We start from the raw sequence: 48,311 nt of genomic DNA, 5'->3' as shown, positions 1-48,311 counted from the left end.
CCCGCCCCTTGGTGCCGGTGGCGGCGAGCGGGGTCGCCTCGGTCATGGGCGCGTCGACCGGGCCGTACCCATAGAGGTTGCCGACGGTGGCGAGCACCGCGCCGNGCGGTGGTACGCCGGGTTCGCGCAGTTGTAGAGCGCCACCGCGCCCTCGGCGGACGCGGCGAGCCGGTCGGCGTCGGCGGCGTCGGCGGCGATCCGCTCGACGGCCGGGTGGTCCGGGCCGGTGCCGCGCCGGGTCACCACCCGCACCCGCTCTCCGCGCTCGACGAGGAGGCGGGCGGTGGCGGTGCCGACGGGTCCGGCGCCGACGATCACATGCAGGGCCATGGTGGGTCCACCTTCACTGAAGCAGTAATCCGAATCGAGAGCACCGCTCTCGAAGAAGAGCATGACTCGGGGTGCGGCGAAAAGTCAAGAGCAGTGCTCTCGCTTTTGATTGGCGCTCTCCCGCGTGGCAGAGTGAGGACATGGTCGCTCCCTCGTTCCGCGCCCGGGTCCGCGCGGGGATGCTCGAAGAGATCAAGACGGTCGCCCGCCGCCACCTGGCCACCGACGGCGCGAACCTCTCGCTCCGCGCGGTCGCCCGGGACCTCGGCATGGTCTCCTCGGCGGTCTACCGCTACTACCCCAGCCGGGACGACCTGCTCACCGCGCTGATCGTGGAGGCGTACGACGCGCTCGGCGACGCGGTGGAAGCGGCCGACGCCGCCGTCGNGCGGCACGCACCTGGGCGCTGGCGCACCCCGCCGAGTACGCGCTGCTCTACGGCAGCCCGGTCCCCGGCTACGCGGCACCGGACGACACGGTCGCGCCGGCCCAGCGCCCCCCGGTGGCCCTGATGGGCATCCTGCGTGACGGGGTGGCCGCCGGCCAGCTCGACCCGCCGGACGAGGAGCTGCCCGAACCGCTGCGCGGTGAGGTGGCCGAGATCACCGAGCTGATCGGCATGGCGGTGCCGCCCGCGCTCGCCGCTCGCGGCATGGCCGGCTGGACACAGCTCTTCGGGCTGATCAGCTTCGAGCTGTTCGGCCGGATCAACCGGGCGCTGCCGCACCGCGACGAGTACTTCGACCACCAGATCGGCCTGATGGCCGACCTCATCGGGCTACCCTGACGCCGGTCAGCGCCCGCCGCCCAGGTAAGCCCGCCGCATCTTGTTAAAAGGGGGCCCCGCCTCTACCGGAGGCGTTAAGAAGGGGCCCCTCCTTACATCCCGTCGGAGGAGTGACCGGGGAAGAGGTGGGCGGTCGGGTCGATGGCGACCGCCGCGTTGTTGACCGCGGTGGCCGCCTCACCGAAGCCGGTGGCGATCAGCCGGACCTTGCCCGGGTATTCGGTGATGTCGCCGGCCGCGAACACCCGGGGCAGGTTGGTGGCCATCGCGCTGTCGACCAGGATGTGCCGCCGGTCGAGGGCGAGGCCCCACTCCGCGAGCGGGCCCAGGTCGGCGGTGAAGCCGAGCGCCGCCACCACCGTGTCCACCGGCAGCGTCTCGACCGGGCCGCCGCGTACGGTCAGCTCGGCGCCGGTGACGTGTTCCTCCCCGTACAGCCGGGTCACCTCGGCGTTGACCACGATCCGCACCGGCAGGTCGCGGACCCGTTCGACCGTGGCGGCGTGCGCGCGGAAACGGTCCCGCCGGTGGGTCAGGGTCACCGACCGGGCCAGCGGGGCGAGCGTGGCCGCCCAGTCGAAGGCCGAGTCGCCGCCGCCCACGATGAGCACGTTGCGGTCGGTCAGTTCGGTCGGCTGGGGCACGAAGTAGACGATCCCGCTGCCGGTGAAGCTCTCCGCGACCGGCAACGGCCGGGGGGTGAAGCTGCCCAACCCGCCGGTCACCACCACCGCGCCGCAGGCCAGCTGCTCGCCGCCGGCCAGCCCGACCACGGGCCGCCCGTCGACGTAGGAGAGCTTCTCCGCGCGTACGCCGAGCAGGTAGTCGGGGTGGAACGGCGCGGCCTGGGCGACCAGGTTCGCGACCAGCTCACGGCCCTTGACGGCGGGGAAGCCGGCGACGTCGAGGATCAGCTTCTCCGGGTACATCGCGGTGACCTGCCCGCCCGGCTCCGGCAGCGCGTCGATCACGGCCACGGTGAGCCCGCGGAACCCGGCGTAGTACGCGGCGAAGAGGCCGGTGGGACCGGCTCCGATCACGGCGACATCGACCTCGCGCATGGCGTACCGTCACTTTCCGCCCGGGATCAACCCGGGCTGATGCCGACGGTAGGCGGGCGGGCGGCCGCGGGCAAGGACGTCCCGCCGATCGATCGACGCGTCGTCAGGGCAGGGTGACCGGCGGCGACCCGAGCCGGTCCGACATGCCGGTGTCGACGCGGCGGCGGAACAGGATCGCCGCGACCACGCCGCCGAGCAGCCCGAACAGGTGGCCCTGCCAGGAGATCCGCTCGTCGGTGGGGAGGATGCCCAGCAGTTGCCAGCCGTAGAGCAGCCCGACCAGCAGCACCACGGCGAAGTTCCACCAGCTCCGCTCGACCACGCCCCGGGTGAGCAGGATGCCGAGATAGCCGAAGATCACTCCGCTGGCGCCGACCACCACCGAGTTGGGCGAGCCGGTGAACCACACGCCCAGGCCGCTGACCAGGATGATCACCGCGGTGGACCAGAGGAACCGGCGGGTGCCGGCGGCCAGCACGAACGTGCCGAGCAGGATCAGCGGAATGCTGTTGCTGTAGAGGTGGTTCCAGCCGGCGTGCAGGAACGGCGAGAAGAAGACGCCGTCCAGGCCCTGGATGCGGTGCGGGATGATGCCGGCGGTGACGTCGAGGTCGAGGCGCAGCCCGACGTCGAGCGCCTCGATGAGGAAGAGCACCGGCACCACGGCGCACATGGCGACGAAGGCCCGGCCGAGGGACGCGTAGAACGCGTCGGTGCCGAACCGGTGGGGGTCGCCGCCGCGAGGGCCGTCCTGCCAGGTCACCTACCAAGAGCTATCAGTAAATGCGGCCGATTGCCACTCGGGGGTGACGACGACGGCGGGACACGCGGATCTCCGCGCGCCCCGCCGTCGGTCGACTCGCTCAGTACCAGCCCTCGTTCTGCGACTGCTGCCAGGCGCCGCAGGGGGTGTCGTACCGGCCCTTGATGTACCCGAGGCCCCACTTGATCTGGGTGGCCGGGTTGGTCCGCCAGTCGTCGGCCACCGAGCTCATCTTGTTGCCCGGTACGGCCTGCGGAATCCCGTACGCGCCGGAGCTGCTGTTGGCGGCCTTCGGGTTCCAGCCGCTCTCCTTCGTCCAGAGCTTGTCCAGACAGGGGAACTGGTCGATGCCGAAGCCCTGGTCGAGCATGACGGCGCAGCCGACCTTCCGGTTGCCGCTGTACTCGGCGCAGGAAGCCGGGATCTTGCCCGCGTACGGCTTGATCTTGGCCTCGGCCTCCGCCTTGGCCTCGGCCTCCGCCTTCTCCCGCTCCTTCTTGCGGTTCGCGGCGGCCCGCTCGGCCGCCTTGGCCCGCTCGGCGGCCTCCTTCGCCGCCGCGGCGGCGCGCAGTTTGGCCTGGTACTCGGCGGCCCGCTGGTGGGACGACCGCAGCCGGTGTTCGGTCTGCAGCTCCCGCTGGTAGGTGTATTCGGCCCGGTCGACCTCGAGGCCGACCTGCGCGGTCAGGCCCTGCTGCTGGGTCTGACGATCTTCGCCCAGGTAGAAACCGCCGGCGACGCCCACGGAGAGCAGCGCGACAGCGGCCGTACGGGCGCCGAACCGGCTCCACAGCCGACTCACGAAGTTTCCCTTCGTCGGAGGCAGGGACACGACACCACGCGTGGCCGGTGACGGCCGCGCCCGGGTGCCGTGAGCGCCCCGACCCGGCGGTCTCCGCCGCCGCACCGGCCTCGTGGCTCCCGCCGTCGTGGCGAGGAATGCTCGACGAGCTTCCGTGCGGATGGGACTCCAGGTGCTGGAGTTCTCGGTGGCGCTCGATGGACACCATCGCGCACGGTGAGGCCGCTGGGAAACCGCAGGGAGCAAAAGTGATTTGCGCCACATCAAAATATGGGCGAATACGGGCCAGATCCCCCGCTCAGCCCGGGATGTCCTCCAGCAGGTCGGTGACCATCGCGGCGATCGGAGAACGCTCCGATCGGCTGAGGGTGACGTGCGCGAAGAGGGGATGCCCCTTCAGCGTCTCGATCACGGCGGTGACGCCGTCGTGCCGGCCGACCCGCAGGTTGTCGCGCTGCGCCACGTCGTGGGTCAGCACCACCCGGGAGCCCTGGCCGATCCGGGACAGCACGGTCAGCAGGACGCCGCGCTCCAGCGACTGGGCCTCGTCCACGATGACGAAGGCGTCGTGCAGGCTCCGGCCCCGGATGTGGGTCAGCGGCAGCACCTCCAGCAGCCCACGCGAGGTGACCTCCTCCATGACGTTCTCGTGCACCACCGCGCCCAGCGTGTCGAAGACGGCCTGGGCCCAGGGCGACATCTTCTCCGACTCGGAGCCGGGCAGGTAGCCGAGTTCCTGACCGCCGACCGCGTACAGCGGGCGGAAGACGATCACCTTCTTGTGCCGGCGGCGCTCCATCACCGCCTCCAGGCCGGCGCAGAGGGCCAGCGCCGACTTGCCGGTGCCGGCCCGGCCGCCCATCGAGACGATGCCGATCGACTCGTCCAGCAGCAGGTCGAGCGCGATCCGCTGCTCCGCCGACCGCCCGTGCAGCCCGAACGCCTCCCGGTCGCCACGGACCAGCCGTACCGTCTTGTCGGGCAGCACCCGGCCCAGCGCCGAACCCCGCGCCGAGTGCAGCACCAGCCCGGTGTGGCAGGGCAGCCCGGCGGCGGCGTCGACGTCCAGCGCCTCGCCCGCGTACAGCCGCCCGATCGCCTCCTCGGTCAGCTCCAGCTCGGCCATCCCGGTCCAGGTCGGGTCGCTGGCCTGACCGTGGCGGTACTCGTCGGCGCGCAGGCCGACCGAGGCCGCCTTCACCCGCAGCGGCATGTCCTTGCTGACCAGGGTCACCTCGCGCCCCTCGGCGGCCAGGTTGAGCGCCACCGACAGGATCCGGGCGTCGTTCGACTCGTTGCGGAAGCCGGGCGGCAGCACCCCGTCGTCGGTGTGGTTCAACTCCACCCGCAGCGTGCCGCCGGCGTCGTTGGCGGGCACCGGCCGGTCCAACCGGCCGTGCCGCACCCGCAGCTCGTCCAGCATGCGCAACGACTGACGGGCGAACCAGCCCAGTTCCGGGTGGTGCCGCTTGCCCTCCAGCTCGGAGATGACCACCAGGGGCAGCACCACCTCGTGCTCGGCGAAGCGGTGGAACGCCGCCGGGTCGGAGAGAAGGACCGACGTGTCCAGGACGAAGGCCGGGCCGGCTGGTCGAGGCTCCTCGGTGGCGGCAGCGGCGGCGCTGCGCCGGCCTCGGGTGGTCCGGCGGGTCGTGGCGGTCGCGGCCGGGGTCGGCTCGGCAGCGGCGGGGGTACGGCGAGTGGTCACAGGCCTGCTCCGCGGATGGGCACCCGGCCACCCGAGTTCCGCCTCTTCCGGTGCCCGGCGGACACGGGGTCGGATGCGGGCCCCGTGCGCGAGGTCGCAGGCCGGGCTGACCGGCTGGCCCGGGAAAACCCCGTGCCATGCCTAGACGCTAATCGCCGTGAGCCCGCTCGGCTAGGGGTCCGGGTGGATCACCGGTGAACAGCCCGCCACCGGCCGGGATGCCGCCCCCTGCGAGCATCCCGGCCGGCCGGGGCGACGGCGCGCGCCGCGCCCCCGAGGCGGGCCTCAGCCCGGCCGCCGGACCAGGGTGCCGGCGCCTGCCGTCCCGAACGAGGAGCCGGTGTACGTGGTGCCCGTGCGGGCGGTCGACGGGCCGCGCTGTGCGGTCGCGGTGACCCGCACGGCCGGGACGCCGGTGCGCCCGGTGACCGCGGCGGGCACGGCGGTCCCGGCGAACGGCGTGGACACCTGACCGGCCGACGTCACCGCGGACGGCGCGGGACCGGCCAGCGCCGTGGCGATGGCGGCCCGCGCGTCACGCCGCCGTCGGTGCCAGGCGCCCCGGTCGCCGTCGAAGTAGCCCTGCCGGTAGCCGAACCGGTAGCCGATCCGGTAGCTGAGCTGGCCGTGCAGCCGACCGGCGGCGTAGCAGGTGGAACCGAGCACCAGGACGAGGACGACGGCGAGGAACGGGCTCACCGGGTCACCTCCGCCACCCGGATCGCGAGTACGGTCACCGGACCTCCCACCCGTGACACAACGGAAGTTGTCCCATAGGCGTGACACTAGCAGCTTTTGGTCCGCCTGCCACCGCAGTCGCTCCCATCTATTTTCCCCAGGCCAAGGCGTCAACAAGCGCAACCGAACCGGATTGATATTCGTATCGCAGGCGTGACAGGGGCGTGCCGAGGTGACCCGACGCGGCCGTCTGGCCGTACCGTCACGGGGTGACCGAGACGGCCAATGCGCGGAAGATCGCCTTCGCCACCTTCGTCCGCCGGGCGCTCGACGACGCCCGCGCCATGCGGGCCTGGAGCGGCACCGAGGTCTCCCGACGCACCGGCGTCTCCCGCCAGACCATCAACCGTTGGGTACGCGGCGACTGGGCCAGCGACCCCGAGGCCGAACGCGTGGTCGCCTTCTGCGAGGGCCTCGGGCTCGACCCGGCCGCCGCGTTCACGGCGCTCGGCTGGGACCGGGCGGCCGGCCCGCGCACCGCCCCCACCCCGCCGCCGATGGATCCGGACGTGGAGGCGTTGCTGCGTCGGCTGGTCGACCCGGACGTGTCCGACGCGGAGAAGTTCCACATCCGAGAAACCATCCGCTATCTCGCATACCGCCCAACCCTGCCGACAAACCTCCGAAACAGCGGTAAACAGGCGGGGTAGTTCCTCAGATGGCGAACGAACGGACGAGCAGACCTGATCGTTTCGCCGCGGGGACGGATCGGACCGGCTAGCGTCCACGTTTGTACTGCTAGGGGCTCGTCGTCGGCGGGGGGACGGGACACGGCCGCACCCAGCCCTGCGGGACAGAAGGAGGGGTCTGTCCATGACCCTGAAATGGATGGCAGTCGTGGTCGCGGTGGTGTCGGCCACATCGTGCGTGACCGGCAACGTGGTGATCGGCGTGCTGAACGGCGGGCAGCTTCCCCTGGCCGTCAACGTCCTCGCGCTCACCACTACCGGCACCGCGGTGGTCGTCGCCGTCGTCGCCGAACTACAGGACCGGCTCAACGACCGGGTCAGCGCGCTCACCGAGTTCCTGGTGGCGCGGCTCAACGAGATCGAGGCGCACACCGGCGACCGGAACGCCGGCTTCGTGGAGGGCTACCTGCTCAGCCACGGGCAGGACGCGGCCGTCGTACCGTTCGGGCGCCGGGGACGAGGAGCCGCCGAACGCTGACTCCCGCGTCGCCCCGACGTCACATCTCGGCCACGAATACGCCGCCCGGCGCGGGGTACGCTGACGCGCGTGCCGCCGTTGAATCTGGGCAACCAGCAGCCGAAGACCCCCCTGGACGCCGACCATGCCTGGCGTGCCACCGCCGCACGCGCGGGTGACGTGGTGCTCTTCTTCGACTTCGACGGCACCCTGGCGCCGGTCGACGACGATCCCACCGCGGTCCGACCCGCGCCGAAGGTGCTCGGCGCGCTGGAGGCGCTCGCCCCACGCGTGCGCCGGATCGCCATCGTCTCCGCGCGCCCGGTGGACTTCCTCCGCGACCACCTGGGCGGCCTCGCGGGCATCGACCTGTACGGGCTCTACGGCCTGGAGCACAGCCACTCCGGCGGCGAGACGGTCACCGAACCGGCCGCCCTGCCGTGGGTGCCGACCATGGCCGAGCTGGCCGACCAGGCCCAGGCCGAACTGCCGCCCGGCGCCCTGGTCGAGTTCAAGCGGCTCTCCGTCGCGCTGCACTGGCGCACCGCGCCGCAGCTCGGTGACCTGGTGCAGGAGTGGGGCCGGGCCCGGGCCGAGCGGCTCGGTCTACGCTGCCAGGCCGGCCGGATGGTGCTGGAGCTGAAGCCGCCCGTCGACCGGGACAAGGGCCTGGTGATCGGCGAGACGGTCCGGGACGCCGGCGGCGCGTGGTATTTCGGCGACGACGTCTCCGACATCAAGGCGTTCGCCGCGTTGCGCGCCCGCGCCGCCACCGACCCCGACTTCCTCGGCGTCTGTGTGGCCGTGGCCAACCCGGAGACCGGTCACGAGGTCGCCGACGCCGCCGACCTCACGCTCGACAGCCCGGCCGCCCTGGGCGACTTCCTCACCGACGCGCTGACCCACCTCCGCTGAGGCCGGTCAGACGCCGAAGCGGCGCTGGCGGGTCGCGTACGAGCGCAGCGCGCGGAGGAAGTCGACCCGGCGGAAGTCGGGCCAGTTCAGCTCGCAGAAGTAGAACTCCGAGTGCGCGCTCTGCCAGAGCATGAAGCCGGACAGCCGCTGCTCGCCACTGGTCCGGATGATCAGGTCGGGGTCGGGCAGGCCCTTGGTGTAGAGGTGCTCCGAGATGTGGTCGACGTCGATCGTGGTGGCCAGCTCCTCGATCGTGCCGCCGGCCGCCGCGTGCTCCAGCAGCAGGGAGCGGACCGCGTCGGCGATCTCCCGCCGCCCGCCGTACCCGACGGCGATGTTGACCTGAGCCCCGCCGTCGCGGTCGCGGGTGCGCTCCGCGGCGGCCTTCAGCGCCGCCGCGTGCTGCGCGGGCAGCACGTCGAGCGCGCCCACCATGCGCAGCCGCCAGGGATTGCCCTCCTCGGCCAGCTCGGTGGTGAGATCCGCGATGATCTGGAGCAGCGGGTCCAGCTCGGCGGCCGGGCGGGAGAGGTTGTCGGTGGAGAGCAGCCAGAGCGTGACGTGCCCGACGCCGGCCGCGTCGCACCAGCGGAGCAGCTCCTTGATCCGTTCGGCGCCCATCCGGTGGCCGTCGTTCGGATCGACGAAGCCCATCTCCCGGGCCCACCTGCGGTTGCCGTCGCACATCACACCGACGTGCGCGGGCACCGGCTTGCCCGCGAGCTTCGCCGTCAGCCGGCGCTCGTACACGGAGTAGAGGAGTTTCCGCAGAGTCATCACCTTGCAGGGTAGCGACCCACCGGAAAGATCAGTGCCGCGGTGGCGCATCGCGGGACGGGCAGTCGTTTCCGGCCCGCCGGGGCCGCGGCACGCCGGCGGCGATCGCGGCCAGCGTCCGGGCGTCCAGGCGGCCGTCGCCGAGCCCCAGCTCCACCACGGTCCGGTAGACCCGCTCGTCCCGGCCGGCCGCCCCCACCGCGGCGTCGACCACCCACCGCCGCCGGGCCAGCCAGGCCGCCGCCGAGNCGCGTCGGCGGGCGCGCCGGCCGCCGCCGCCCCGGCGAGCGCACCGGAGCGCAACGCGTAGAAGATGCCCTCGCCGGTGAACGGGTTGATCAACGAGAGCGCGTCGCCGGCCAGCACCACCCGGCCCCGCCCGGGCGCCGGCCGGTGGGTGGAGAGCGGCAGGTGGTGCGCCCGCAGGTCGGTCACCGCGGCCGGATCGGTGCCGGGCAGCAGCGCGGCCATCCGGTCCAGCAGGTGGGCGCGGGTCAGCGGCTCGCCGCGCAACACCTCCCCGTACCCGACGTTCGCGCGACCGTCCCCGATCGGAAAGACCCAGGCGTACGCGGGCCAGCGCGCCGCCGAGGTGACGATGAGCTGCTCGGGCGGGCCGGGCGGCGCCGGCGCGTAGCCCCGGATGGCGAGCGCGAGGTGCCGGTCCGGGTTGACCGGGTGCCCCAACGCCCGCCGCAGCACCGAGCCGGCCCCGTCCGCCCCGACCACCGCCCGGGCGGCCAGTTCCCCGTCCAGCACCACCCGGTCGGCGCCCACCTCCACCCGGCGTACGGTGTGCCGCCGCAGCTCCGCCCCGGCCTCGACCGCGGCCCGGACCAGACGCGCGTCGAACACCTTGCGGGGCACCGTGTACGCGGGTCGGGGCAGCGGCCGGGCCACCGCGCCCCCACCGGGGCCGACCAGGCGCAACGCCGGCAGCGGAGGATATCCGTCGACCGCGCCGCTCACCCCCAGCTCGGCGAGGACGTCCAGCGCGTGCGCGGCGATGCCGTCCCCGCACGCCTTGTCGCGCGGGAAGTCGTACCGGTCGAGCAGCAGCACCCGCGCGGCCCCGGCCCGCCGCGCCCCGAGCGCCGCCGCCGCCCCGGCCGGCCCCGCCCCCACCACCACGACGTCCCACACGCCCCCATCCTCCCCCGCTCCCACCCCCACCCCCGGCCGGCGCGCCCGCCACCGGTGTTGATCATGAAGTTAGCGGCATCCACAGAGATCAACACCACCGCCAACTTCATGATCAACCGTCCGTGCCGGGGCGGGGGCGGGGCGGGAGCGGGAGCGGGAGCGGGGCGGGGGCGGGGCGGTCAGGGGGTGGCGCGGTGCAGGGAGTAGAGGGTCAGGGCGGCGGCGGTCAGCAAGGGGGCGCCGTCACGGATCAGGCCGTCGGTGCCGAGCAGCCACCAGCAGAGCGGGAGGTCGAGCGCGAGGGTGCCGAGCGTGACGACCACCAGTGCCCGGCGTGCCCAGGCCCGGCCGCGCAGCACGAACGCGGTGCAGAACAGCACCGCGTAGCTGACCGCGATGCCGGCGCCGAACCAGACGAACAGCGCGGGCACGGCCGCGATCCGGCCGTCCAGCACGGAGCCGGTCGCCACCAGCGCCGGGACCAGCATCAGCGGGCTGTAGGTGAACGCCGCCACCCGGGCGGTGAGCAGCCAGCCGTTGGCCTGCGGGCGCTTCGGCGTCACCTCACGCCAGGAGATCGTCCCGCCCTCGACCACCAGGCCCTTGCGGTGCCGGACCAGGTGGGCGCGGACCGCGTCGGACCGGTAGAGCAGCACCACCACGGCGACGCAGAGCGCGGTGAGCGCCGCGAAGCCGAGCAGGCCCGGCAGTGCGGGCACGCCCTGCCGGGGCACCACCAGCCGGCCCACCGCGAAGACCGTGGTCACGGCGAGGATCAGCCCGAACGGCCGAGCGCTCACCCGGCCCTTCCTGACGTGCCTGATCAGGATCAGGAAGCCCAGCGAGCGGAGCATCGCCCAGCCGGTGCGCACGGCGAGACCGAACTCCTGCGCCGGGGCGTACCAGTAGTTGAGCAGTTCGACCACGACGGTGGCCGCCGCCGTCACGGCCAGCAGCGTGGTCAGCGCCCGGACGGCGGACGGCCGCCGGACCTCGACAGGTTCGGCGGCCGTCCTCATGGGATGCGATGGTGCCCGGCGCGGGCGTCCCGCACACCTGTTACTTCTGCGGCTCCACGTCCAGCCGGGCGCGCAGCGCGTCCAGTTCGGCCCAGAGCACACCCGGGAGCTTGTCGCCGAACTTCTCGAACCACTCGGTGACCAGCGGCAACTCCTTGCGCCACTCCTCCGGGTCGACCTTCAGGGCGATCCGGACGTCCTCCGGGGTCATGTCGAGGCCCTCGATGTCCAGCGCGTCCTGCGCCGGGACCATGCCGATCGGGGTCTCCACGGCCTCCGCCCGGCCCTCCAGGCGCTCGATGATCCATTTGAGGACGCGGGAGTTCTCGCCGAAGCCCGGCCAGAGGAAGCTGCCCTCGGCGTCCTTGCGGAACCAGTTGACGTAGTAGACCTTGGGCAGCTTGGCCTCGTCACCGTCGGCGCCCTTGCCCATCTCGATCCAGTGCCGGAAGTAGTCACCGGCGTGGTAGCCGATGAACGGCAGCATCGCCATCGGGTCACGGCGCACCACGCCGACCGCGCCGGACGCGGCGGCGGTGGTCTCCGAGGAAAGCGTCGCACCCAGGTAGACGCCGTGCACCCAGTCGCGCGCCTCGGTGATCAGCGGCACGGTGTCCCGGCGCCGGCCGCCGAACAGGATCGCGTCGATCGGCACGCCGTTCGGGTCGTAGTAGTCGTCGGCCAGGATCGGGCACTGGGTGATCGGGGTGCAGAACCGGCTGTTCGCGTGTGAGGAGAGGCTGTCGCTCTCCGGCGTCCAGTCGTTGCCCTTCCAGTCGATCAGGTGCGCCGGCGGCTCGCCCATGCCCTCCCACCAGATGTCGCCGTCGTCGGTGAGGGCCACGTTGGTGAAGATGGAGTTGCCCCGGTCGAGCGTCCGCATCGCGTTGGCGTTGGTCTTCCAGTCGGTGCCGGGCGCGACGCCGAACAGGCCGTACTCCGGGTTGACGGCGTAGAGACGGCCGTCCGGGCCGAACCGCATCCAGGCGATGTCGTCGCCGATGGTCTCGACCTTCCAACCCGGGATGGTCGGCTCCAGCATGGCCAGGTTGGTCTTGCCGCAGGCCGACGGGAACGCCCCGGCGACGTGGTAGACCCGACCCTCGGGCGAGGTGATCTTGAGGATCAGCATGTGCTCGGCGAGCCAGCCCTCGTCGCGCCCCATCACGCTGGCGATCCGCAGCGAGTAGCACTTCTTGCCGAGCAGCGAGTTGCCGCCGTAGCCGGAGCCGTAGGACCAGATCTCCCGGGTCTCCGGGAAGTGCGAGATGTACTTCGTGTCGTTGCACGGCCAGGACACGTCCTGCTGCCCGGGGGCGAGCGGGGCGCCGATGGAGTGCAGCGCGTGCACGAAGTCGGCGTCGTCGCCCATCGCCGACAGGACCGACGACCCCATCCGGGTCATGATCCGCATCGAGGCCACCACGTACGGGCTGTCCGTGATCTCGACGCCGAACATGGGGTTCTCCGCCTCGACCGGGCCCATGCAGAACGGAATGACGTACATGGTGCGGCCGCGCATGCTGCCGCGGTACAGGTCCGTCATCGTCCGCTTCATCTCGGCCGGCGCCATCCAGTTGTTGGTGGGGCCGGCGTCCGCCTCGTCGACGGAGCAGATGAAGGTGCGCTCCTCGACCCGGGCGACGTCCGTCGGATCCGTCCGCGCGTAGAACGAGTTGGGCTTCTTCTCGGGGTTCAGCCGGATCAGGGTGCCGGTGGAGACGAGTTCGTCGGTGAGGCGACGCCACTCCTCGTCGGACCCGTCCACCCAGACCACCCGGTCGGGCGTAGTCAGTTCCGCGACCTCGCGTACCCAGGCGAGCAGTTTGGGGTGGGACGTCGGGGCCTGATCGATACCCCGAACAACAGCCGGAGCAACCATGTCACATCTCCTTGTGGTCGACGCTGACCGATCTGTGGGATGCACGAGTTCTGGCGAGCGAGACGCCGCCGTCGTGGAAACCTGGGATTGGGCTCAGCGTAAACCGGGCTGCCCCGCCAGTCAGTGGGACTGGTTGTGAAGAACTGCACAAGGTGCGGCCACGCTGCGGCATCACGATCTGATACCCGCTTTCACGCGCAGTTTCACGCAAATCCTTCGGTGAACCTTCACCCATCCGGCCCGCCGCGACCGGGCCGGTCACCGAACCACGGAAGTGCGATTCCGCGTTGCCCTTCGCACATTCGCACCGCGGGTTACGCTCTGCTCACCGGCACCCGGAGCGGGCGACGGCTCCGGCGACGCGACGGCCGGCGGCGCGGACACGCCGCCGAAGTTGCCGTGCGCGACTCGCCGTTGCGGGCCGCCCCCCTTTCGTCCAACCGGTACTCTCGGCGGGTGGCCGCGACGATGACCGGAGACCAACCGGGGGCTCCGCAGACCCGTCGGGGTTTGATCGGGGCACTGATCGACCGGTTCGGTCACCTCGTCCACGAACTGAGCAAGTTCGCCACCGTCGGCGGCTTCGCCTTCCTCGTCGACTTCGCCCTCTTCAACTACCTGTCGAGCGGTCGCGGCATGCCGCCCGTCGCGGCGAAGACCATCTCCACCGTGATCGCCGCGACCCTGGCCTTCCTGGGCAACCGGTTCTGGACCTGGCGGCACCGACAGCGTTCCAACCCCGCCCGCGAGTACGCGCTGTTCTTCTTCTTCAACGGCGTGGGCCTGGGCATCGCGGTGGGTTGCCTGGCGATCAGCCACTACGGGCTGGGCGCGCTCTGGCCCGACGTGTTCCAGACCCCCCTCGCCGACAACCTCGCCAGCTTCGTCGTCGGCACCGGCCTGGGGACGCTGTTCCGGTTCTGGTCCTATCGACGGTTCGTTTTCGTCGACGCGGGAAATCCCCCCGTTCCGGCGTCGAGCCACGACCGAGAGTCCGGGGCGTGATCCACCGCCCATCCCGACCCGCTGGGCCCAGCCGGCCCCGCCCACTGCCCTAAGGTGTTCCGCATGCCTGGAGTCCGTCTGCTGCCCGAGCGCTGGCAGAAGTTCATCCACGAGGCGCTCAAATTCGGCATCGTCGGCGGCATCAACACCGTCATCAATTACGCGGTGTTCAATGCGTTGGCACTCACGGTATTCCGCGACGGCCAGCTCAAGGCGACGGTGATCGCGACCCTCGTCGCGACGATCACGTCGTACCTGATGAATCGTCACTGGACGTACCGGGATCGACCGAAAGCAGCCCTGCGGCGCGAATACGCCCTTTTCTTCCTGTTCAACGGCGCCGGCCTGGTCATCGAACTCGGCGTCCTGGCCCTGGCCAAGTACGGCCTGGGCGTGCACGGCCTGCTGGCGTTGAACGTGGCCAAGACCGTCGGTGTCCTGCTGGCCACGCTGTTCCGCTTCTGGTCCTACCGGACGTTCGTCTTCCAGCCGGTGCCCAGACACGCGGAGGAGACCTGGCACGCCGTGCCGCGTGACGAGTGGGACAACGTCGCCGAGATGGACCCGGTGGCCGAGCTGGCCGAGTCCGTCAGCGAGCTGGAGGAGGAAGAACCTCCGCTCGGCGGCCCGGCCGCCGGCTACACCCCGCCGCAGGGCCGTACCGCACCGGCCGACGCAGCCCTGGGCGGCGCCCTCGGCGCCGGCCTGGAGCCCGAACTCGCCGCCGAGCTGCAACCCCGCCGCGCCCGCCGCTGAGGCCGCGGCGGCAGGCGGGGCGGCGGTCCGTCAGGACGGGTCGCGGAGCGACTTGCCCTCGGCCATGTCGGCCAGGATCTCGCGCATCTCGCCGTCGCCCAGGCTGTGCTTGTCGTGGTGGGCCTCGACCAGCTCGTAGAGCTTCGTCTGCACCCGGTCCACATGCGGCACGTCGGCGAGCACCGACTGGCCCCGCTCGCCGGCCGACTCGATGGTCAGCGTGCCGCAGCCGAGCAACCGCTCCACGAAACGCTGGTGCATGGCATGGTCGTTGATCCGGGTCAGCGGCAGGTCCCGCCGGTTGCGGGAGAACACCCCCTCCTGGAGCAGCACCCGCTCGTTGGTGAAGAGGTAGTGCGTGGTGCGCCAGACCAGGAACGGCCACAGGCCCAGCCACAGCACCAGCACCAGACCGAGCCCGGCGATGGCGTACAGCGCGATCGTGCCGCCGTCGCCGTCGGGCAACAGGATCCAGCCCGCGACCAGCGCCGCGACGGTGAGCGCCAGCACCAGGATCGGCCGGATCAGGGCCTTCCAGTGCGGGTGCAGGTGCAGCACGACGTGCTCGTCCTCGGTGAGCACGTCTTCGGGGAACGCCACGGAAGAACCTCCTCGCAGAACCGGACGCGCTGACCGTAACCGGTCGGCGCATCCGTGGTGCATCGGCCGCGCGGACGGCGTGCGTGAAGTGAGGTGTTAAGCGGGGCCCCCTCCTCTACCGCAGGCGTTAACCGGGGCCCCTTCCTTTCACCTCAGGTGGAGGACGTCGCCGGCGGCCAGGTGGAGGGTTTCGGTGGGGGTGGCCACCAGGAGCTGGCCGTCGGGGTCGACGCCGGTGGCGGTGCCGTGCGCCTCGCGTCCGTCCGGCAGCAGCACCCGCACCTGGCGGCCCACCGTCGCGCACCCGGCCAGGTACGCCGCGCGCAACCCGCTGGCCTCCGCGTCCCCGCCGGCGGCACGCCACCGCTCGTACCAGTCGGCGAGCGAGCGCAGCAACGCCCGCAGCAGCGGATCCCGGTCGGTGGCGGTGGCGCCGGCGAGCTGGAGCGAGGTGGCCGGCAGGCCGGTCGGGTTCGCCGGCAGCTCGTCGGCGCGCAGGGTCACGTTCAGGCCGACGCCGACCACGATCGCGGGCGGCTGGGCGGGGCCGTCGCCGGGCACCGCCTCGGCCAGCACGCCCGCGCACTTCGCGCCGTCGACCAGCAGGTCGTTCGGCCACTTCAGGCGCGCGTCCAGCTCGGCCAGCCGGCGTACCGCCTCGGCCACCGCGACGCCGGCCAGCAAANCTCGCCGGGCCGGAGCAGGATGCTGGTCGCGATGCCGGCGCGCGGCGGCGACTGCCAGACCCGGCCCCGCCGGCCCCGGCCGGCGGTCTGCCGCTCCGCGACCACCACCAGCCCCTCCGGCTCACCGGCCCGCGCGGCGTCGACCACGTCCGCGTTGGTCGAGGCGGTCTCCGCCACCAGCTCCAGGCGGCGCCAGGGCCCGTGCGGCGCGACCAGCGCGCGGCGCAACCGGGCCGCCGACAGCGGCGGGCGGTCCAGATCGGTGTACGGCGAGCCGGGCATCGGACCAGCCTACGGCCCGGGTGAGGCGCACTGCACAACGTCGCCCACCTGAACCATCGTTATATTCCCTGGGTGACTACCGAGACCGGGATCAACATCCACACGACCGGCGGCAAGCTGGCGGACCTGGAGCGACGGCTCGACGAGGCGGTGCACGCCGGGTCGGCGCGCGCGGTGGAGAAGCAGCACGCGCGGGGCAAGAAGACCGCCCGGGAGCGGATCGAACTGCTCCTCGACGAGGGTTCCTTCGTCGAGTTGGACGCGTTCGCCCGGCACCGCTCGACGAACTTCGGGCTGGAGCGCACCCGCCCGTACGGGGATGGCGTGGTGACCGGCTACGGCACGGTGGACGGTCGCCAGGTCTGCGTGTTCGCGCAGGACTTCACCGTCTTCGGCGGCTCCCTCGGCGAGGTCTTCGGCGAGAAGATCGTCAAGCTGATGGACCTGGCCATGAAGATCGGCTGCCCGGTGGTCGGCATCAACGACTCCGGCGGCGCACGGATCCAGGAGGGCGTCGCCTCGCTCGGCCTCTACGGTGAGATCTTCTTCCGCAACGTCCGGGCCAGCGGCGTCATCCCGCAGATCTCGCTCATCATGGGCCCGTGCGCGGGTGGCGCGGTCTACTCCCCGGCGGTCACCGACTTCACCGTGATGGTCGACCAGACGTCGCACATGTTCATCACCGGCCCCGACGTGATCAAGACGGTCACCGGCGAGGACGTCGGCATGGAGGAGCTGGGCGGCGCGCGCACCCACAACGCCCGCAGCGGCAACGCGCACTACCTCGGCACCGACGAGTCCGACGCGATCGACTACGTCAAGGCGCTGCTGTCGTACCTGCCGTCGAACAACCTGGACGAGCCGCCGGTCTTCTCCATGGATGTGGACCTCGACATCACGGACGAGGACCGCGAACTGGACACCCTCATCCCGGACTCGGCGAACCAGCCGTACGACATGCACCGGGTGATCGAGCACGTGCTCGACGACGGCGAGTTCCTCGAAGTCCAGCCGCTCTACGCGCAGAACATGGTGGTCGGCTTCGGCCGGGTCGAGGGGCGTCCGGTCGGCGTGGTCGCGAACCAGCCGATGCACTTCGCCGGCACCCTCGACATCGCCGCCTCGGAGAAGGCGGCCCGGTTCGTGCGCACCTGCGACGCGTTCAACGTCCCGGTGCTGACGTTCGTGGACGTACCCGGTTTCCTGCCCGGCACCGGGCAGGAGTGGGACGGCATCATCCGCCGAGGCGCGAAGCTCATCTACGCGTATGCCGAGGCCACGGTCCCGAAGGTCACCGTCATCACCCGCAAGGCGTACGGCGGCGCGTACGACGTGATGGGCTCCAAGCACCTCGGCGCGGACCTGAACTTCGCCTGGCCGACCGCGCAGATCGCGGTGATGGGCGCGCAGGGCGCGGTGAACATCCTCTACCGCGCCGAACTGGCGAACGCCGAGGACCCGGCCGCGGTCCGTGCCGAGAAGATCGCCGAGTACGAGGACACGCTGGCCAACCCGTACGTCGCCGCCGAGCGGGGCTACGTCGACGCGGTGATCCCGCCGCACGAGACGCGGACCCAGATCGTCCGCGCCCTGCGAACGCTGCAAACCAAGCGCGAAACGCTCCCGCCCAAGAAGCACGGCAACATCCCCCTGTAAGGAGGGGCACCCTGTTAACGCCTCGCGTATAGCAGGGGCCCCTTCTTAACACGCAGCTCGGGTCAGCAGCCGGGGTTGGCGGCGACACACAATCGGTTGGCCGCGGCGCGCGCCAGATCCAACAGCTTCGCCTGCGTCATCGTGGTGCCCGGGGCGTCCGGTTGCAGGGGTTCTCCCGGAACCACGACCGTGACCAGGTCGCCGACCCGGACGACCAACCGGTCCTCGGGCCGAGCCGGGGTCACCACCGGCTCGCCGACTGTCGGTTCCACCGCCTCGGACACGGTGTGCCGGAGCAGGATCGCCTGATCACCGGCGAAGGCACGGGCAAGCACCGTCCACCGATGCCCGACCGTCATGTCGACCACCCCCTGATCGCCCTGAGCCTGTATCGATCGCCGCCAATCCGCGCAGGCCGTCACGGACCGGTCGAGGTCGGCGAAGAGCCGTTCCGCGCCCCCCGTCTCCAGCCGGTAGACGTCCTGGCTGACGAACGGTCTCCGGTAGGAGGCGAAGCCCGGAACCTCGACGGCCCCGATCAGGGTCTGCGAGCGGGAGTAACGCGACGTGAGCTGATCCGCCGGCAGACCCTGTTCCCGTGCGCACGCCTGGAGGATGTCGTCCACCCGGACCCGCTCGCCGAGGCCGGTGTCGCCGAGGCGCTCGTCCGTCGCCGCCGGCACGTCGGTCGCGGTCAGCATCGCCGCCACGCTGATCTCCGCCCTTCCCTCCGGACCGGCGGCGGGTGGGGCCGGTGTCGGTGCGCCCGTCCGGTCCACGAGCGTCGCGCCGAGCGCGGCGACCACGACCAGCGACACGGCGATCAACGTGGTGGTCCGCCGACTGCGCCGCCGGCCCGCGGCCCGGATCTCCGCCGGCTCCGCCCACCGGACGTTCCGCAGGTCCCGGTGCAGCGCCTCCACGAGCGTGACGTCGTCAGGCATCTGCCGCCTCCTCTTCCAGATCCACCACGGCGAGCAGCCCGGCGAGTGCGGTCCGGCCCCGGGACAGTCGGGCCTTGACGGTGCCGACCGGCGCATCGGTCTCCCGGGCGACCTCGGCGACCGGCATGCCGAGCAGGTAGTGCATGGCGATGGCGGTGCGTTGCGCCTCAGGAAGCCGACGCAGCGCGGCCACCACGTCCATCGTCTCGGTGCTCGGCGCCGGCACGTCGGCCACCGCACCGTGCCGCAGGTAGGCGCGGGCGCGGCTGCGCAGGTTGCGCCACCGGCTCACCGCGATCCGGCTGGCCACCACGCGTAGCCAGGCCTCCGGGTCGTCGTAGGAGCGCACCGTCGGCCACCGCTGCCAGGCCCGGATGTACGCCTCCTGCACGGCGTCCTGCGCCTCGGCGAGGTTGCCGGTGAGCACGTAGACGAAGCCGAGCAGCCGTTGCCGGCTGCCGCGGTAGAACTCGTCGAACCCGTCGACGTCCGGCACGCTGTTTTCCCTCCCCCGGGCGGTCGCAGGGGAGACGCCTGGCGTACCGGATGCGGTTGCGCGGTCAGCGGATCAATTTCTCCAGCTCGCCCGGCGGGAAGTCACCGGCGGGGATCCGCTCCCGAACCGCCCGGCGCACCGCGACCTGCACCGCCGCGTTGACCGGGGTGGGCACCCCGTGCAGGCGGCCGAGCAGCACGATCTCGCCGTTGAGGTGGTCGGCCTCGGCGGAGCCGGCGCCCCGGGCCAGGCTCTGCCAGGTGGAGCCGCCGGACCTCGACTCACCGTCGACCGGCCGGTGCGACACCAGGTCGCCGCGTTCGGCGGCTTCCTCCTCGCGGGTGGTGTGCGGGATGCCGGCGGCGGCCAGCGCCGCCTCACCCTCGGCGCGTACCCGCTCCGCCAGGTGGTCGGGCACGTCGCGGCCGAGCAGCGCCTGGAGGCCGTTGCCCAGGTTGGCCAGGAGCTTGCCGTACTTCCAGCGCATCACGTCGTCGCGGATCGGGGCGACGAAACCGGCGGCGGTCAGGTCGGCGGCGACCGCCCGGCTGGTGTCGTCCGCGCCGGTCGGGTAGCGCCCGAGATGCAGCATGCCCGGATGCGGGTGCCCGTTGGCGACCACCACCCCCGGCTCCAGGTGGGTGGCGGGCAGCCACACGCAGACCGGGTGCACGCGGGCGAAGAGGCGCAGCGCGGCCGGTTCGTTCGCCACTCCGTTCTGGGCGAGCACGACCGGCAGCCGCTCCCCCGCCGTGCCGCCGCCCTCGACCGGGGCGTCCACCCAGGTCGCCAGCGCGGCGGCGGTGTCCTGCGACTTGACCGTGAGGACCAGCACGGTGTCCGCCGGCAGCGGCGAACCGTCCGGCTCGGCCACCGCTGGCGGCCGGGTGGTCACCGTGCCGTCGGGCCGCCGCAGCGTCAACCCCCGCTCGCGCAGCGCGTCCAGGTGCGCGCCGCGGGCCACGAGCGTCACGTCCCGGCCGGCCTCGGCCAGGAGTACGCCGATGGTGCCGCCGACCGCGCCCGCTCCGATGATCACATATCGCATTCGTCGGATTCTGCCCCACCGGGGCGATCGACGGGTCAGCCAGTGAGACCGGCGTCGGCGAGGATCGGGCCGGTCAGCAGCAGCGCGCCGACGCCCAACGCGCCGAGGCTGACGAGCAGGAACACGCCCACCCAGAACAGCGGCGGGAACGGCGTCAGCCGGGCGAGCTGGTCGGCGTCCGACTCCGGCATCCGGCCCCGACTGCGCTGGCGGCGCAGCTCGAACACCGGCCGTACGCCACCGAACAGCAGGAACCAGACTGAGGTCCAGGCGAACGCGGCCTGGACCTCAGGCGAGGTGTACCAGGAGACGGCGAGCACCACACCGCCGGTGACCAGCACCGACAGCGCGCCGAAGAGGTTGCGGATCAGCAGCAGCATGGCCAGCAGCAGTGCCACCGCCACCCAGAGCAGGAGTGTGATCCGGTTCCCGGCCAGCAGCCACGCGCCGGCCAACCCGAGCAGGGAGGGGGCGACGTAGCCGGCGAGCAGCGTCAGGATCATGCCCGGACCGGTGGGCCGGCCGGCCGAGAGGGTGAGCCCGGAGGTGTCGGAGTGCAGCCGGATGCCGTGCAGTCGCCGGCCGCTGAGCAGCGCCACCAGCGCGTGGCCGCCCTCGTGGGCGATGGTCACCGCGTTGCGGGCGATCCGCCAGGGTAGCCGGGTGACGACCACCGCGAGCGCGACCACGGCGGTGAGCACCACCAGCAGCGGCGGCGGGTCCGGTTGGGCGCTCGTCAGCGTGTCCCAGAGCGTGCTGAGGCCGTCGATCAGGGGCATGGGCGGGGAGCCTACCGGCCCGAGCCGTGTCGTTCGACCGGCCGCGTCTCACAGGGTGTGAGACTGATCGGATCGAGGCGCGAAAGCGGAGGTGAGGTCGGTGAGCGCAGCCCCCTTGGAGCCCTACGGTTGGACGGGGAGCACTACGTCGAGGACGCGGTGGCCAAGGCGGGCGAGACGTTGAACGTGACCGAGCCGTTCCGGTGGGCGATGGACCCGAGCACCCTTCGATGAAAGTTTCCTTGCACCCCCTTGCGCTTTAGGGCACTTACCTCCAAAGATGGGCGTCAATCAGTGAACGTCCTCTGGAGGCAAACCATGGCCCGTGCCAGACTCTCCGTACGCCGGCTTATCGCCACCGGCCTGACCATCGCCGCCACCGCGGCGGCGGCGCTCGTGGCGACCGCCGGACCGGCCGCCGCCGCGACCACGCCCGGCGTCGACGTCTCCCACTACCAGGGCAGCATCAACTGGACCAGCGCGCGCAACGCCGGCATCCAGTTCGCCTTCATCAAGGCCACCGAGGGCACGAGCTACAAGGACCCGAGCTTCAACGCGAACTACGTGAACGCCTACAACGCCGGGGTGATCCGCGGGGCGTACCACTTCGCCCGGCCGAACATCTCCGCCGGCTCCACCCAGGCCAACTACCTCGCCAGCAACGGCGGCGCCTGGTCCGCCGACAGCCGTACGCTGCCCGCCGCGCTCGACGTCGAGGCCAACCCGTACAGCGGCGGCACCTGCTACGGCCTGAGCACCACCGGCATGCGCAACTGGATCCAGGACTTCCTCAACACCTACCGCTCCCGCACCGGCCGGTACGCGGTCATCTACACCACCGCGAGCTGGTGGAACCAGTGCACCGGCAGCTGGACCGGCCCGTGGGCCAACCACCCGCTGTGGCTCGCCCGCTGGGCCAGCGCGCCGGGCACCCTGCCCGCCGGCGCCCCGGTCTGGAGCTTCTGGCAGTACACCAGCACCGGCAGTGTCTCCGGGATCAGCGGCAACGTCGACCGGAACTACTGGAACGGCGACCGGAGCCGGCTGATCGCCCTGGCCAACNCTGCCGTCGTACCCTCGTGGTCGTGCCTCAGGCCCGGCGGCGCGCGGCGGCCGGCACGGGCATCGTGGCCCGGCGGGTCCAGCGCCACCCCGCCACCCCGGCGAGGGTGAGGGTGAGGACACCGAGCACCGCAACCGGCGCGGACATGCCGGCGCTGATCAGGAGCAGCACGACGTCCCCGAGCGCGACCAGCATCCACAGCGCCAGGCGGGGACCGGTGTCCCTGCGTCGGTAACCCATGTCGCACCTCCTTCCGTCGTCAGGACATTCATACCCCCGACTACGGAAAGTCATGCGAGTGAGTTTCGGTCGCGCAGGATTCCCGGGTCAGTTCTTCCGGTCCGGCACGAAGCCCTTGGTGATGACGTCGAAGGCGGCCAGGTTGGCGTCCCAGTCCTTCGCCGGCACCTCCCAGCGCAGCGCGTAACCCCGGTTGCTGGCCGTCGCCACGCCCCGGTTACGCACATGGAACCGGGTCCCGTTGTTGCGCGTCTCCAACCAGTCCCAGTCGGCGCAGGTGCGGTAGTAGCCGTCGCAGCGGGTGATGCCGACCAGTTCGTAGTTGTTGACCCGTGAACTCCGGTCCGGTTCCTGGTTCTTCCAGTCGGCGTAGGCGTCCTTCTTGGGCGAGGGCGTCCACTGGATGAACAGCACCCGGCGGGCGCCACCGATCTCGTAGAGCACCACCTGGTTGTTGCCGGGCTGGGCCTGCCAACCGTTCGGGATCGGCACCTTGAAGCCGTTCGAGCCGGTGTAGTAGCGCCAGCCGGTCGGCAGCGTGAAGGCCGACGTCGACGGGCTCGCCGACGGGCTCGGGCTGGCCGACGGGCTGCCCGACGTCGCGCTCGGACTCGCGCTCGGCGACGCGCTGCCGCTGGGCGCGGGCGGCACCGCGGACGCCGCCGACGTGCCGGCCGTCGGCTGCCCGCCGTCACCGTCGTCGTCGCCGCGGTTCAGCAGCGGCACGACCACCGCCAAGCCGACCAGCAGCAGCAGGACCAGCGCGCCGATCAGCAGGTTGCGCCGGTTCGCCGGCGTCTTGACAGCCGGGAGCACCGTCGCCCGACCGGTCGACGGTGATTCGCCCGACCCCGGACCGTCCGACCGGGAACCGGCCGGGGCGGGGCTGATCGGGGCAGGACTGATCGGGGACGCGCCGGCCACCGGCTCGCCGTCGAGGCGGGTCTCGTCGAGCGCCGTGGCGCCGTCGTCCACCCGGGTCCCGTCGAGCGCCGGATCGGCGTCGAGTGTCGTCGTCGGGTCGGCGACCGATGGGGTCACCTTCGCGGTCGGGTCGGCGACCGGCGGGCTCACCTTCGCCGTCGGACCGGCGTCCGACGTGGGCGCCGGCACCACCGCGGTCGGGTCGGCGGCGGCCGTGCCCGCGACGGCGGCCCCGGCCGCGGCGGCCGCGCGCTCAGACCGGTCCTCGGCCGGGCGCGGCGCCGGCACCAGCGGCGGGCGCGGCGCACGCGGACCGTTCGGCCCGGGCCGGCGTACGCCGTCCAGCAGCGAGATGCCCTTGGCCCGCCGACCGGCCGCCTTGCGCAGCATGCGCTCCGCCACCTCGGCGGTGATCCGCTCCTCCGGGTCCTTGCGCAACAGGCCCTGAAGCACCGGCTTGAGCGGCCCGGCATTACGCGGCGGCGGCAGCGGTTCGGTGGCCAACGCGGCGAGCGTGGCGATCGCCGACGCACGCGCGTACGGCGACTTGCCCTCGACGGCGGCGTANCCCGCTCCGGCGAGATGTACGCCGGTGAGCCCAACACCAGGCCGGTGCGGGTCACGGTGGGGTCGCCGGGAATGGTGGCCAGGCCGAAGTCGGTGAGCACCACCCGGCCGTCCTCGCCGAGCAGCACGTTGCCCGGCTTGACGTCGCGGTGCATGATGCCGGCCTTGTGCGCGGCCTTCAACGCGCCCAGCACGCCGAGGCCGATCTCGACCGCCGTGGCGACGGAGACCGGGCCGTCCTCGGCGATGGTGTCCTGCAGGGACTTCGACGCCACGTACTCCATGACGATCCACGGATCGCCGTCGGTGCGCAGCACGTCGAAGATGCGCACCACGTTGACGTTGTTCAGCCGGGCGATCGCCCGCGCCTCGCGCAGCGAGCGTTCCCGCATCTCGCCGCGCTCCTCCGGGGTGAGACCCGGCGGCGGAACCAACTCCTTGATGGCCACGTCCCGGTGCAGCACCTCGTCCCGCGCCTTCCAGACGCGGCCCATGCCGCCCTGACCGAGCGGCGAGAGAAGCCGGTACCGGTCGGCGACGAGTTGGGGAAGCGGGTTCGACATCGCTGAAACCGTACCCGGCCGGTCCGACGCGTACACCGCCGGCACGCCACTGTACGACGAAGGTCGCGTTCGCGACGCGTACCCTGTGGTTCATGTCTGCCGAGGAACCCATGTTCCGGGTCGTCCGTGGCGTGCCCACCGCCGAGGAGCTGGCCGCCCTGGTCGGCGCGATCGTGACACGCACCCGGCCGGTCGCCGCCGCCGCGCCGCCCGTCGTGTCGCGGTGGGTGCGCAGCGGCCGCCCGACCGGCGCGACCCCGGTCGCCTGCCCCGGCGCGTGGCGCGCCGCCGGCCTTCCCCGCTGAAATCTTCCCCTGGTACGCGAGCCGAACCGGGGCTGCCGGGATCAGCGCGGAGCCACTAACCTCACTCTGGGAGATCGTGCGGTGACGGACAGGGAGGTCCGATGATCCCGGAGGACGACCGGCCAGCCGGTTGGCTGCGCGACTACGGCGGCATCGAGGCCGACATCCGACAGATGCGCGAGTTCGCCGACCGGCTACAGGACGAGGTCACGCGCAACTACGCACCCCACCTGTCCTACATCGCCGACGACATGAGGACCCCGGTGCCCAACCCGGCCGACGCCTTCATCGAGCTGGTGCAGTTCATGCAGGCCCACCACGAAACCCAGAAGGCCGCGGTCAGCGCCGTGTGGGACCTGGCGCCCGCCACCGGCCGACTCGCCGACGCCGCCGGCCGGATCGCCGCCCGCTACGACGACTCGGACGCCTTCTCCTCCGCCCGGGTCGCCGACGTGGAACGGGCCCTGGCCACACCCGCCACCGCCGTCGGGCGCCCGACCCCACCCATGCCCGACCCCACCGCATCCGACCCGGAAGGGGTGGTCCTGCCATGATCGAACGAGGAAGCGGACGCACCTCCGGGCTCACCGACTGGCGGCTGATGGACGTACTCAGCATGTGGGCGTGCGTCCAGGAACAGGACACCACCGGCCAGTGGAAACAGGTCGCCGGCTGGCGCAAGGTGTGCGACCTCGCGCTGGCACACCTGAGCCGCCTCCGGGAATACCGGCGCGGGCTCGCCGAGGCGTGGCCACCCGACACCAACGCCGCCGCCCGGGCCTACCTCGGCGAACTCGACCAGCTCATCGACCGGACGCAACGCACCCACGACGCCGCCGCCGCCAACTACGACGCGCTGGCCGCCGCCGCACGCGCCATCGGCAGCGCACGCGCCGCACTGCAACCGCTCTTCGACGAGTACGCGAGCAAGCTGCGGCAGAAGCAGGCGTACGAGGCGATCGTCGCCGACCCGAAGGCGGTGGCGGGCAGCCGGCTACCGGAGCGACCACCGGTGACGGATGGCGAACTGGAGGAGTTGAACGAGCGGGCGCGGGNCCCCCAGCGCCTCTGCGGCCACCTCGGGACTCCGCTCCAGAGGCACCCGACGACATCGGTAGCCCTCCGATTATCCCGTCAATAATTCCAGTGGCGCTTGGACCCACTGAAACAACACTGCAGGCGCGGCCTAGCCATCCTGCCCTCCCTCAATCTGGCCATCCTTCAGGGCCGATCCTTGGCGGTGCGTCCCCAGGCATGGTGAGTGGCCTTGCAGGGACAATGCCCGGCCCTACAGTTCCAGGCATCGGCACCCCCGCAGGCCCTTCCTATCTGGCGTTGCCATCACCTCCGCCGGCAGGAAGAACTGGCACGCCGTCCTTCAGCGACGGCAAGACGCGAATTAATCCTCTAAACCCGGGGCATTCGGCAAACGGCACAGCAACTACTCCATGGTCAACACAACCCGGACTTATCGGCGGAGCGCCAGGGGCTAGAACTGGTCAGCCTAATCGCGACCTTCCCCCGCGTAAGGTCAATCCAGTAGGCGGCGTTATTGGTGGAGGCGGGGCAGGCACGTCCCCAACTGGAGCCGCTGGCTCTCGACCCGGCGGCGTCCGCGCTTCAGGCGCTTATTCCATTCCGCCGCCGATAGGAGAAGCCGGGGTCACATACCCTCACTCACTAAGAGAAATTAAGAGCAAAGCCAATTGCCAGGAAAAGAACGACTGGGATTCGGACCACCCCTGGAGAACTAAGCCGGGGGTAAATCCCGTCATGCGCCCACCTGAAGACTTCGGGCCGATTGACCCAGGCCCCGCAATCGGCTTTGACAAGTGATCAGGAGATTTAAGTCGCTCTTCGTGGCGGCGTCACTCGCCACACCAATCTTGCCACTCGCCAACACGGGCGCGCATAGCCATATCGCGGAAACCCGTTCCTTCTCCGGAACTCAATGGCATCTGGCTTTCCTCAAAGCTGCGCACGTCCAAAAGCTCAGCCGCGGCGAGGGGGTTACTGTGGCCGTCTTGGACACTGGCGTGGATCCTCACCCCGATTTGTTGCCCAACTTACTCGAGGGCACCGACGAGATCCCAGGCGGGTCGGGCGACGGCCGCCACGACACAAACGGCCACGGAACAGGAATGGCGGGCCTTATCGCGGCTTCTGGCGAGAGAGATCAAAGCGCTCACGGACTTGCACCCCAGGCCAAGATCCTACCTGTATTGGTTACGCCAGCCAACGGGCGCGGTGAGGCTGACGCGCTAGCCGAAGGCATTAATTTCGCCACCTCCCACGGTGCCACCGTGATTAGCATCTCGAGCGTTGGCGGTGCCAGCCAAAAGCTCATCAAAGCCATCGACGCGGCAATTGCTGCTGATGTCAGCATAGTTGCCTCCATCGGTAATTACCCTGAGGACAGTTTTATCGGCTACCCAGCAAACGAACCGGCCGTTATNAACCATGCCACCGTTTCGGTTACCGGGCCGGGAATCGACATTGTTGCGCCGGCCGTCGACATATACAGCACAGGGCTGAATGGAGGTTACAGAGTTGGCACCGGCACATCCGATGCCACCGCGATCGTGGCTGGGGCTGCTGCCCTGATCCGCTCCAAGTTCCCCAACCTTTCCGCCGAGGAGGTCGCGCACCGCTTGACCGCGACCGCCGTCGACAAGGGACCACCGGGCCGCGACGACCAGTACGGCTACGGGGTCATCGATCTCGTCGCCGCGCTCACCGCCGACATACCTCCGCTCGGCTTCGAGTCTTCCGGGGTGACGCCGCCGGCGTCGACCGCAGCCGCACCCGGGAACGACGATGACAGTCGTACGGCCCGGGGCCTCGCGACCCTCGGGGTGCTGCTGGCGGCCGGCGGTGGCTACCTGTTCTGGCGCCGCCGTCGACGTGGCGATGACCCACCGCCGAGGATCAGCCGGTAGCGTCGGGAGCGTGTCGACCTCCCCGCCGTTGCGTCTCGTGCTCGCCTCGCAGAGTCCCGCCCGCCGTAAGTTGCTCCAGGCCGCCGGCATCGAGCCCGACGTGCTGGTCAGCGGCGTCGATGAGTCGCAGGTGGTCAGCGACCGGGCCGAGGAGTTGTGTCTGGAGTTGGCCCGGCTGAAGGCGCAGGCCGTGCTCGGCCGGCTGCGGGCCACCCCGGACGAACGGATGTTGGTGCTCGGCTGCGACTCGGTGCTCGCGTTCGACGGTGAGATCCTGGGCAAGCCTGCCGACGCGGCGGACGCCACCCGGCGGTGGCGGCGGATGCGGGGGCGGAGCGGCGTGCTGCACACCGGTCACTGCCTGATCGACGTGGTGCACGAGACCCGAGCGGAGGCGGTCGCCTCGACCACCGTCCACTTCGCCGACATCAGCGACGAGGAGATCGCGTCGTACGTGGCGACGGGCGAGCCGCTGGCGGTGGCCGGGGCGTTCACCATCGACGGGCTGGGTGGGGCGTTCCTGACCGGCATCGAGGGCGACCCGGGCACGGTGGTGGGTCTTTCCCTGCCGCTGCTGCGTCGGCTTCTCGGCGAGTTGGAGCTGCGTATCGTCGACCTGTGGACGAAGGTCGCGCCGGGCGGCCAGGAAGTGGAGAATGTCGGCTAGGTTCCGGTCATGAGCACGAAGTCGCTGCCGCTGACCCCGGAACTGCATGCCTATCTGGTGGCCCACGGGTCCGCTCCCGACGAGGTCGTCCGTGGCCTGGCCGAGGAGACGCGGGCAGCCCTCCCGGCCGAGGCGGAGATGCAGGTCGCGCCGGAGCAGGCGGCGTTCCTGACGTTCCTGACCCGGCTGCTCGGGGTGCGCCGGGCGGTGGAGGTGGGCACCTTCACCGGGCTCTCCTCGCTGGCGATCGCCCGCGGGTTGGCCGAGGACGGCCGACTGATCTGCTTCGACATCTCGGAGGAGTACACCGGCGTGGCCCGGCGCTACTGGGCGCGGGCGGGTGTGCAGGACCGGATCGAGCTGCGCATCGGGCCGGCCGCGGACAGGTTGCGTTAGCTGCCTCGCAAGCGTCATCTCGACCTCGCGTTCATCGACGCGGACAAGGCCAACTATCCGGTCTACTGGGACGAGTTGGTGCCCCGGATGCGGCCGGGCGCGGTGATCGCGGTCGACAACACGCTCCGCGGCGGTCGGGTGCTCGCCCCGCGCAACGCCGACGACCGGGCGATCGCCGCCTTCAACGACGAGGTCATGGCGGACGTACGCGTCGAGGCCGTCATGCTCCCGATCGCCGACGGGGTCACTCTGGCCCGGGTGCGTTGAACCAGCTCGGCGATGTGGCGGCATCCCTGACCGCCCGATACCACCACTTCGCCGAACCCGTAATTGATCAAGCCCACCCCGAAGTCGGGCTCAGCGGACGCTGCGGGCGAACTGGCGGGCGGCCCAGAAGACGCCGGCCGCGGCCAGTACCGTGATGATGCCGAGCCCCTGCCAGACCTTGTCGTTGCTCAGGTCGCCGCCGAACAGCGCGCGGGTGCCGTCGACCGCCCAGGAGAACGGATTCCACTTGGCCACGCCCTGGAGCCAGCCGGGGGCGAAGGTGAGCGGCAGCAGGATGCCCGAGAGCAGCAGCACCGGCTGCGCGACCGTGTTCATCAGCGGGGCGAGCGCGTCCTCGCTCTTGACCTTGAGGGCGACGCCGTAGGAGACGGCCGAGGTCATCAGCGCGATGAGGGCGAGCATCAGGTACGCCAGCAGCAGGTAGCCGATGAAGACGCGCAGGTCGAACAGGACCGCCAAGCCGGTGATGATGACGGCTTGGGCGATCAGCGAGACCACGTCCCGCAGTGACCGGCCGAGCAGCAGGGCGAGTCGGCTGACCGGGGTGACGCGGGAGCGTTCGATCACTCCGGCGCGCAGCTCGGCGATCAGGCCGAACCCCTGGAACAGGCCGCCGAAGATGGCCAGCAAAACCAGCAGGCCGGGTACGAAGATCTTGTAGGCGGCGGCCTGCGTCGGCGCGTTCAGGGCGGGCTTGAGCAGCGGGGCGAAGAGCAGCAGGTACATCACCGGCTGGAAGACGCCGACGAAGAGCCAGACCGGGTTGCGCAGCAGTAGCTGCGCCTGGCGCTGGAAGATCAACCAGGTGTCGCGGGCGAGTTTCATGGCAGCTTCTCCGGGGGGTCAGGACTCGCGCAGCGAGCGGCCGGTCTTGGTGAGGAAGACGTCGTCGAGGCTGGGGCGGTGCAGCTCGATCGAGCGCAGGTCCAGCCCGGCGTGGTCGAGACGACGCAGCACCTGCGGGATGGCGACGGCGCCCTCGTCGACGTAGAGACGCAGGCCACCGTCGTCGACGGTTTCCAGCTTGCTCACGTACGCCTCGGTGTCGAGCAGTTCGGCGGCGCGGGGGGTGGACGCGGCGTCGAGGCCGACGAGCACCACCTCGCCGGAGATCTCGCGCTTCAGCTCGGCCGGGGTGCCTTCCGCGACCACCTCGCCGTGATCCATGATCGCGATCCGGTCGCAGAGCGCGTCCGCCTCGTCGAGGTAGTGCGTGGTGATGAAGACGGTCATCCCTTCGGTGCGCAGCCGGCGGATCTCGTCCCACATGTGCGCGCGGCTCTGCGGGTCGAGGCCGGTGGTCGGCTCGTCCAGGAAGACGATCTTCGGTTCGTGGATGATGCCGAGCGCGATCTCGACCCGTCGGCGCTGGCCGCCGGAGTAGGTCTTGCACTTGCGGTCGGCGTACTCGCTGAGCTGGAAGGCGTCCAGTGCGCGGGCGGCCCGCCGGTGGGCGTCGGCCTTGGTGATGCCGTAGAGGCGGGCCTGGAGCACCAGTTCCTCGCGGGCGGTGGACTCGTCCCAGGTGCTGCCGCCCTGTGGCACGTACCCGATCCGGCGGCGCACCCCGGCCGGGTCCTTGCGCAGGTCGGCGCCGGCGATGCTGGCCTGGCCGCCGTCCGGCTCGATGAGGGTGGCGAGCATCCGCAGGGTGGTGGTCTTGCCGGCGCCGTTGGGCCCGAGGAAGCCGAAGATCTCCCCCTCGGCGACGTCGAGGTCGACGCCGCGGACCGCGTCCACGGTCTTCGTCTCGCGACCCGCGCGGGAGCGGAACGACTTCCGCAGCCCCCTGGTCTCGATCATCTCTGCTCCTGGTGGTCCGGGCCGGAGGTGACCGGCCGCCGGTCAGCGGTTCGCGTCGAGGCTAACGCGATATAGCTCTTATGGTCAACGTTGATTATTCCGGGTCGAGTCCAGCCGGTAGGTACGACACTCCGGACTCGATCCGCTCCGCGATCCGCTCGCACCACGCCGTCTCCGCCTCCGCCCGGGCCAGCCACAACTCGAACATCCACCCCACATGCACGGGCTTGCGGGTCCGCACCCAGTCGGAGTCCAGCGACGCGCGCATCGACTCCACCCCGGCGCGCAGCAGGTTGGCCCGGTTGCGCAACGCCGCCGCCGCCTCCTCGCGCGGCATCGCGGGCAGGAACGAGAACGCCGCCGCGAACGGATCCGACGGCTCGTGGAGCTGCCACCACTGGGCCCGCAGCAGCGTCTCGAACTCGTCCTCGCCCTTCGCGGTCACCTCGTACGTGGTGCGGGCCGGGCGGGCCCCCACCTGCTCGACCGAGACCGTCCGGAGCAGCCCTTCATCAGCGAGCTTACGCAGCGCGTGGTAGATCGAACCGGGTTGCACGTTGGCCCACTTGTCCGCGCTCCAACTCAACAGCTCCCGGCGTACGTCGTAGCCGTGCACCGGCTGCATCCACCGCACCAGGCCCAGAATCATCATTCGCGTCGCCGACACCGGGCAAGCGTAATAACCAAGTTTGACTACAGTGCGAGATCCCACACTGAGCGATCGTTAGGGTCCCGACGCCGGCCGTTAAACTCCCGGCATCGACCTCCCGGGAGGAGCCCCCAAGGTGCGCAAGGTTCTCATCGCCAACCGCGGCGAGATCGCCGTTCGCGTCATCCGCGCCTGCCGGGACGCCGGGCTGGCGAGCGTCGCCGTCTACGCGGACTCCGACCGGGACGCCCTGCACGCCACGCTCGCCGACGAGGCGTACGCCCTGGGCGGCGACACCGCCGCGGACAGCTACCTGCGGATCGACAAGCTGATCGACGTGGCCGTGCGGGCCGGCGCGGACGGGGTGCACCCCGGCTACGGCTTCCTCTCCGAGAACGCCGACTTCGCCCAGGCCGTCCTCGACGCCGGCCTGACCTGGATCGGCCCCACCCCGCAGGCGATCCGCGACCTGGGCGACAAGGTGACCGCCCGGCACATCGCCCAGCGTGCCGGCGCGCCACTGGTGCCCGGCACGCCGGACCCGGTGGCCGACGCCGACGAGGTGACCGCCTTCGCCACCGAGCACGGCCTGCCGGTCGCCATCAAGGCGGCCTTCGGCGGTGGTGGCCGGGGCCTCAAGGTGGCCCGCACGCTGGCGGAGATTCCACACCTGTTCGAGTCGGCCACCCGGGAGGCGGTCGCCGCGTTCGGCCGGGGCGAGTGCTTCGTCGAGCGCTACCTCGACCAGCCCCGCCACGTCGAGGCGCAGGTGCTGGCCGACCAGCACGGCAACGTGATCGTCGTCGGCACCCGGGACTGCTCGCTCCAGCGCCGGCACCAGAAGCTGGTCGAGGAGGCCCCCGCGCCGTTCCTCACCGACGCCCAACGCGCCCAGATCCACGACAGCGCCAAGGCGATCTGCCGCGAGGCCGGCTACCACGGCGCCGGCACGGTCGAATACCTGGTGGGCGTGGACGGCACCATCTCCTTCCTGGAGGTCAACACCCGGCTCCAGGTGGAGCACCCGGTGACCGAGGAGACCGCCGGCATCGACCTGGTCCGCGAGCAGTTCCGGATCGCCGACGGCGAGAAGCTGCGCCTCACCGAGGACCCGACGCCGCGCGGGCACGCCATCGAGTTCCGCATCAACGGCGAGGACCCGGGCCGCAACTTCCTGCCCGCCCCGGGCACCGTCACCGCGTTGCGGCTGCCCACCGGCCCCGGCGTGCGGGTGGACACCGGCATCTCGGCCGGCGACGTGATCGGCGGCAACTTCGACTCGCTGCTGGCGAAGGTGATCATCGTCGGCGAGACGCGTACCGAAGCGTTGGAGCGGGCCCGACGGGCGCTGGACGAGATGGTGGTCGAGGGCATGGCCACCGCGCTGCCCTTCCACCGGCTGGTGGTCCGCGACCCGGCGTTCACCAGCGAGCCGTTCACCGTGCACACCCGGTGGATCGAGACCGGGTGGGACAACACCGTCCCGGCGTTCACCGCCGCCGCCGGCACCGGCGAGGTCCCGGCCGAGCGCGAGACCGTCGTGGTCGAGGTGGGCGGCANCGGCAGCCGTGCCCGCCGCCCGGAAGCCGGCCCGCCGTGGTGGCGGGGGCAGGGCGGGCACCGCGGTCAGCGGCGACACGCTCACCTCACCGATGCAGGGCACCATCGTGAAGATCGCCGTGGCGGACGGCGACACGGTCGCCGAGGGCGACCTCGTCGTGGTGCTGGAGGCGATGAAGATGGAGCAGCCGCTGCACGCGCACAAGGCCGGGACGGTGGGCGGGCTCGCCGCCGAGGTGGGCGCCGTGATCACCGCCGGCGCGGCCATCTGCACCATCGAAGGTTAAGGAAGGGCCCCCGCTTAACGCCTCCGGTATAGGCGGGGGCCCCTCTTAACTCCTGGCGCGACGGGTGGTCTGGGCCACCAGCGGCGGCGGGAAGCGCCGGGAGCGGGAATGATGGCCGGGTGCGGTTCCTTCACGGCGCGGTCCCCGCGCACGACCTGACCTACAACGACGTCTTCATGGCGCCCAACCGCTCGGAGGTGGGCTCCCGGCTCGACGTCGACCTCGCCACCACCGACGGCACCGGCACCACCATCCCCCTGGTGGTGGCGAACATGACCGCCGTCGCCGGCCGGCGGATGGCGGAGACCGTCGCCCGGCGCGGCGCGGTCGCGGTGATCCCGCAGGACATCCCGATCGAGGTCGTCGCCAACGTGGTCGGCTGGGTCAAGCAGCGACACCTGGTGCACGACACGGCGATCACGCTCGGCCCGACCGACACCGTCGGGGACGCCATCCACCTGCTTCCGAAGCGGGCGCACGGAGCGGTGATCGTGGTCGACGCGGACGGCCGACCGGTGGGCGTGGTGACCGAGGCGGACACCGTGGGGGTGGACCGCTTCGCCCAGCTCCGGCATGTGATGTCCACCGAGTTGCACACCGTCCCCGCGGACGCGGACCCGCGTACCGGATTCGATCGGCTCTCGGTGGGCCGGCGGCGGCTGGCCCCGGCGGTGGATGCGGATGGTCGTCTGGTCGGGGTGCTGACCCGTGCGGGCGCGCTGCGCGCGACGCTCTACAAGCCGGCGGTCGACGACCGGGGCCGGCTGCGGGTCGCGGCCGCGGTGGGCATCAACGGCGACGTCACGGGCAAGGCCGCCGCGCTGCTGGAGGCCGGGGTGGACGCGCTGGTCGTGGACACCGCGCACGGCCACCAGGAGCGGATGATGCAGGCGTTGCGGGCGGTCCGCAAGCTCGACCCGTCGGTTCCGGTGGCGGCCGGCAACGTGGTCACCGCGGACGGGGTACGCGACCTGGTCGAGGCCGGCGCCGACATCGTGAAGGTCGGCGTCGGGCCGGGTGCGATGTGCACCACCCGGATGATGACCGGGGTGGGCCGCCCGCAGTTCTCCGCGGTGCTCGACTGCGCGGCGGCGGCCCGTTCGTTGGGCCGGCACGTCTGGGCCGACGGCGGCGTGCGCCACCCGCGGGACGTGGCGCTGGCGCTCGCCGCCGGCGCCTCGAACGTGATGATCGGCTCCTGGTTCGCCGGTACCTACGAGTCCCCCGGGGACCTCTACACTGACGCGGACGGCCGGCGCTACAAGGAGAGTTTCGGGATGGCCTCCTCCCGGGCGGTGAGCGCCCGGACGGCGGAGGACAGCGCGTTCGACCGGGCCCGCAAGGCGATCTTCGAGGAGGGCATCTCCTCGGCGCGGATGCACCTCGACCCCAACCGGCCGGGCGTCGAGGATCTGATCGACGAGATCGTGTCGGGGGTACGCAGCGCGTTCACCTACGCGGGCGCACGCAGCCTGGACGAGTTCCACGAGCGGGCGCTGGTCGGTGTGCAGAGCACCGCCGGCTACACGGAGGGCATGCCGCTGCCGACAAGTTGGTGAGCGTCCGAGGAATTAGTTTGGGCCCTGATGATTCGGGGTCTAATCTAAGTCGGTGAGCATAGGACCGCTCCTCCGTTTCCCCGACGCGCTCCACGACGCGCCGCTCGGCCGGCTGATCTCGATCGCCGGCCATGTCGTCGAGCAGTACTGGGGGCGCTACCTGGCCGAGCACCACGGCCTCACCTCCGCCGGCATGCGCGTCCTGATAGTCCTGGTACGGTCCGGCGGCATCTCGCACCGGGAGATGGCGGAATTGTGCTTCGTCCGGCCGGCCACCCTCACCGGCGTCGTCGACACTCTGGAACGTGACGGCTTCGTCAGCCGTCGGCGCAGCCCGGAGGACCGGCGAAGCATTCAGCTCACGCTCACCGACAAGGGGCATGAGCACGCGCGTACGATCATCGATCTGATCCACAGTGGCCAGCCGTTGACGTCGGTCGACGCCGACCCCGCCAAGCGAGCGGTGATCCGCGAATTCCTGACCGAAATCATCACTGGCATGTCCGACGGGGAGCTTCGTCGGTTGAACCGGGACAACGAGTCCGACACCGAATCACCCACGGGGAGGGGTCCGTGCTGATCCGTCTGCTCCGCACACATCTACGCCCGTACCGACGACTGCTGGCCGCCGTGGTGGCCCTCCAGTTCGTCGGCACGATCGCCTCGCTCTACCTGCCCAGCCTCAACGCCGACATCATCGACCAGGGCGTCGCCCGCGGCGACACACACGAGATCCTGAGTACGGGCGGATGGATGCTGGTGGTCAGCCTGCTCCAGATCGCCTGCTCGATCGCCGCCGTCTACCTCGGCGCGAAGACCGCGATGAGCTTCGGCCGGGACGTGCGAAGCGCCATCTTCGCGCACGTCAACCGCTTCTCCGCCCGCGAGGTCGCGCGGTTCGGCGCCCCCTCTCTGATCACCCGCAACACCAACGACGTCCAGCAGGTGCAGATGCTCGTGCTGCTGAGCTGCACCATGCTGGTGACCGCGCCGATCATGAGCATCGGCGGCGTGGTGATGGCGCTCCGCGAGGACGTCAAGCTGTCCTGGCTGATGCTGGTCTGCGTACCGGTGCTGACCGTCGCGCTGGGCCTGATCATCCGCCGGATGGTGCCCGGATTCCGACTCATGCAGACCCGGATCGACACCGTCAACCGGGTGATGCGTGAGCAGATCACCGGCATCCGGGTGGTGCGGGCGTTCGTCCGCGAGCCGTTCGAGACCGCCCGGTTCGGGGTGGCCAACGCCGACCTGACCGCGACCGGGCTGCGCATCGGTCGGCTCCAGGCCATGATCTTCCCGATCGTGATGCTGGTGCTCAACGTCTCCAGCGTCGCGGTGCTCTGGTTCGGCGCGGGCCGGGTCGACTCCGGCGAGATCCAGGTCGGCGCGCTGACCGCGTTCCTGGCGTACCTGTTGCAGATCCTGACGGCGGTCATGATGGCCACCTTCATGCTGATGATGGTGCCCCGCGCCGCGGTCTGCGCCGAACGCATCGAGGAGGTGCTGGGCACCGAGTCGTCGGTGGCGCCGGCGGCCGCGCCGATCACCGAGGTCACCGGCCGCGGCGAGCTGGAGTTGCGGGGCGCCGGCTTCCAGTACCCGGGTGCCACCGCGCCGGTGCTGCACGACATCTCGTTCCGGGCCGGGCCGGGCCGGACCACCGCGATCATCGGCTCCACCGGCGCCGGCAAGACCACCCTGCTGACGCTGATCCCCCGCCTGGTCGACCCGACCGCCGGCGCGGTCCTGGTCGACGGCGTGGACGTGCGGGAACTGGCCCCGGACGAGCTGTGGCGGCGGATCGGGTTGGTGCCGCAGCGGCCGTACCTGTTCAGCGGCACGGTGGCGAGCAACCTGCGGTACGGCAACCCGGACGCCACCGACGCCGACCTGTGGGCCGCCCTGGAGATCGCCCAGGCGCGCGACTTCGTCGCCGAGATGCCCGGTGGGTTGGACGCGCCGATCGCGCAGGGCGGCACGAACGTCTCCGGCGGGCAGCGGCAGCGCCTGGCCATCGCCCGCGCCCTGGTCCGCAAGCCGGAGATCTACCTCTTCGACGACTCCTTCTCCGCGTTGGACCTCGGCACGGACGCCCGGCTGCGGGCCGCGCTCCGGCCGGTCACCGCGGACGCGGCGGTGGTGATCGTGGCCCAGCGGGTCTCCACGATCGTCGACGCCGACCAGATCATCGTGCTAGAGGACGGGGGTGTCGTCGGTATGGGACGGCACGAGGAACTACTGGAGAGTTGCCCCACGTACGCCGAGATCGTGGCGTCCCAGCAGACCACGGCGGTGGCCGCATGAGCGCGGTCTCGCAGCAGCAGCGGGGCGAGCCGAAGCGGTTGCCCGCGGCCGGACAGCGCGCCCCCGGCGGCCCGCCGCACATGCGGATGGGCATGCCCGGCGAGAAGGCGATGAGCTTCGGGCCCTCCGCCCAGCGGCTGCTGAGGCGGCTGCGGCCGGAACGCTTCCCCCTCGCCGGTGTGCTGACGCTGGCCCTGACCGGCGTCGGGCTCAACGTGATCGGGCCGAAGGTGCTCGGCCACGCCACCGACCTGATCTTCAACGGGGTGATCGGCCGGCAACTGCCGGTCGGCACCGACACCGAGGCGGCGGTGGCCGCGGCCCGGGCCGCCGGCAACGACAACTTCGCCGACATGCTGTCCCGGATGGACGTGGTGCCCGGCGCCGGCATCGACTTCTCCCGGCTGGGCCGGGTGCTGGCGCTCGCGGTCGCGATCTACGTCGTCGCGAGCGTCCTGACCGGCGTGCAGGGCTGGGTGCTCAACGGCGTGGTGCAGCGCACCGTGCTGCGGTTGCGCGCCGACGTGGAGGAGAAGCTCAACCGGCTGCCGCTGCCCTACTTCGACAAGCAGCCCCGGGGCGAGCTGTTGAGCCGNTCCTCATCTCGCTGCTCACCGTCGTCGGCGTACTCGGGATGATGTTCTGGATCTCACCGCTGCTGGCCCTGGTGGCGCTGGTTGCGATCCCGCTGTCGGTGATCGTCACCGGCCAGATCGCCAAGCGGTCGCAGCGCCGGTTCATCGCCCAGTGGAAGCACACCGGTGAGCTGAACGGCCAGATCGAGGAGGCGTACACCGGGCACGAGCTGGTCAAGGTGTTCGGCCGGCAGAAGGAGGTCGAGGCCGCCTTCAAGACCAAGAACGACGAGCTGTTCCAAGCGAGCTTCGGCGCGCAGTTCGTCTCCGGGATCATCCTGCCGGCGATGTTCTTCATCGGGAACCTCAGCTACGTCGCGATCGCCGTGGTCGGTGGCCTGCGGGTGGCGTCCGGCTCGATGAGCCTCGGCGACGTGCAGGCGTTCATCCAGTACTCGCGGCAGTTCACCCAGCCGCTCACCCAGGTCGCGTCGATGGCCAACCTGCTCCAGTCCGGCGTGGCCTCGGCCGAGCGGGTCTTCGCCGTGCTCGACGCCGACGAGCAGACGCCCGACCCGGCCGAACCGGCGCGGATCACCGACCCGCACGGCCGGGTCGAGTTCGAACACGTCTCCTTCCGGTACGACCCGGACAAGCCGCTGATCGACGACCTCTCGCTGGTCGCCGAGCCGGGTCACACGGTGGCCATCGTCGGCCCCACCGGCGCCGGCAAGACCACCCTGGTCAACCTGATCATGCGCTTCTACGAGCTGGACGCCGGCCGGATCACGCTGGACGGGCGGGACATCACCACCATGCGCCGGGACGACCTGCGCGGCCGGATCGGCATGGTGCTCCAGGACACCTGGCTCTTCGGCGGCACCATCCGGGACAACATCGCCTACGGGCGGCCGGACGCCACCGAGGAGGAGATCCTGGCCGCCGCCCGGGCGACCTTCGTGGACCGGTTCGTCCGCAGCCTGCCGGACGGCTACGACACGGTGATCGACGAGGAGGGCAGCAACGTCAGCGCCGGCGAGAAGCAGCTCATCACCATCGCCCGGGCGTTCCTGGCCGAGCCGTCGCTGCTGATCCTGGACGAGGCGACCAGCTCGGTGGACACCCGCACCGAGGTGCTGCTCCAGCGCGCCATGGCGGCCCTGCGGTCGGACCGGACGAGCTTCGTCATCGCGCACCGGCTCTCCACCATCCGCGACGCCGACCTGATCCTGATGATGGAGCAGGGCCGGATCGTCGAGCAGGGCACCCACGACCAGCTCGTCGCCGCGGACGGCGCGTACGCCCGGCTCTACCGGGCGCAGTTCACCGGCGCTGCGGTCGAGGACGAGGTGCTGGCGCCGGCCACGGTCGGCATGCGCCCGGTCGGCGCGCCGGTCAGGAACTGACGTGGACGGGGNGGGGCGGGGCCGGGCCGGGGTCAGGCCGGCGGGAGCAGGTCGGCGGACCGGCTCGCGACCACGGCCCCGATCAGGCCCAGCGCCTCGGCCCCGGACATCGGAGCGAGGCCGCGCCCGTCGCGCAGGCGCAGCGAAACCGATCCGTCGGCCGCCTCCCGGGCGCCGACCACCCCGATGTACGGGACACGCCGGTGGGCCGCGTCCCGGATCCGGCCGCCCAGCGAGCCGCCGCTGTCGACCTCGGCCCGCAGCCCGGCGGCCACCGCCTCGCGGCACAGTCGTCGGGCCGCGTCGACCTGCGCCCCGTCCACCGGGAGCAGCAGCAGCTGCACGGGGGCGTACCAGGCCGGGAAGGCCCCCTGGTGCACCTCGATCAGGTAGGCGAACAGCCGCTCCATGCTGCCCACCAGGCTCCGGTGCACCATCACCGGCCGCTTCCGGCGCCCGTCCGCGTCGGTGTACGACAGGTCGAACCGCTCCGGCTTGTCGAAGTCGAGCTGGACGGTGGAGATGGTCGACTCGCGGCCGGCCGCGTCCACGATCTGGATGTCGATCTTCGGACCGTAGAACGCGGCCTCGCCGGGCGCCTCGACGACGTCCACCCCGTCGAGCGCGGCGCGGAGCAGACCCTCGGCCCGCGCCCAACCGGCGTCGTCGCCGACGTACCGCTGCCCCGGCCCGCGCACCGACAGGCGGAACCCGGCCGGCCGGACGCCGAGCGCGGCGTGCGCCTCGCCGATCAGCCGCAGGATCTCCCGGACCTCGTCACCGACCTGCTCCGGGGCGCAGAAGTTGTGCGCGTCGTTGAGCGAGATGGCGCGTACCCGGGACAGCCCGCCGAGCACGCCGGAGCGCTCCGCCCGATACATTCCGCCCAGCTCGGCGACGCGCAGCGGCAGCTCCCGGTAGGACCGGCCGCGGGCGGCGAACACCAGCGCGTGGTGCGGGCAGAGCGCCGGGCGGAGCACGAACTCGTCGTCGGCGCTCAGCCGCATCGACGGGAACATGTCGTCGGCGAACCAGCCCAGGTGTCCGGAGCGCTCGAACAGCTCCCGCTTGCCCAGCGGTGGCGAGTAGACGTGCCGGTAGCCGGCCCGGCGTTCCAGTTCCCGGACGTACTCCTCGACGGCGTGCCGGGCGGCCGCGCCGGCCGGCAGCCAGATCGGCAGGCCGGCGCCCGCGAGCGGGTCGGAGACGAACAGCTCCAACTCCCGGCCGAGCCTACGGTGGTCGATCATGTCGCTCTCCTTGATCGGGTACGACCCGGAGGCGAGCGGGCCCGGAACGCGGCGAGGCCCCGGAGCGGTTCGCCCCGGGGCCTCGTCGACGGAAACGTCAGTGCGGCGCGCCGGGAACACCCGGCGTCGTGGTCACCTCCGCGCTGCGCATGGCCCGACCGTACGGCCGGCACGCACGACGGCGCGACCGCATTTCCGGCCGGCGCCGCCCGCGTCCGGTCAGCGCTTCTCGCAGGCGACGCCGTCCTTGTCCCGATCGAGCTTGGTGTTCTTCGCGTACACGGCGTTGGACACGGTGAAGGTGGTGACCGGCTTGGTGCTGCCGCGCACCTTGTCCTTCGCGCCCTTCTTGGCGACGCCGTGCTTGTAGGTCTTGTTCAGCGCGGTGCAGTTCTTGTATGCCTTCGCCGCCGCTTCCGCCGGGCCGACCACGGCGACCGTGCCGCCGCCGACCGCCAGGGTCAGGGCGAGCACACCCCGGAGCAGGGTGGAAACCATCGAGAAGCCTCCTGTGCGAGGTTGCTGGTAGAGCCCAAGATCGTATCTGTGGAGGGCAACCAGGGAGGCGTGCTGTCGCAGGCCCGACAGCGGAAGGTGGGTGCGGGTCGCCGGCACGGGACCTGCCGGCGACCCGCGGCGGCCCGGCCATCGAGAACGGGGGGCCCGACGGCGCCGGTGCCGCGTCCTATCAACGGTACGCCGGTCAGCACGGTTCCTCCGCCCCGCCTTCCCGCCCTCGACGCACCCCGGCCGGGTGGCGCTCGTGGCTGACCTCGTCGCCGGCGTCGCGTCGCCGATGTGGGCGTACGCGCTGCTGCTGGCCCTGCTGATCGCCGACGCCTTCGTGCCGGTGGTGCCGACCCAGGTCGTCATGATCACCAGCGGCGCGCTGACCGTCTACGGCGGGCTCAGCCTGCCGCTCACCATCGCGGTCGGCGCGCTCGGTGTCTTCGTCGGCGACCTGGCCTGCTACCTGCTCGGTCGGTCCGCGCCGACCCGCCGGGCGCCCCGACCCGCGACGCCGGGACGGGCCCGCCAAGCGGTCACCCGGGCCACCCGCCGGTTGCGTGAGCCCGGGCCGCTGGTGATCCTGCTCTGCCGGTTCGTGCCCGGCGGACGGATGGCGGCCTGCTTCTCCGCCGGCCGCAGCCGCTACCCGTACCGCCTCTTCGTGCTCTACGAGGCGGCGGCGGCCACCGGCTGGGCCGGTTACGGCGCGCTCGTCGGCCACCTGGGCGGCACGGCGCTCACCCAGTCGGCCTGGCGGCTGCTGCTGGTCGGCGGCGTCGCGGCGGGCGGGTTCGCAGCGGCGGGCGCGGCGATCACCTGGATCAGCAGCCGCCAACCCCACCCCGAGACCCCGACCGACTGAGCCGGGGGCGGGTCACTCCAGCTCGTGGAGCATGAGCTGGCGGGCGGCCTCGGTGATGGAACCGGACAGGCTCGGGTAGATCGTGATGGTCTGGGCCAGTTCGTTGACGGTGAGGTTGTTCTCCACCGCCATGGTGATCGGCAGGATCAGCTCACTGGCCTTCGGCGCCACCACCACACCGCCGATCACCTGGCCGCTGGCTGGCCGGCAGAACAGCTTGACGAAGCCGTCGGCCAGGTCGTCCATCTTCGCCCGGGCGTTGCCGGACAGCGGCAGCATCACCTGGCGGGCCGGGGTCTTGCCGGCGTCCACCTCGTCCTGCGACACGCCGACCGTGGCCAGCTCCGGGTCGGTGAACACGTTCGCCGCGACGGTACGCAGCCGCAGCGGCCGGACCGCCTCGCCCAGCGCGTGCCACATCGCGATCCGGCCCTGCATGGCCGCGACGCTGGCCAGCGGCAGCACCCCGGTGCAGTCGCCGGCGGCGTAGACGCCCGGCACGTTGGTGCGGGACACCCGGTCGACCGTGACGTAACCGCCCCGGGCCAGCTCGACGCCGTACTCCGCCAGGCCCAGGTCGGCGGTGTTGGGGATCGAGCCGACCGCGATCAGCGCGTGCGACCCGGAGACCTGGCGGCCGTCGGAGAGCACCACCTCCACGCCGTCGCCGACCCGGCGGACCGCCTCGGCCCGGGAGTTGTTCAGGATGCTCATGCCCCGGTTGCGGAACACCCGCTCGATCGNGTGACCTGGACCCCCATGGCCAGGTACGCGCTCGCGAACTCGGCGCCGGTGACGCCGGAGCCGACCACGATCAGGTGCTCGGGCAGCTCGGGCAGGTCGTACACCTGACGCCAGGTCAGGATGCGCTCGCCGTCGGGCACCGCGGTGGGGAGCTGGCGCGGGGTCGCGCCGGTGGCGACCAGCACGGTCGCGGCGTCGATCGGGTACGCGGGGCCGCCGTCGACGGGGGTGACGACGACCTGGTGGGTGTGCCCGAGCTTGTCCTCACCGAGCCGCGCGGTCCCGGCGACGAACTCGACCCCGGCCTTGACCAGTTTGGTGTGGATGTCGGCGGACTGGGCCAGCGCGAGCCGCCGGACCCGCTCGTGCACCGCCCGGGCGTCGACCGTGACGGCCTCCAGTCCGTCGGAGTGCACCCCGAACTCCTCGGTGTCCCGATAGCCGGTGACCACCTCCGAGCTGGCGATGAAGGTCTTGGAGGGCACACAGTCGGACAGCACGCAGGCGCCACCGGCGCCCTCCGCCTCGACGACGGTGACATCGGCGTCCAGTTGGGCGGCGACCAGCGCCGCCTCGTACCCGGCCGGTCCACCGCCGATGATCACGATCTGGCTCACGGAGCCGTCCTTTCGCTCACAGTGACTTTCTTCTCCCGTCGCGTCCGACACGCACCGTCGTATTCTCCCCCACCCGCCGACCGGGCTATCGTCGTCGCCGTGCGTCTCTACGCCGCTTACGGCTCAAACCTGGACCCCGCTCGCATGCGCGCCTACTGCCCGCATTCGCCGATGGTGGGCATCGGCTGGCTGGAGGGATGGCGGCTGACCTTCGCGGGTGAGGACGTCATCGGCTGGGAGGGCTCGGTCAGCACCGTGGTCGAGTCCCCCGGTGACCGGGTCTTCGTCGCGCTCTACGACATCCACCCGTACGACGCCGCCCAGCTCGACGAGATCGAGGGCGTGACCGCCGGGACGTACCGCAAGCTGACCGTCCGCGTCTCGACGTTGGACGGGGACGTGACCGCCTGGGTCTACGTCTTCGACGGGTACGAGGGCGGGCTGCCGACGTCGTGGTACCTGTCGGAGATCGCGAACGCGGCGGAGAAGGCGGGCGCGCCGGACGACTACGTCACCGAGCTGCGGTCCCGCCCCACCGGCACCGCGACCGCGTAGCGCGTCTCCCACCCTGACAGTGTGCGCCGGGTGGCCGCCCGGCCGCTCGTCGACCCCGGCGCGGGGGTCGCGGGTCACACCCGCGAGGCGGACACGCTCCGCTCGTACACATCGGTCCACCGTTCCTCGATCAGCCCGACCGCACGGTAGAGGGTGACCGGCGCGGTGGGGTTGGCCAGGTCCACGCCGAGCCCGGCGGCGGTGCGGCCCTTCGCCGCGTAGACCGCGAACGCCCGGCGGAGCAGCGCCTCGCCCACCCCGCGCCGCCGGTACGCGGGCAGCACCGACAGCGTCCGCACCCAACCCGAGCCCCGCTCCAGCGCCTGGTCCGACGATTGCAGCGCGCCCGCCGGCTCGCCGTCGACCTCGGCCAGGAACCACTCGTCCCAGACCTTGCCGTACGACGGCAGCAGCTCCCGCCAGCGCGCGAAGTCGAGCGGATCGTGGTCGAGCGTGTCCCGGAAGGCGGTGTCGTAGATCCGGTGGAACAGCCGCAGGTCGTCCTCGTCGTCGGGACGCAGCGGACGGATCGTCACCCCGGGCGGCGGCGCCGGCTCGGCGGGCAGGTCGGCCAGCGGGCGGCTCATCCGGATGTACCGCTTGACCCGGGTGAAACCGGCCTCGGTCAGCTCGGCCGCCCAGCGGGTCTCCGGCGCGTACACGCCGGCGCGTGCGGTCAGCGCGGGCACGCCGCGCTCGGCGACCCGCTCGGCGACCCGGTCGAGCAGCCGCGCCAGCAGCGGGGCGCGCAGCTCGACGCCGCGGTCGGGGTCGACGAGCACGTCCACCCACTCCCGGCCGACGCCGCTCGGGTTGCTCAGGATCGACCAGGCCACGGCCGTGCCGTCCGGGTCGGTCACCAGCCAGGAGTCCCGGGCCGGGTCGACGAAGGGCGCGGTCAGCGCGTCCCGCACGTCGTCCGCGTCGAAGTCCGGGTGGCCCAGAGCGAACGTGTCGGCGGCGTGCACCACCGCCAGGATCGCGGGCACGTCGTCGAGCGTGGGGCGGCGGGCGGTCCAGCCGGCGGGGAGCGTCACGCGGCAGATCCTGGCAGCCGTACCCCCCGGACGCCTCCCAATTATCCGCCCCGGGCGTGCCGCCGCGCGGCGGTGAGCAGGGTGAGCAGTTCGGCGCCCTCGGCCGGACCGAGGACGCCGAACGCCCGGGAGACCAGGCGGTCGGTCACCGCCTCGGCCCAGAGCCGGCGCCGCNGGGTACGGCGGCGCCCAGCCGCAGGCGGCGGCGCCCGCCTCCCCCTCCGGCCCGGCCAGCACCGCCTCCAGCGGTGTCAGCCCGGACGCCCGCACGGCCAGCAGGTACGCCCCGGCGAAGTGCTCGCGCAGCAGCAGCAGGCCGACGGCCGCGCGGGCGCCCGGGGACGGATCCGGCACCGGCATAGCCCGCCAGGCGGCGAAGAGCGGCATCGCGCTGCCGTCCGCCGCGTCGACCACCCGGGCGACCAGAGCCGCGAGCCGGGCCGCCTCGGGGGCGTCGCCCAGCCGGTCCGCGCCCCACCGGCAGCACTCGGCGAGGTTCGCGGCGGCCACCTCCAGCGGCGGCACCGCCCGCGCCGCGGCGTCCCAGCCGTCCGCGACCGCCTCCGGGGCGATGAAGCCGAGCGTCGCGGTCACCGTCTCGGCGCGGACGTCGCCGAGCGCCCCGGCCCGCCCGGTGATGTAGAAGGCCCACCCGGAGATGCCGAGCAGCCGGGCCCGACGCAGCGTCGACGCGCAGCGGGAGAACGCCTCGCCGAGCTCCAACACCAACGGCTTGCACGCGGCGGCGACCTGCTCCGGAGTCACCGGCGACCCACCGTCGTCCGTCCACCGTGGCTGTTCATCACGGTCAGTCTGCCCGGTCGTCACCGGAGTCGGCATCCCCCTCTTCGGCGTCGAGCGCCTCGACCACGGCCTCCACCTCACCGGCCCGCCGCCGGGCGGCGGCGACCTCCCGCTCCGCGCCCCGGCGGGCCAGCCGGGACCGGCTCAGCTCCTGCTCGGCCACGGCCCGGCGGCGCTCCAGCTCGGCCAGCTCGGTCTCGATCCGGTCCAGCGTCGCGACGCCGTCCCGCTCGGCCGCGTCGGCCCCGGCCAGCTCCTTCTCGGCCCGGTCCAGGTCGGCGCGGGCCTTCGCCAGCTCGCGCAGGGCGGTCCGGCGCCGCTTGTCCCGCTCGGCCCGCGCCGCCCGCTCGTCGCGGGCCCGGCGCGCGTCGGCCCGCTCGGCCGCCCGATCGGGTACGACGGGTTGCTCCTCGCCGTCGGTCACCAACCGCAGCCGGGGGCGGGGCACCTCGCCGAACCCGGCGTAGTGACTGGCCCGCAGCAGCCGGCCGGCGCGTACCTGCTCGGCCACCTCGGTGTCGGAGAGCGCGGCGTGCAACGTCGCCTCCACCTCGCCCAGCGGCAGCTTGCCGGCCGGCGGCGCGGCGGGCTCGGCGGCGGCCAGCCGGCGTACCTCGGCCACCAGCGCGCCCACGACGGCGCGGCGCTGCGCGGAGAGTTCGCGGAGCTTGCCGCCGCGCAGGTCGCGCTGCGCGGCGCGCAGCGCCTCGGCGAGCTGGGCCAGATCGGCGACCAGCTCGGGCCGCCGGATCGCGAGCAGGTTGACCAACCAGGCCGCGACGGTGGGTCGGCGCAGCCGGCCGATCTCCCGGGCGGTACGCGGGTCGCCGGCCCTGCGCGCCTCGGCGACGGCGGCGTCGCGGGCCGCGACGAACCGGTCCGGCGGGGTGGCGTAGAGCCGCCGGACCACGTCTGCCGGGGCGTCAGGCATCGATCCGCGTGCCCGGCTCCAGACGGCGGTAGTCGGTGCCCGACAGCGCGGTGTACTGCCGGTCCAGGACCCCGAAGCCGTTGGCGTTGAGCAGCCCGTCGTGCAGCGCGTACGCCCGTCGTGGGGCGACCGCCCGGATGAAGTCGACCACCTCGGAGAACTTCGACCAGGGCGCGTGGATCGGCGCGAACAGCGTGTCCACCTGGACGTCGTCGGGGACGAAGAGCGCGTCGCCGGGGTGGTAGACCACGTCGTCGAAGAGGTAGCCCAGGTTCTCGATCACCGGGATGTCCGGGTGGATGACGGCGTGCCGGCCGCCGTACGCGCGCACCGGCACCCCGGCGGCGGTGAACGACTCCCCCGGTGCGACCACCGCGAGCGCCTCGGCGGCGTCACCGAGCGCGCCGGCCAGCGAGGCGGGGCCGTGCACCGGCACCGGTCGCCGCTGAAGCGCCCGGGTCAGCGCGGCCACGTCCACGTGGTCCGGATGCTCGTGGGTGATCAGCACCGCGTCCGCCCCGTCGAGCGCCTCGGACTCGCTGAAGACGCCGGGGTCGACGACCAGGACTCCCCCGTCGTGTTCCAGCCGGAGGCAGGAATGGGCGTACTTGGTGACCCGCATCGTGACTCCTCGATTATCGAATCGTGATGTCCTCAGCGCAGTCTGCCGGAACCGGCGCGGCGGCGCGTCGCGTCCGAGGTATCGGCCCGCGGTTCGCGGGACCGTCGAGGATCGGAGCGGGGAGATGCGCGGACGACGACTGCGGGGCGTGGCCCTGGCAGCGGTGGGATTGGCCACGGTGGTGGCCGTGGGGGCGTGCAGCGCGGGTGGGGACAGCGGCGGGAACTCGGCGGCACAGGCGCCGCAGGGCGCCCAGGACGGCAGGGACGCCGACGCGGCCGGCGAGCGGGCGGCGCCGGGCGGGACGGGCGGCGCCGACCTGCGGGTGGACCAGCGGTCCATCATCTACACCGGGACGATGCAGGTCCGGGTGGACGACGTGGACCGCGCGGCGCGGGAGGCGACCGCGGCGGTGACCGCGACCGGCGGCTTCGTCGGCGGTGACCGGCGGTCGAGTTCGTCGGCCGACGCACGCGCGGTGCTGACCCTGCGGGTGCCGGCGGACCGGTTCGCCGCGGTCATCGACCAGCTCGCCGGCTACGGGCGGCAGGAGCGCCGGGAGATCCGCACCGAGGACGTCACCGAGCAGGTGGTGGACCTGGACGCCCGGATCGCCACCCAGCGGGCCCGGGTGGAGAGCGCCCGCAAGCTGCTCGCGCAGGCCAGCTCGGTGGACCAGTTGGTCACGCTGGAGAACGAGGTGGGGACCCGGCAGGCGGACCTGGCCGCGTTGGAGGCCCGCAAGCGGCGGCTGGCCGACCTGACCGCGCTCTCCACCATCACGGTGACGTTCCTGGGCCGGGACGCGAGCACCGCCGACGAGGACGCCGACCTCGGCTTCCGCAGCGGGCTGGGCGGCGGCTGGGAGGTCTTCCTCACCTCGGTACGCGTGCTGCTCACGGTGCTCGGCGCGGTGCTGCCGTTCGCGGTGGTGATCGGCGTACCGCTGTGGCTGCTG

Annotated in this window: 39 protein-coding genes and 11 pseudogenes; 22 read left to right on the top strand and 28 right to left on the bottom strand. The window is 72.0% G+C overall.

Features of this window, described 5'->3' with window-relative positions:
• Nucleotides 1–42 precede the first annotated feature (42 nt).
• Complete coding sequence (locus B1205_RS31745) at nt 43–330, bottom strand: FAD-dependent monooxygenase (RefSeq protein WP_369597300.1); 288 nt, start codon at nt 328–330, stop codon at nt 43–45.
• 140 nt (nt 331–470) lie between these two features.
• Between B1205_RS31745 and B1205_RS17745 the strand changes: the two are divergent.
• Nucleotides 471–1,117, top strand: a pseudogene (locus tag B1205_RS17745) (TetR/AcrR family transcriptional regulator).
• A gap of 92 nt (nt 1,118–1,209) precedes the next feature.
• Here B1205_RS17745 and B1205_RS17740 read toward each other — a convergent pair.
• The 5 genes from B1205_RS17740 to B1205_RS17720 form a co-directional block, all read right to left on the bottom strand.
• Nucleotides 1,210–2,178, bottom strand: a complete 969-nt coding sequence (locus tag B1205_RS17740; protein ID WP_089156622.1) for an NAD(P)/FAD-dependent oxidoreductase — start codon at nt 2,176–2,178, stop codon at nt 1,210–1,212.
• Nucleotides 2,179–2,281: 103 nt separating this feature from the next.
• A complete protein-coding gene (locus tag B1205_RS17735; protein ID WP_089156621.1) occupies nt 2,282–2,941 on the bottom strand; it encodes a rhomboid family intramembrane serine protease in 660 nt (219 codons plus the stop codon).
• A gap of 100 nt (nt 2,942–3,041) precedes the next feature.
• Complete coding sequence (locus tag B1205_RS17730) at nt 3,042–3,743, bottom strand: transglycosylase SLT domain-containing protein (RefSeq protein ID WP_176308665.1); 702 nt, start codon at nt 3,741–3,743, stop codon at nt 3,042–3,044.
• Between the two features lie 298 nt (nt 3,744–4,041).
• Nucleotides 4,042–5,451 carry a PhoH family protein gene (locus tag B1205_RS17725; protein ID WP_089156619.1) on the bottom strand — a complete coding sequence of 470 codons (1,410 nt, stop codon included), beginning with the start codon at nt 5,449–5,451 and terminating at the stop codon, nt 4,042–4,044.
• Nucleotides 5,452–5,736: 285 nt separating this feature from the next.
• On the bottom strand, nt 5,737–6,150 hold the full coding sequence (locus B1205_RS17720; RefSeq protein WP_089156618.1) for a hypothetical protein: 414 nt from the start codon (nt 6,148–6,150) through the stop codon (nt 5,737–5,739).
• 248 nt (nt 6,151–6,398) lie between these two features.
• On the opposite strand from B1205_RS17720, the gene B1205_RS17715 reads away from it, so the two are divergent.
• The 3 genes from B1205_RS17715 (at nt 6,399) to otsB (ending at nt 8,250) form a co-directional block, all read left to right on the top strand.
• Nucleotides 6,399–6,839 (top strand): XRE family transcriptional regulator, encoded by a 441-nt coding sequence (locus tag B1205_RS17715; RefSeq protein ID WP_089156617.1) that lies wholly within the window; start codon nt 6,399–6,401, stop codon nt 6,837–6,839.
• A gap of 163 nt (nt 6,840–7,002) precedes the next feature.
• On the top strand, nt 7,003–7,356 hold the full coding sequence (locus tag B1205_RS17710; RefSeq protein ID WP_089156616.1) for a hypothetical protein: 354 nt from the start codon (nt 7,003–7,005) through the stop codon (nt 7,354–7,356).
• 69 nt (nt 7,357–7,425) lie between these two features.
• Nucleotides 7,426–8,250 carry a trehalose-phosphatase gene (gene otsB / locus B1205_RS17705; protein WP_089156615.1) on the top strand — a complete coding sequence of 275 codons (825 nt, stop codon included), beginning with the start codon at nt 7,426–7,428 and terminating at the stop codon, nt 8,248–8,250.
• 6 nt (nt 8,251–8,256) lie between these two features.
• Here the strand turns inward: otsB and B1205_RS17700 are convergent, their stop codons facing one another.
• The 4 genes and pseudogenes from B1205_RS17700 to B1205_RS17685 all read right to left on the bottom strand — a co-directional run bounded on the left by B1205_RS17700 (nt 8,257) and on the right by B1205_RS17685 (nt 13,071).
• Nucleotides 8,257–9,027, bottom strand: coding sequence for an isoprenyl transferase (locus tag B1205_RS17700; protein ID WP_089156614.1), 771 nt, complete (start codon nt 9,025–9,027; stop codon nt 8,257–8,259).
• Nucleotides 9,028–9,058: 31 nt separating this feature from the next.
• Nucleotides 9,059–10,170, bottom strand: a pseudogene (locus tag B1205_RS17695) (geranylgeranyl reductase family protein).
• Between the two features lie 179 nt (nt 10,171–10,349).
• Nucleotides 10,350–11,189, bottom strand: a complete 840-nt coding sequence (locus tag B1205_RS17690) for a hypothetical protein (RefSeq protein ID WP_089156613.1) — start codon at nt 11,187–11,189, stop codon at nt 10,350–10,352.
• 40 nt (nt 11,190–11,229) lie between these two features.
• Entirely contained in the window at nt 11,230–13,071 is a 1,842-nt protein-coding gene (locus tag B1205_RS17685; protein ID WP_089156612.1) for a phosphoenolpyruvate carboxykinase (GTP), read from the bottom strand.
• A gap of 135 nt (nt 13,072–13,206) precedes the next feature.
• On the opposite strand from B1205_RS17685, the gene B1205_RS33435 reads away from it, so the two are divergent.
• Complete coding sequence (locus B1205_RS33435; protein WP_441338514.1) at nt 13,207–14,076, top strand: GtrA family protein; 870 nt, start codon at nt 13,207–13,209, stop codon at nt 14,074–14,076.
• A gap of 63 nt (nt 14,077–14,139) precedes the next feature.
• Entirely contained in the window at nt 14,140–14,832 is a 693-nt protein-coding gene (locus tag B1205_RS17675; protein WP_089157068.1) for a GtrA family protein, read from the top strand.
• A gap of 30 nt (nt 14,833–14,862) precedes the next feature.
• Here the strand turns inward: B1205_RS17675 and B1205_RS17670 are convergent, their stop codons facing one another.
• A complete protein-coding gene (locus tag B1205_RS17670) occupies nt 14,863–15,432 on the bottom strand; it encodes a PH domain-containing protein (RefSeq protein WP_089156611.1) in 570 nt (189 codons plus the stop codon).
• Nucleotides 15,433–15,579: 147 nt separating this feature from the next.
• A pseudogene (locus tag B1205_RS17665) lies at nt 15,580–16,400 on the bottom strand (biotin--[acetyl-CoA-carboxylase] ligase).
• Nucleotides 16,401–16,472: 72 nt separating this feature from the next.
• Here B1205_RS17665 and B1205_RS17660 point away from each other — a divergent pair.
• On the top strand, nt 16,473–18,056 hold the full coding sequence (locus tag B1205_RS17660; protein ID WP_089156610.1) for an acyl-CoA carboxylase subunit beta: 1,584 nt from the start codon (nt 16,473–16,475) through the stop codon (nt 18,054–18,056).
• Between the two features lie 62 nt (nt 18,057–18,118).
• Here the strand turns inward: B1205_RS17660 and B1205_RS17655 are convergent, their stop codons facing one another.
• The 4 genes from B1205_RS17655 to B1205_RS17640 all read right to left on the bottom strand — a co-directional run bounded on the left by B1205_RS17655 (nt 18,119) and on the right by B1205_RS17640 (nt 21,323).
• On the bottom strand, nt 18,119–19,000 hold the full coding sequence (locus B1205_RS17655; protein WP_089156609.1) for a hypothetical protein: 882 nt from the start codon (nt 18,998–19,000) through the stop codon (nt 18,119–18,121).
• Nucleotides 18,993–19,496, bottom strand: coding sequence for a SigE family RNA polymerase sigma factor (locus B1205_RS17650; protein ID WP_089156608.1), 504 nt, complete (start codon nt 19,494–19,496; stop codon nt 18,993–18,995). The genes B1205_RS17655 and B1205_RS17650 overlap by 8 nt, the downstream gene beginning before the upstream one ends.
• A 64-nt stretch (nt 19,497–19,560) precedes the next feature.
• Nucleotides 19,561–20,544, bottom strand: a complete 984-nt coding sequence (locus tag B1205_RS17645) for a ketopantoate reductase family protein (protein ID WP_089156607.1) — start codon at nt 20,542–20,544, stop codon at nt 19,561–19,563.
• 35 nt (nt 20,545–20,579) lie between these two features.
• Complete coding sequence (locus B1205_RS17640; protein WP_089156606.1) at nt 20,580–21,323, bottom strand: M50 family metallopeptidase; 744 nt, start codon at nt 21,321–21,323, stop codon at nt 20,580–20,582.
• 318 nt (nt 21,324–21,641) lie between these two features.
• Here B1205_RS17640 and B1205_RS17635 point away from each other — a divergent pair.
• Nucleotides 21,642–22,385, top strand: a pseudogene (locus B1205_RS17635) (GH25 family lysozyme); the annotation flags it as partial.
• Nucleotides 22,386–22,413: 28 nt separating this feature from the next.
• Here B1205_RS17635 and B1205_RS17630 read toward each other — a convergent pair.
• Nucleotides 22,414–22,626: a hypothetical protein gene (locus B1205_RS17630; RefSeq protein WP_089156605.1), complete on the bottom strand. Its 213-nt coding sequence runs from the start codon at nt 22,624–22,626 to the stop codon at nt 22,414–22,416.
• Nucleotides 22,627–22,713: 87 nt separating this feature from the next.
• Nucleotides 22,714–24,680, bottom strand: a pseudogene (locus B1205_RS17625) (protein kinase domain-containing protein).
• Between the two features lie 92 nt (nt 24,681–24,772).
• On the opposite strand from B1205_RS17625, the gene B1205_RS17620 reads away from it, so the two are divergent.
• The 5 genes and pseudogenes from B1205_RS17620 to B1205_RS17595 all read left to right on the top strand — a co-directional run bounded on the left by B1205_RS17620 (nt 24,773) and on the right by B1205_RS17595 (nt 29,254).
• Nucleotides 24,773–24,985, top strand: coding sequence for an acyl-CoA carboxylase subunit epsilon (locus B1205_RS17620; protein ID WP_089156604.1), 213 nt, complete (start codon nt 24,773–24,775; stop codon nt 24,983–24,985).
• Nucleotides 24,986–25,086: 101 nt separating this feature from the next.
• Nucleotides 25,087–25,539: a hypothetical protein gene (locus B1205_RS17615; protein ID WP_089156603.1), complete on the top strand. Its 453-nt coding sequence runs from the start codon at nt 25,087–25,089 to the stop codon at nt 25,537–25,539.
• A gap of 1,278 nt (nt 25,540–26,817) precedes the next feature.
• On the top strand, nt 26,818–27,924 hold the full coding sequence (locus B1205_RS17605; RefSeq protein ID WP_140158087.1) for a S8 family serine peptidase: 1,107 nt from the start codon (nt 26,818–26,820) through the stop codon (nt 27,922–27,924).
• Between the two features lie 10 nt (nt 27,925–27,934).
• Nucleotides 27,935–28,591, top strand: a complete 657-nt coding sequence (locus B1205_RS17600) for a Maf family protein (protein ID WP_089156602.1) — start codon at nt 27,935–27,937, stop codon at nt 28,589–28,591.
• 9 nt (nt 28,592–28,600) lie between these two features.
• A pseudogene (locus B1205_RS17595) lies at nt 28,601–29,254 on the top strand (O-methyltransferase).
• Nucleotides 29,255–29,344: 90 nt separating this feature from the next.
• Here the strand turns inward: B1205_RS17595 and B1205_RS17590 are convergent.
• The 3 genes from B1205_RS17590 to B1205_RS17580 all read right to left on the bottom strand — a co-directional run bounded on the left by B1205_RS17590 (nt 29,345) and on the right by B1205_RS17580 (nt 31,730).
• Complete coding sequence (locus tag B1205_RS17590) at nt 29,345–30,100, bottom strand: ABC transporter permease (RefSeq protein ID WP_089156601.1); 756 nt, start codon at nt 30,098–30,100, stop codon at nt 29,345–29,347.
• Between the two features lie 18 nt (nt 30,101–30,118).
• Entirely contained in the window at nt 30,119–31,078 is a 960-nt protein-coding gene (locus tag B1205_RS17585; RefSeq protein WP_089156600.1) for an ATP-binding cassette domain-containing protein, read from the bottom strand.
• Nucleotides 31,079–31,172: 94 nt separating this feature from the next.
• Nucleotides 31,173–31,730: a PadR family transcriptional regulator gene (locus B1205_RS17580; protein ID WP_089156599.1), complete on the bottom strand. Its 558-nt coding sequence runs from the start codon at nt 31,728–31,730 to the stop codon at nt 31,173–31,175.
• A 133-nt stretch (nt 31,731–31,863) separates the two neighbouring features.
• On the opposite strand from B1205_RS17580, the pseudogene B1205_RS17575 reads away from it, so the two are divergent.
• The 6 genes and pseudogenes from B1205_RS17575 (at nt 31,864) to B1205_RS33050 (ending at nt 39,421) form a co-directional block, all read left to right on the top strand.
• Nucleotides 31,864–33,574 (top strand): annotated as a pseudogene (locus B1205_RS17575) (acetyl/propionyl/methylcrotonyl-CoA carboxylase subunit alpha).
• A 119-nt stretch (nt 33,575–33,693) separates the two neighbouring features.
• Complete coding sequence (locus B1205_RS17570; protein ID WP_089156598.1) at nt 33,694–35,133, top strand: GuaB1 family IMP dehydrogenase-related protein; 1,440 nt, start codon at nt 33,694–33,696, stop codon at nt 35,131–35,133.
• 52 nt (nt 35,134–35,185) lie between these two features.
• Nucleotides 35,186–35,713 carry a MarR family winged helix-turn-helix transcriptional regulator gene (locus B1205_RS17565; RefSeq protein ID WP_254910019.1) on the top strand — a complete coding sequence of 176 codons (528 nt, stop codon included), beginning with the start codon at nt 35,186–35,188 and terminating at the stop codon, nt 35,711–35,713.
• Entirely contained in the window at nt 35,707–37,440 is a 1,734-nt protein-coding gene (locus B1205_RS17560) for an ABC transporter ATP-binding protein (protein WP_089156597.1), read from the top strand. The genes B1205_RS17565 and B1205_RS17560 overlap by 7 nt, the downstream gene beginning before the upstream one ends.
• Nucleotides 37,437–38,434 (top strand): annotated as a pseudogene (locus tag B1205_RS33055) (ABC transporter permease); the annotation flags it as partial. The gene B1205_RS17560 and the pseudogene B1205_RS33055, both read left to right, overlap by 4 nt.
• Nucleotides 38,435–39,421 (top strand): ABC transporter ATP-binding protein, encoded by a 987-nt coding sequence (locus B1205_RS33050; protein ID WP_369597306.1) that lies wholly within the window; start codon nt 38,435–38,437, stop codon nt 39,419–39,421.
• Nucleotides 39,422–39,453: 32 nt separating this feature from the next.
• Here B1205_RS33050 and thrS read toward each other — a convergent pair whose 3' ends face one another.
• Nucleotides 39,454–40,671: a threonine--tRNA ligase gene (gene thrS / locus B1205_RS17550; RefSeq protein ID WP_089156596.1), complete on the bottom strand. Its 1,218-nt coding sequence runs from the start codon at nt 40,669–40,671 to the stop codon at nt 39,454–39,456.
• Between the two features lie 219 nt (nt 40,672–40,890).
• The gene (locus tag B1205_RS17545; RefSeq protein WP_089156595.1) at nt 40,891–41,169 is read right to left on the bottom strand and encodes an excalibur calcium-binding domain-containing protein; all 279 of its coding nucleotides are present in this window, start codon (nt 41,167–41,169) and stop codon (nt 40,891–40,893) included.
• 265 nt (nt 41,170–41,434) lie between these two features.
• Here B1205_RS17545 and B1205_RS17540 point away from each other — a divergent pair, with 265 nt between their 5' ends.
• The gene (locus B1205_RS17540; RefSeq protein ID WP_089157065.1) at nt 41,435–42,043 is read left to right on the top strand and encodes a DedA family protein; all 609 of its coding nucleotides are present in this window, start codon (nt 41,435–41,437) and stop codon (nt 42,041–42,043) included.
• Nucleotides 42,044–42,055: 12 nt separating this feature from the next.
• On the opposite strand, the pseudogene B1205_RS17535 reads toward B1205_RS17540, so the two are convergent.
• Nucleotides 42,056–43,404: pseudogene (locus B1205_RS17535) on the bottom strand (NAD(P)H-quinone dehydrogenase).
• Between the two features lie 99 nt (nt 43,405–43,503).
• On the opposite strand from B1205_RS17535, the gene B1205_RS17530 reads away from it, so the two are divergent.
• A complete protein-coding gene (locus B1205_RS17530; protein WP_089156594.1) occupies nt 43,504–43,959 on the top strand; it encodes a gamma-glutamylcyclotransferase in 456 nt (151 codons plus the stop codon).
• Between the two features lie 74 nt (nt 43,960–44,033).
• On the opposite strand, the gene B1205_RS31740 is transcribed toward B1205_RS17530, so the two are convergent.
• The 4 genes and pseudogenes from B1205_RS31740 to B1205_RS17510 form a co-directional block, all read right to left on the bottom strand.
• Complete coding sequence (locus tag B1205_RS31740; RefSeq protein ID WP_254910068.1) at nt 44,034–44,546, bottom strand: GNAT family N-acetyltransferase; 513 nt, start codon at nt 44,544–44,546, stop codon at nt 44,034–44,036.
• Nucleotides 44,547–45,037: 491 nt separating this feature from the next.
• Nucleotides 45,038–45,761 (bottom strand): annotated as a pseudogene (locus tag B1205_RS17520) (SCO6745 family protein).
• A gap of 43 nt (nt 45,762–45,804) precedes the next feature.
• On the bottom strand, nt 45,805–46,731 hold the full coding sequence (locus B1205_RS17515; protein WP_089156592.1) for a hypothetical protein: 927 nt from the start codon (nt 46,729–46,731) through the stop codon (nt 45,805–45,807).
• Nucleotides 46,724–47,353, bottom strand: coding sequence for an MBL fold metallo-hydrolase (locus B1205_RS17510; RefSeq protein ID WP_089156591.1), 630 nt, complete (start codon nt 47,351–47,353; stop codon nt 46,724–46,726). Before B1205_RS17510 ends, B1205_RS17515 begins: the two co-directional genes overlap by 8 nt.
• Before the next feature lie 124 nt (nt 47,354–47,477).
• Here B1205_RS17510 and B1205_RS17505 point away from each other — a divergent pair.
• Nucleotides 47,478–48,311: pseudogene (locus B1205_RS17505) on the top strand (DUF4349 domain-containing protein); the annotation flags it as partial.

Origin of the sequence: Micromonospora sp. NBS 11-29 (assembly GCF_002140155.1) — a bacterium.
Classification (GTDB): Bacteria; Actinomycetota; Actinomycetes; order Mycobacteriales; family Micromonosporaceae; genus Micromonospora.
This window is presented reverse-complemented; position numbering and strand designations above follow the sequence as displayed.

Excerpts from the sequence above, each read along its gene's own strand:
- B1205_RS17585 (WP_089156600.1), bottom strand. The coding sequence starts at position 31,078 with ATGATCGAGACCAGGGGGCTGCGGAAGTCGTTCCGCTCCCGCGCGGGT.
- B1205_RS17645 (WP_089156607.1), bottom strand. The coding sequence starts at position 20,544 with ATGCGATATGTGATCATCGGAGCGGGCGCGGTCGGCGGCACCATCGGC.
- thrS (WP_089156596.1), bottom strand. The coding sequence starts at position 40,671 with ATGATCGACCACCGTAGGCTCGGCCGGGAGTTGGAGCTGTTCGTCTCC.
- B1205_RS17545 (WP_089156595.1), bottom strand. The coding sequence starts at position 41,169 with ATGGTTTCCACCCTGCTCCGGGGTGTGCTCGCCCTGACCCTGGCGGTC.
- B1205_RS17675 (WP_089157068.1), top strand. The coding sequence starts at position 14,140 with ATGCCTGGAGTCCGTCTGCTGCCCGAGCGCTGGCAGAAGTTCATCCAC.
- B1205_RS33050 (WP_369597306.1), top strand. The coding sequence starts at position 38,435 with ATGAGCCTCGGCGACGTGCAGGCGTTCATCCAGTACTCGCGGCAGTTC.
- B1205_RS31740 (WP_254910068.1), bottom strand. The coding sequence starts at position 44,546 with ATGAGCCGCCCGCTGGCCGACCTGCCCGCCGAGCCGGCGCCGCCGCCC.
- B1205_RS17700 (WP_089156614.1), bottom strand. The coding sequence starts at position 9,027 with ATGACTCTGCGGAAACTCCTCTACTCCGTGTACGAGCGCCGGCTGACG.
- B1205_RS17640 (WP_089156606.1), bottom strand. The coding sequence starts at position 21,323 with ATGCCCCTGATCGACGGCCTCAGCACGCTCTGGGACACGCTGACGAGC.
- B1205_RS17710 (WP_089156616.1), top strand. The coding sequence starts at position 7,003 with ATGACCCTGAAATGGATGGCAGTCGTGGTCGCGGTGGTGTCGGCCACA.
- B1205_RS17655 (WP_089156609.1), bottom strand. The coding sequence starts at position 19,000 with ATGCCTGACGACGTCACGCTCGTGGAGGCGCTGCACCGGGACCTGCGG.
- B1205_RS17510 (WP_089156591.1), bottom strand. The coding sequence starts at position 47,353 with ATGCGGGTCACCAAGTACGCCCATTCCTGCCTCCGGCTGGAACACGAC.
- B1205_RS17515 (WP_089156592.1), bottom strand. The coding sequence starts at position 46,731 with ATGCCTGACGCCCCGGCAGACGTGGTCCGGCGGCTCTACGCCACCCCG.
- B1205_RS17590 (WP_089156601.1), bottom strand. The coding sequence starts at position 30,100 with ATGAAACTCGCCCGCGACACCTGGTTGATCTTCCAGCGCCAGGCGCAG.
- B1205_RS17615 (WP_089156603.1), top strand. The coding sequence starts at position 25,087 with ATGATCCCGGAGGACGACCGGCCAGCCGGTTGGCTGCGCGACTACGGC.
- B1205_RS17685 (WP_089156612.1), bottom strand. The coding sequence starts at position 13,071 with ATGGTTGCTCCGGCTGTTGTTCGGGGTATCGATCAGGCCCCGACGTCC.
- B1205_RS17630 (WP_089156605.1), bottom strand. The coding sequence starts at position 22,626 with ATGGGTTACCGACGCAGGGACACCGGTCCCCGCCTGGCGCTGTGGATG.
- B1205_RS17620 (WP_089156604.1), top strand. The coding sequence starts at position 24,773 with ATGTCTGCCGAGGAACCCATGTTCCGGGTCGTCCGTGGCGTGCCCACC.
- B1205_RS17580 (WP_089156599.1), bottom strand. The coding sequence starts at position 31,730 with ATGATGATTCTGGGCCTGGTGCGGTGGATGCAGCCGGTGCACGGCTAC.
- B1205_RS17690 (WP_089156613.1), bottom strand. The coding sequence starts at position 11,189 with ATGAGGACGGCCGCCGAACCTGTCGAGGTCCGGCGGCCGTCCGCCGTC.
- B1205_RS17740 (WP_089156622.1), bottom strand. The coding sequence starts at position 2,178 with ATGCGCGAGGTCGATGTCGCCGTGATCGGAGCCGGTCCCACCGGCCTC.